Annotated in this window: 47 protein-coding genes; 19 read left to right on the top strand and 28 right to left on the bottom strand. The window is 69.1% G+C overall.

What is annotated here, in order from left to right:
- Both ACU0DV_RS20955 and ACU0DV_RS20950 read left to right on the top strand, forming a co-directional pair.
- Window positions 1-697, top strand: a 697-nt coding sequence (locus tag ACU0DV_RS20955) for a 4'-phosphopantetheinyl transferase family protein (RefSeq protein ID WP_446273576.1), incomplete at its 5' end; no start/stop codon positions are given.
- 267 nt (window positions 698-964) lie between these two features.
- Window positions 965-2,293, top strand: coding sequence for a GumC family protein (locus tag ACU0DV_RS20950; protein WP_100928794.1), 1,329 nt, complete (start codon window positions 965-967; stop codon window positions 2,291-2,293).
- A gap of 156 nt (window positions 2,294-2,449) precedes the next feature.
- Here ACU0DV_RS20950 and ACU0DV_RS20945 read toward each other — a convergent pair whose 3' ends face one another.
- From ACU0DV_RS20945 to ACU0DV_RS20920, 6 genes are all read right to left on the bottom strand, one after another.
- Window positions 2,450-3,910, bottom strand: coding sequence for a CpsD/CapB family tyrosine-protein kinase (locus ACU0DV_RS20945; protein ID WP_446240740.1), 1,461 nt, complete (start codon window positions 3,908-3,910; stop codon window positions 2,450-2,452).
- 171 nt (window positions 3,911-4,081) lie between these two features.
- A complete protein-coding gene (locus ACU0DV_RS20940; RefSeq protein ID WP_446240741.1) occupies window positions 4,082-6,181 on the bottom strand; it encodes an NAD-dependent epimerase/dehydratase family protein in 2,100 nt (699 codons plus the stop codon).
- Window positions 6,182-7,141 (bottom strand): glycosyltransferase, encoded by a 960-nt coding sequence (locus ACU0DV_RS20935; protein WP_446240742.1) that lies wholly within the window; start codon window positions 7,139-7,141, stop codon window positions 6,182-6,184.
- A complete protein-coding gene (locus tag ACU0DV_RS20930; protein ID WP_100928797.1) occupies window positions 7,138-8,379 on the bottom strand; it encodes a glycosyltransferase in 1,242 nt (413 codons plus the stop codon). The genes ACU0DV_RS20935 and ACU0DV_RS20930 overlap by 4 nt, the downstream gene beginning before the upstream one ends.
- Window positions 8,376-9,533, bottom strand: a complete 1,158-nt coding sequence (locus ACU0DV_RS20925) for an NAD-dependent epimerase/dehydratase family protein (RefSeq protein ID WP_446240743.1) — start codon at window positions 9,531-9,533, stop codon at window positions 8,376-8,378. Before ACU0DV_RS20925 ends, ACU0DV_RS20930 begins: the two co-directional genes overlap by 4 nt.
- On the bottom strand, window positions 9,521-10,645 hold the full coding sequence (locus tag ACU0DV_RS20920; protein ID WP_446240744.1) for a Gfo/Idh/MocA family protein: 1,125 nt from the start codon (window positions 10,643-10,645) through the stop codon (window positions 9,521-9,523). The genes ACU0DV_RS20925 and ACU0DV_RS20920 overlap by 13 nt, the downstream gene beginning before the upstream one ends.
- A 245-nt stretch (window positions 10,646-10,890) precedes the next feature.
- Between ACU0DV_RS20920 and ACU0DV_RS20915 the strand changes: the two genes are divergently transcribed.
- Window positions 10,891-11,655, top strand: a complete 765-nt coding sequence (locus ACU0DV_RS20915) for a WecB/TagA/CpsF family glycosyltransferase (protein WP_446240745.1) — start codon at window positions 10,891-10,893, stop codon at window positions 11,653-11,655.
- A gap of 97 nt (window positions 11,656-11,752) precedes the next feature.
- Here the strand turns inward: ACU0DV_RS20915 and ACU0DV_RS20910 are convergent, their stop codons facing one another.
- Window positions 11,753-12,256 carry a serine O-acetyltransferase gene (locus ACU0DV_RS20910; protein ID WP_446240746.1) on the bottom strand — a complete coding sequence of 168 codons (504 nt, stop codon included), beginning with the start codon at window positions 12,254-12,256 and terminating at the stop codon, window positions 11,753-11,755.
- Between the two features lie 177 nt (window positions 12,257-12,433).
- On the opposite strand from ACU0DV_RS20910, the gene ACU0DV_RS20905 reads away from it, so the two are divergent.
- The 3 genes from ACU0DV_RS20905 to ACU0DV_RS20895 are packed head-to-tail and all read left to right on the top strand — an operon-like array spanning window position 12,434 to window position 16,744.
- Window positions 12,434-14,485, top strand: coding sequence for an acyltransferase family protein (locus ACU0DV_RS20905; RefSeq protein ID WP_446240747.1), 2,052 nt, complete (start codon window positions 12,434-12,436; stop codon window positions 14,483-14,485).
- The gene (locus ACU0DV_RS20900) at window positions 14,482-15,999 is read left to right on the top strand and encodes a GMC oxidoreductase (protein ID WP_446240748.1); all 1,518 of its coding nucleotides are present in this window, start codon (window positions 14,482-14,484) and stop codon (window positions 15,997-15,999) included. The genes ACU0DV_RS20905 and ACU0DV_RS20900 overlap by 4 nt, the downstream gene beginning before the upstream one ends.
- On the top strand, window positions 15,992-16,744 hold the full coding sequence (locus ACU0DV_RS20895) for an SDR family oxidoreductase (protein ID WP_446240749.1): 753 nt from the start codon (window positions 15,992-15,994) through the stop codon (window positions 16,742-16,744). The genes ACU0DV_RS20900 and ACU0DV_RS20895 overlap by 8 nt, the downstream gene beginning before the upstream one ends.
- Window positions 16,745-16,747: 3 nt before the next feature.
- Here ACU0DV_RS20895 and ACU0DV_RS20890 read toward each other — a convergent pair whose 3' ends face one another.
- The 3 genes from ACU0DV_RS20890 to ACU0DV_RS20880 all read right to left on the bottom strand — a co-directional run bounded on the left by ACU0DV_RS20890 (window position 16,748) and on the right by ACU0DV_RS20880 (window position 21,001).
- Window positions 16,748-18,010: an MFS transporter gene (locus tag ACU0DV_RS20890; RefSeq protein ID WP_100928805.1), complete on the bottom strand. Its 1,263-nt coding sequence runs from the start codon at window positions 18,008-18,010 to the stop codon at window positions 16,748-16,750.
- 250 nt (window positions 18,011-18,260) lie between these two features.
- Window positions 18,261-19,547, bottom strand: a complete 1,287-nt coding sequence (locus ACU0DV_RS20885; RefSeq protein ID WP_446240750.1) for a glycosyltransferase family 4 protein — start codon at window positions 19,545-19,547, stop codon at window positions 18,261-18,263.
- A complete protein-coding gene (locus ACU0DV_RS20880) occupies window positions 19,544-21,001 on the bottom strand; it encodes a hypothetical protein (RefSeq protein ID WP_446240751.1) in 1,458 nt (485 codons plus the stop codon). The genes ACU0DV_RS20885 and ACU0DV_RS20880 overlap by 4 nt, the downstream gene beginning before the upstream one ends.
- A 266-nt stretch (window positions 21,002-21,267) precedes the next feature.
- Here ACU0DV_RS20880 and ACU0DV_RS20875 point away from each other — a divergent pair, with 266 nt between their 5' ends.
- Together ACU0DV_RS20875 and ACU0DV_RS20870 are read left to right on the top strand one after the other, a co-directional pair.
- On the top strand, window positions 21,268-22,443 hold the full coding sequence (locus ACU0DV_RS20875) for a glycosyltransferase family 4 protein (protein ID WP_446240752.1): 1,176 nt from the start codon (window positions 21,268-21,270) through the stop codon (window positions 22,441-22,443).
- Window positions 22,444-22,522: 79 nt separating this feature from the next.
- The gene (locus tag ACU0DV_RS20870; RefSeq protein WP_446240753.1) at window positions 22,523-23,611 is read left to right on the top strand and encodes an SHOCT domain-containing protein; all 1,089 of its coding nucleotides are present in this window, start codon (window positions 22,523-22,525) and stop codon (window positions 23,609-23,611) included.
- Between the two features lie 13 nt (window positions 23,612-23,624).
- Here ACU0DV_RS20870 and ACU0DV_RS20865 read toward each other — a convergent pair whose 3' ends face one another.
- Window positions 23,625-25,022, bottom strand: coding sequence for a hypothetical protein (locus tag ACU0DV_RS20865; RefSeq protein WP_446240754.1), 1,398 nt, complete (start codon window positions 25,020-25,022; stop codon window positions 23,625-23,627).
- A gap of 195 nt (window positions 25,023-25,217) precedes the next feature.
- Between ACU0DV_RS20865 and xsc the strand changes: the two genes are divergently transcribed.
- Window positions 25,218-27,002: a sulfoacetaldehyde acetyltransferase gene (xsc, locus tag ACU0DV_RS20860; protein WP_446240755.1), complete on the top strand. Its 1,785-nt coding sequence runs from the start codon at window positions 25,218-25,220 to the stop codon at window positions 27,000-27,002.
- A 70-nt stretch (window positions 27,003-27,072) separates the two neighbouring features.
- Here the strand turns inward: xsc and ACU0DV_RS20855 are convergent, their stop codons facing one another.
- Window positions 27,073-27,927 carry a phosphate acyltransferase gene (locus tag ACU0DV_RS20855; protein ID WP_446240756.1) on the bottom strand — a complete coding sequence of 285 codons (855 nt, stop codon included), beginning with the start codon at window positions 27,925-27,927 and terminating at the stop codon, window positions 27,073-27,075.
- A gap of 249 nt (window positions 27,928-28,176) precedes the next feature.
- On the opposite strand from ACU0DV_RS20855, the gene ACU0DV_RS20850 reads away from it, so the two are divergent.
- From ACU0DV_RS20850 to ACU0DV_RS20835, 4 genes are all read left to right on the top strand, one after another.
- A complete protein-coding gene (locus ACU0DV_RS20850) occupies window positions 28,177-30,993 on the top strand; it encodes a molybdopterin oxidoreductase family protein (protein ID WP_446240757.1) in 2,817 nt (938 codons plus the stop codon).
- Window positions 30,994-31,092: 99 nt separating this feature from the next.
- A complete protein-coding gene (locus ACU0DV_RS20845; RefSeq protein ID WP_283981800.1) occupies window positions 31,093-31,842 on the top strand; it encodes a 4Fe-4S dicluster domain-containing protein in 750 nt (249 codons plus the stop codon).
- A 60-nt stretch (window positions 31,843-31,902) separates the two neighbouring features.
- Entirely contained in the window at window positions 31,903-32,781 is an 879-nt protein-coding gene (locus tag ACU0DV_RS20840; protein WP_446240758.1) for a dimethyl sulfoxide reductase anchor subunit family protein, read from the top strand.
- A 17-nt stretch (window positions 32,782-32,798) separates the two neighbouring features.
- Window positions 32,799-33,782: an ester cyclase gene (locus ACU0DV_RS20835; RefSeq protein WP_446240759.1), complete on the top strand. Its 984-nt coding sequence runs from the start codon at window positions 32,799-32,801 to the stop codon at window positions 33,780-33,782.
- A 115-nt stretch (window positions 33,783-33,897) separates the two neighbouring features.
- Here the strand turns inward: ACU0DV_RS20835 and ACU0DV_RS20830 are convergent, their stop codons facing one another.
- The 3 genes from ACU0DV_RS20830 to ACU0DV_RS20820 form a co-directional block, all read right to left on the bottom strand.
- Window positions 33,898-34,512 (bottom strand): DUF1523 family protein, encoded by a 615-nt coding sequence (locus ACU0DV_RS20830; RefSeq protein WP_100928817.1) that lies wholly within the window; start codon window positions 34,510-34,512, stop codon window positions 33,898-33,900.
- A 15-nt stretch (window positions 34,513-34,527) separates the two neighbouring features.
- Window positions 34,528-34,794, bottom strand: coding sequence for a hypothetical protein (locus ACU0DV_RS20825; RefSeq protein ID WP_446240760.1), 267 nt, complete (start codon window positions 34,792-34,794; stop codon window positions 34,528-34,530).
- A gap of 384 nt (window positions 34,795-35,178) precedes the next feature.
- On the bottom strand, window positions 35,179-35,505 hold the full coding sequence (locus ACU0DV_RS20820; RefSeq protein WP_157814969.1) for a hypothetical protein: 327 nt from the start codon (window positions 35,503-35,505) through the stop codon (window positions 35,179-35,181).
- Between the two features lie 108 nt (window positions 35,506-35,613).
- Here ACU0DV_RS20820 and ACU0DV_RS20815 point away from each other — a divergent pair, with 108 nt between their 5' ends.
- Window positions 35,614-36,186 (top strand): hypothetical protein, encoded by a 573-nt coding sequence (locus ACU0DV_RS20815; protein ID WP_283981804.1) that lies wholly within the window; start codon window positions 35,614-35,616, stop codon window positions 36,184-36,186.
- Window positions 36,187-36,313: 127 nt separating this feature from the next.
- Here the strand turns inward: ACU0DV_RS20815 and ACU0DV_RS20810 are convergent, their stop codons facing one another.
- From ACU0DV_RS20810 to ACU0DV_RS20795, 4 genes are all read right to left on the bottom strand, one after another.
- Window positions 36,314-37,546, bottom strand: a complete 1,233-nt coding sequence (locus tag ACU0DV_RS20810) for an aminopeptidase P family protein (protein WP_446240761.1) — start codon at window positions 37,544-37,546, stop codon at window positions 36,314-36,316.
- A 160-nt stretch (window positions 37,547-37,706) separates the two neighbouring features.
- A complete protein-coding gene (locus ACU0DV_RS20805) occupies window positions 37,707-38,624 on the bottom strand; it encodes a hypothetical protein (protein ID WP_446240762.1) in 918 nt (305 codons plus the stop codon).
- Window positions 38,617-39,000, bottom strand: coding sequence for a hypothetical protein (locus ACU0DV_RS20800; protein WP_100928823.1), 384 nt, complete (start codon window positions 38,998-39,000; stop codon window positions 38,617-38,619). The genes ACU0DV_RS20805 and ACU0DV_RS20800 overlap by 8 nt, the downstream gene beginning before the upstream one ends.
- A complete protein-coding gene (locus ACU0DV_RS20795) occupies window positions 38,985-40,460 on the bottom strand; it encodes an NAD-dependent succinate-semialdehyde dehydrogenase (RefSeq protein WP_100928824.1) in 1,476 nt (491 codons plus the stop codon). The genes ACU0DV_RS20800 and ACU0DV_RS20795 overlap by 16 nt, the downstream gene beginning before the upstream one ends.
- Window positions 40,461-40,639: 179 nt before the next feature.
- On the opposite strand from ACU0DV_RS20795, the gene ACU0DV_RS20790 reads away from it, so the two are divergent.
- From ACU0DV_RS20790 to ACU0DV_RS20770, 5 genes are all read left to right on the top strand, one after another.
- Window positions 40,640-41,440, top strand: a complete 801-nt coding sequence (locus tag ACU0DV_RS20790; RefSeq protein WP_446240763.1) for an alpha/beta hydrolase — start codon at window positions 40,640-40,642, stop codon at window positions 41,438-41,440.
- A gap of 126 nt (window positions 41,441-41,566) precedes the next feature.
- Window positions 41,567-42,112, top strand: coding sequence for an RNA polymerase sigma factor (locus tag ACU0DV_RS20785; RefSeq protein WP_446240764.1), 546 nt, complete (start codon window positions 41,567-41,569; stop codon window positions 42,110-42,112).
- Window positions 42,109-44,229, top strand: coding sequence for a YfbK domain-containing protein (locus ACU0DV_RS20780; RefSeq protein WP_446240765.1), 2,121 nt, complete (start codon window positions 42,109-42,111; stop codon window positions 44,227-44,229). Before ACU0DV_RS20785 ends, ACU0DV_RS20780 begins: the two co-directional genes overlap by 4 nt.
- Before the next feature lie 195 nt (window positions 44,230-44,424).
- Complete coding sequence (locus tag ACU0DV_RS20775; RefSeq protein WP_446240766.1) at window positions 44,425-46,608, top strand: esterase-like activity of phytase family protein; 2,184 nt, start codon at window positions 44,425-44,427, stop codon at window positions 46,606-46,608.
- A 344-nt stretch (window positions 46,609-46,952) separates the two neighbouring features.
- On the top strand, window positions 46,953-47,501 hold the full coding sequence (locus ACU0DV_RS20770) for a hypothetical protein (protein WP_446240767.1): 549 nt from the start codon (window positions 46,953-46,955) through the stop codon (window positions 47,499-47,501).
- Here ACU0DV_RS20770 and ACU0DV_RS20765 read toward each other — a convergent pair.
- From ACU0DV_RS20765 to ACU0DV_RS20725, 9 genes are all read right to left on the bottom strand, one after another.
- Window positions 47,498-48,394 carry a LysR family transcriptional regulator gene (locus ACU0DV_RS20765; protein ID WP_446240768.1) on the bottom strand — a complete coding sequence of 299 codons (897 nt, stop codon included), beginning with the start codon at window positions 48,392-48,394 and terminating at the stop codon, window positions 47,498-47,500. The genes ACU0DV_RS20770 and ACU0DV_RS20765 overlap by 4 nt on opposite strands.
- 88 nt (window positions 48,395-48,482) lie before the next feature.
- Window positions 48,483-48,956, bottom strand: coding sequence for an Hsp20 family protein (locus ACU0DV_RS20760; RefSeq protein WP_100928830.1), 474 nt, complete (start codon window positions 48,954-48,956; stop codon window positions 48,483-48,485).
- A gap of 202 nt (window positions 48,957-49,158) precedes the next feature.
- On the bottom strand, window positions 49,159-50,895 hold the full coding sequence (locus ACU0DV_RS20755; protein ID WP_446240769.1) for an autotransporter domain-containing protein: 1,737 nt from the start codon (window positions 50,893-50,895) through the stop codon (window positions 49,159-49,161).
- A 141-nt stretch (window positions 50,896-51,036) separates the two neighbouring features.
- The gene (locus ACU0DV_RS20750) at window positions 51,037-51,774 is read right to left on the bottom strand and encodes a trypsin-like serine peptidase (RefSeq protein WP_446240770.1); all 738 of its coding nucleotides are present in this window, start codon (window positions 51,772-51,774) and stop codon (window positions 51,037-51,039) included.
- A 56-nt stretch (window positions 51,775-51,830) separates the two neighbouring features.
- Window positions 51,831-52,553, bottom strand: coding sequence for a trypsin-like serine peptidase (locus ACU0DV_RS20745; RefSeq protein ID WP_100930930.1), 723 nt, complete (start codon window positions 52,551-52,553; stop codon window positions 51,831-51,833).
- 165 nt (window positions 52,554-52,718) lie between these two features.
- Window positions 52,719-54,077, bottom strand: a complete 1,359-nt coding sequence (gene glcF / locus ACU0DV_RS20740) for a glycolate oxidase subunit GlcF (protein WP_446240771.1) — start codon at window positions 54,075-54,077, stop codon at window positions 52,719-52,721.
- Window positions 54,078-54,093: 16 nt separating this feature from the next.
- Complete coding sequence (locus ACU0DV_RS20735; protein WP_100928833.1) at window positions 54,094-54,432, bottom strand: hypothetical protein; 339 nt, start codon at window positions 54,430-54,432, stop codon at window positions 54,094-54,096.
- Window positions 54,432-55,544, bottom strand: coding sequence for an FAD-binding protein (locus ACU0DV_RS20730; RefSeq protein WP_446240772.1), 1,113 nt, complete (start codon window positions 55,542-55,544; stop codon window positions 54,432-54,434). The genes ACU0DV_RS20735 and ACU0DV_RS20730 overlap by 1 nt, the downstream gene beginning before the upstream one ends.
- 62 nt (window positions 55,545-55,606) lie before the next feature.
- The coding region (locus tag ACU0DV_RS20725; protein ID WP_446273577.1) for an FAD-linked oxidase C-terminal domain-containing protein at window positions 55,607-55,746 on the bottom strand (140 nt) is incomplete at its 5' end.

Genomic DNA, 55,746 nt, shown 5'->3' with positions numbered 1-55,746 from the left:
CGGGTCGGGCCGCGTCAGCGGTCCGAAACCGCACCGGAAGCGGCCAGAGATGACCGGCCCGCAACAGGCTCTGCTGACGCTGATCGAGCGGCTGCATGCACCCGGTATACACTGGGGCATGGCGCGGATCGGCGAAGAGGCGGGGCTCACCGCTTCGGAGGCGGCCTCCGTCGCCCGGGCCGTGCCTGCCCGCAGGCAGGAGTTCGCCGCCGGGCGCCTTGCCGTCCGCCGCGCCCGCGCGGGCCTCGGCCTGCCGTCTGACGATCTGGCCGACGGTTTGCCCGCCGGACCTGACCGGCTGCCGCTCTGGCCTGTCGGGATGACCGGCTCCATCAGCCACGCCTCCGGGCTTGCGGTGGCCGCGGTCGCCCGCCCGCCGGTGCGTCTCGGCATCGACCTGGAAGAGGACAAACCGCTGGACCCCGGGCTGGTGGAGGAGATCTGCCTGCCTGCCGAAGGGACCATGCCGCCGATCCGGGTGTTCTCTGCCAAGGAGGCGATCTTCAAGGCGGAGTATCCCCGCACACGCGTGCTGCACGGTTTCCACGGCATCGAGGTCGACCTCGCCCGGGGCCGCGCCCGCTACACCGATCATCCGGAGGTCGCCGCAATTCCGCCCGAATCGCGGCGGCCCCTACCCATCCTTCAGGCGGTCGGTGGCGGGCTGATCCTGTCGCTTTGCCGGACCGGGGCCTAGCATGGCATCACCAATGCGTGTCCAATCCCGACAGGATCGCTGCATTCGCCCTATCCTGCGGAAATTGCGGCGAAACTGTGGCGGTGTTTCGCGATCCGGCGACGCTCTGTTTCCGGGAAACCGACCATCGGGTCGTGGCTTAAATATGGCAAATCGCCTAGATTGCGGCCAGAAGAGGGCGCGTTTCGGTCGCAATCGGTCAATTGCGTTGGCCAGATCGGGGCAGCCCTCTCCGCATCGGGGGCCAACTTTGCGGGAGCATGTGACATGAACCAGTTCCAGTCCGTCGGAGAGATCTTCGCCGCCCTGCGCCGCCGTGCGTGGGTGATCATCGGCATCTTCCTCGTCGGGTGCGTGATCTCGGTCGACTATGCCCTTGTGCAGCAGAAGGTCTACGAGGCGACCGCCGTGGTCCAGATCGAGGACGCCCGCGTTTCCAGCACCGCCACGGCCACCGTGTCCGACGCCAACGAGGCCTCGCGCCGGCTGCAGCTGATCGAGCAGCGGCTGATGTCGCGCGACAACCTCATGACCCTGATGGACAAGTACGACCTGTTTTCCGACGACCCGGAGCGCAACGACGGCGAGCGCATCTACATGATGCGGCAGGCGGCGCGGATCACCCCGATCACCAATCCCGCCCCGACCTTCACCGCCGCCGCGCAGGCGCCGTCGGGCCTGATGATTTCCGTCATGCTGCCCGACCCGGACAAGGCCGCGACCGTGGCGAACGACCTGATGAACAAGGTGATCACCGAATCCCGCGACCGTTCGGCCCGGCAGGCGAGCGAGACGCTGGCCTTCTACGAAACCGAGGAAGCCCGCGTGAACGCGGAGATCGTCGCGCTGGAAAACCGCATCGCGGAGTACAAGCAGGCCAATTCGGCGCAGCTTCCCGCCGGTGTTGCGGCTCTGCGCACCCAGCTGACCACGCTGCGCGAGACGGAGCTGGACCTGGCGCAGGAGATCATCACCATCCAGTCCGACACCGCCCGCAAGCGGCCCGAGGAACTGGCCCGGCAGGTCGCCCAGCTTGAGGATCAGCGCGCGCTGGTTGCCGCCCGCGCGACCGAGATCGAGGGCCAGATCGCATCGGCCCCCGAGGTGGAGCGCCAGCTCAGCCAGCTCGAACGCGAGATGGACCGCCTGAAGGACCAGTACAGCGTCATCACCCGCGGCAAGGCCGAGGCCGAGATGGGCCAGGCGTTGCAGGACCGTCAGGCCGGCGGCCGCTACGAGGTGCTGGAAACCGCGCTGGTGCCGGAGAACCCGATGACCTCCAGCCGCAAGAAGATCGCCGGTATCGGCGCCTTCGCCAGCCTTCTGGCCGGTCTGATGGTGGCGCTTGGGCTGGAGGTGATGAACCCCGCGATCCGCAGCCAGCAGCAGATGGAGCGCCTTCTGGGCATCCAGCCGGTGGTGGCGATCCCGGTGATCAGCAACCGCCGCGACCGGACCTGGGGCGGGCTGAAGTTCCTGGCGCGGGCGCTGGGAATCCTTGCGCTGGTTGGCGGCGTGACCGCCTGGCTGGCGAAGACCTCTGGCCTTGGTGCGCTGTTCGGCAGCGGCACGCCGCGCCGCGCCGTCCGCGGCTGATCCACGACCAATCGGTACACGTGTCCCGTTCTGGTGGGGATCGGACGGGAAGGGGACCGCGGCGGGCCGGTGGGGCCTCGCCGCGGTTGCCTGTTGGACTGTTTATTCGGGAGTCTGTCTGAGCGAGAGGGTCGGTGACCGGCCCGAAGGCGCCGCTCAGTAGGCGTAGCGGCCCACGTCCACGCCTTCGGCCTTGTTCAGGATCATGCCCAGAAGCGGCGTTTCGGTGCCGAGACGGCGTTCCACTTCCTTGATCTCGCGCTCTGTCGTCAGGCCGCCGCCTACCACCAGCAGCACGCCGTCGAACAGCGGCTGGAAGGCGATGACGTCGTCGAAGGACAGCGCGGGCGGCAGGTCAAACAGCATCACGTCGGGGCGCAGTTCCTCTTCGATCCGTTCGAGCGTGGAGCGGGTGCGCGGGTCCTGCAGCAGTTCGGAGGCATAGGGCTCCGTCACCGTGTTCAGGCCGAAGGCGATGTTGTGCCCGGCGTTGAAGTCGTTTTCGCCCAGCCGGATCAGGTGATCCTCAGGCGCGATCCTGCCGCGCAGCATGTCGCCGATGGGGCCGGGGCTGTCGACGCCCAGCACGCGGTGCAGGTTCGGGCGGCGCATGTCGAAGTCCATCACCAGCGTGCGGGTGTTTTCCTGCCGGGACAGCGAGATGGCGAGGTTGGCGACGGTGAAGGTCTTGCCGCAGCCCTTGCCGGGCGAGGTGACGGCGACCCGTTTCCAGCCGCGTTCGGCCAGCGTGTGCATCAGCCGGGTCCGCAGCACGTCGAAGGTGGCATGAGCGGGGTCGAGCCGGTCTGCGGTGACGACCCGGTTGTGGTTGAGCTGGCCCAGCTCGAACCGCGCCACGGGCAGGTCGAGCCATGCTGTATCGGGCTGCGGGCGTCTGGCCTCCGGACGGGGCGCCGGGGCGGGTGCCGGGGCGGGTCCGGGGGCCGCGGCCGGATGGCTGCGCTGCTCCGGCGTGAGCGAAAGCGGCGGCATGGCCGGGACGGGCCGCGCGGGCGGGGTGTCCGCCTGCGCCTCGTCGGTGTCTGTGTCGTCTTCTTCGGTCGCGGCTTCGCGGCGGGCCTCTTCGGCCAGACGTGCCTCTTCGGCGCGCCGCAGCTTTGCCGCCTGCCGCGCTTCCGCGAGCTTCCGGCGCCGTTCTTCGGCTTCCGCCTCGACACGTTCCAGTTCTTCTGCCTGATGGCGGGCTTCGGCCTCCGCTTCGGCGCGGGTTTGTTCCTCTGCCTGACGGCGGGCTTCGGCCTCTGCGTCGGCGCGGGCGTGTTCCTCGGCCTGGCGCTGCGCTTCGGCTTCCGCATCGGCGCTGGCCTGATCCTCGGCCTCGCGCCGGGCGTCCGCTTCTGCCTGTTCCTCTGCCCTGCGGCGGGCTTCGGCGGCGGCGAGGCGGGCGGCCTCGCGGGCGCGGGCGAGGCGGCTGGCTTCGGGGTCGGCCGGGTGCTGGGCCTCTTCCTCGCGGGCGCGGCGGGCCAGACGTTCCTCCCGCGTTTCCAGCGGGGGAACCGGGGCCATGTCCTTCGAGGTGTCCTCCTGCACGGAGGGCTCTCCGGGTGTCAGGGGCTTGCGCTTGCGGCGAAACTTGCGGCTGTCCATCATGTTCATGCCTTGTGCCCTCGGGCTCCTGCCCATCCGGCGCAGGCGGCGCGCGCGCCGGTTGATATCTCTGCACCCCTCTTGTGGGCGCAAATGCTCAGACCCGTTAGACCAGTTGAATCTGGCCATAATATGGTGATCCGAAGGGATTGTTTACCAAGCGGCACCATCACACCACCGTCAGAAGCCGAACAGCCCGGCGTCGCCGATGGCCCGGTCGACGAAACGCGCGCGGTCTGCTTCGGGTTGCCAGCCCAGCCGTGCCTTCGGCTTGGCGTTGTCGAAGGGCGAGAAATGCGCCCGGCTTTTCCAGTCGGCCAGCGAGGGACGGACCACGCCCTTGCGGCGCAGCGCGTGCTTCTTCAGCAGGTATTTCACCGCGTCCGAGGCGTAGAAGGCCGTGAGGTTGCCCGAGGACACGCGGATGCGCGCGCCGAGACGGTCGTTGATCGCGTCGAAGTAGTCGCGCGCGGTCAGCATCGGTTCGCCCGTCAGGTTGAAGCTTTCGCCCACCACCGGCGCGTCGATCATGGCGACCAGCCCGTCGGCGATGTCGTCGTTCAGCACGAAGGGCAGGGTGTTGGTGCCCGGTCCCCAGATGCGGGCCGCCCCCGCGCCGTGCCAGCGGGCGATGCCCCAGTGCTGGAGCGGACCGCCGGGGCCGACGACGATGCCGGGCCGGGCGATGACCAGCGGCAGGCCGCGCTCCTTGTGGAGCTTCATGAGCTGGCGTTCGCATTCGGCCTTGGATCGGGCGTACATGTTGCGGTCGGTCATGTCGGCGGGGAAGGGCGTGACCTCCGTGATGGTCCGTGTCGGGTCGGACATGTCGTAGGAGGCGATGGTGCCGGTGTAGATCAGCCGCTTCACGCCGGCCTTTTCGCAGGCCATGCCGATGCGGGTGGCGACGCCGACATCGTGGATCAGCGCGTCGGACCATGTCCCTTCGAGCGAGCGGGCGAGGTTGAAGACCACCTCGATGCCCTGCATCGCCTCTGTCAGCGCGTCGAGGTCGTAGAGGCTGACGCCCACCGTCTCGACGCTGTTGGGCAGGTCGGGGAAGGGGCCGCTTTTGCCGCGGGACAGGACGCGCACGTCATAGCCGTTGTCGACGAGGCGGCGGGTCAGCGCGCGCCCGATGAAGCCGGTGCCGCCGATGACCATGGCGGTGGGCTGCGGCCTGCGGGAGGCGACGGGCGGCGTCGCCACCTGCTTGGCCGCGTCGGGCAGCAGCGTGATGGCGTCGTCGATGGCCTGCATGACGGCCACGGCGCTGTCGGCGGAGAAGGACGGATGCTGCCTGCCCTGAGCCATGGCGCCGTAGATCGCGGCGTCCATGCCCCGGAAGCTTTGCGCGTAGGGGTTCTTCGTGTTGAGCGACCTACCCTGCGTCCAGGCGTTGCGCAGGCCGTTCTTCAGGTGCTGGCCGGAAAGGTCGAGCTGCCGGCGGAGCGGGTTCATCACGAGGTCGGCGGCGTTTTCCCGTTCGACGGTCAGCACGTCGGAGGCGTAGTCGAGCCGCGCCCGGGCGGAGGAGCCGCGCAGCGTGACGGAGCGGTCATCCACGGTCTCCACCATGGCGATCTGGAAGAGCAGGTTGACGTGGCCCGCACGGGCGAGAATGCGGAAGGACTGCGGGCGCGGATCGTCGCCCGGGAGCATCACGGGGTGCCCTGCCTCGGCATGGGTGACGGTCACCGGGCCGAAGAGGTCGTGGGCGAAGGCAAAGAGGTGCGGCCCCAGTTCGAGGAGCAGGTTCTCCGGCTTCCTCAACAGCCACAGGTTGTACGGGCCGGAGCGCAGCGGGGCGAGCGGCAGGGCCCATGTGATCTCGGCGGTGTGAATCCGGCCGTAATCCCCTGCCTGCATCGCATCTTTCAACCTGCGGTAAGACGGCAGCCCGAGGAAGTTGTGACCGGGTGCAAAGAAACGGCCCGCCGCCTGCGCGGCTTCGGCGATTCGCCGGGTCGCGGCGCTTGATTCGGCAACAGGCTTTTCCACAAGCACATGAAGTCCCGCAGAGAGACATTCTGTCGCAATGGGCTCGTGCAGGTTGGGCGGGGTGAGTACGTGGACTGCCTCGCAAACGTGCGCTTCGATCATTTTCTGCACAGATGTGAATACTTGCGCGCCATGTTGTTGCGCGAGGGCCTGCGCAGCCGATTCGCGGGGGTCGCAGACGGCGGCGATCCGCACCCCCGGCGTCGCCTTCAGGGCGTCCGCGTGCCAGTCTGCGATGTATCCGGCGCCGATCAGGCCGATGGGAATGGTTTTCGACATTTACTTGTACTCGATGATGCGCATGTCCGACCGCCGCACGCGTCGCGTGTGGAACCGGGCCATGCCGATGAGGTTTGGAATCTTGGACAGGGTGAGCAGAAGGCTGTGCCGCCACGCCTGCGCGGCGGGCAGCCCGTCGCGGATCAGCCCCTGAGCCGTCCGCACGTAGTTCAGCGCGTAGACGGCGAGGACAGCGGCGGACAGCCATAGGGTGGTCAGCAGCCCGGCGAGGAACAGCAGCGGCAGCGCCAGGCCGTAGACCAGCACGCGGCGGCGTTCGCGTACGAAGTATTCGGGATGCAGGTGGCCGACCTGCGCAAAGCCGTGGCCGGTGCGCACCGCGCGGGTCCACCACTGGCCGAAACGGGTCATGGCGGCGTCGTGGCGCGTCATCTCGTGCGGGATGCGGTGCAGCGTCCAGCCCGCCTTGCGGAAGCGCACGCAGACCTCGTCGTCCTCGGCGGCGATGACCTCGGGGTTCATGCCGCCCACGTCGCGCCAGAGCTGCGCCCGCACCATCATGTCGCCGCCGCAGGCCGCGATTTCGCCCGCGGGACGGCGCCATTCCCAGTCGCAGAGCTGGTTGTAGAGCGTGGCGTCGCGGTGGATCTCGGACCGCCAGCCGGTGACCATGCCGGTGCCGGGGTTCAGGTCGAGGAAGGCGCGCGCGGCGTCGAGGTAGCCGGGCACCAGCGCGCAGTCGCCGTCGATGAACTGCACGTATTCCGGCGCGTCGAGCGCATCGAACCCGGCGTTGCGGGCGCGGGCGGCGGTGAAGGGGCGGGTCATGTCGAGGTTGACGACCTTTGCGCCGGCGCGTTCGGCGGCGGCCACGCTGTCGTCGGTCGACCCGGAATCTACATAGACGATCTGCCGCGCCTGCCCGGCGACGGAGGCCAGCGCGGCCTTCAGCCGGTCCCCTTCGTTGCGACCGATCAGGACGACATCGACGGGGGTCATGGGCGCGGCTCCGGACGTTTCGGCGGCTGCTTGTCTTCCGCATAGGCGGTGAAGAGGGTGGAGAGGCGCGCGGCCTCCTGCGCCACGTCGAAGTCGGCGGCGACCTTCGCGGCGCCCTTTGCGCCCATCGCGCGGCGGCGGTCGGGGTCGTCCAGCAGCGTGGCGATGGCGGCGGCCAGCGCATCGGGATCGCCCGGCGGCACCAAGAGCCCGGTCTCGCCGTTCTCCACCAGTTCGGGCACGCCCGCGATCTGCGTGGTGACGACCGGCACGCCGGAGGCCAGCGCCTCCATCAGCACCACGGGCACGCCCTCGGCAAAGCTGGGCAGGGTGAAGATGTCGGCCTCTGCCAGTGCCTCTGCCACCTCCGCCTGGCTGCGGTAGCCCAGGAAGGTGACGCAGGTGTGCAGGTCGAGCTGGCGGGCCAGCGCGTCGATGCCCACCCGTTCCGGCCCGTCGCCGATCAGCGTGAGCCTGAGGTTGGGGTACTTCGGCTTCAGTTCGGCCATGGCCTGCAGCAACACCGGCACGCCCTTCACTGCCGCCATGCGCCCGGTGAACAGCAGGCTTTCGCCGTAATGCGGTGCGGCGGTGTATCGGGCCGGGTCGACGCCGCAATGGATGACGTGGAAGCGGTCCCAGTGCATCTGGTCGGCAAAGCACATGAGCTGCGAGCGGGCGAAGTCGCTGATGCAGGCGACGAAACGCGCGCGGGCGGCCTTTTCGTCGATCCGCCAGTGATGCGGTTCGAAGAAGATGTCCGGCCCGTGGATGGTAAAGCTGTAGGGAATGCCCGAGAGTTCGGACGCCAGCATCGCCACCGTGCAGGACGCCTTGGCGATGTGGTTGTGCAGGTGCGTGACGCCGTTGCGGGCCATGTGGTCGGCCAGCACGCCCGCCTCGGCGAAGTAGATCAGGTTGTAGAGCCGGCCTTTCAGCCCCTTGGGCGCGGTCTGCCATGCCAGCCGGAGCGTCCGCAGGTAGCGTTTCGGCCGGGCCATCCAGCGCAGGTGCGCGGACAGCAGGCGCGGCCCCTTGCAGGCGGCCAAGACCTTGAAGGTGCGCTTGTGCTCCTCGCGCTGTTCCGGCCCGACGAGGTGTTCGGCGCCGGTGGTGCGGATCGAGCAGGTCATGACCTCGTGCCCCAGCGCCCGCAGGCCCGCCACCTCGCGCTGGATGAAGGTGTCGGAGGCGCGGGGGTATTCGCCGGTCAGGTAGGCCAGTTTCGGCAGGGTCATGCGCGGCCCTCCCGCGTGGCGGTCATCAGATCCTCGAACCGGGCGCCCTTGCCGGGGAAGGCGCTGTGCAACCGGTCCGTCGGATAGCGCAGCGGCATCATCCGGGCGCGCAGCACGGGTTCGCGGAAGAGCCCGGGCAGCTTGTGCGCAACGGGGCGCAGCACGCGGACCATGGCGGACCAGAGGGTGTAGGGCACGGTCACGTTCAGCCGCGGCCAGCCGTGCACCTTGCGGTGCGCCTTCAGGAAGCGCGCGCGGGTCGGGCGGTCGTGGTCGAAGACGTTCAGCACGCCCGGACCGGGGGTCGGGGTGCGGGCCGCCTCCACCGCGATGCGGGCGACGTGGTCGACATGGGCCAGCGGCAGCTCGCCCTCCGACCCGATGGTGACGAAGAGCTTCGACGCCCAGAAACCCTGGAGCGCGTGCCATGACCGGCCCGGTCCCCAGATCGCGCCGGGCCGCAGGATCCAGTCGTCGTCGAGCGCATCGTCGAAGAGGAACATCGCCTCCTGCAGGCGCTTTGCCCCGGCATAGGGATCGCGCGCGCCGCGCAGGGTGGCGTCGGGCAGGGGGATCAGCGCGCTCGATTCCCTCAGCGCGTCGCCCGGGTGCAGCCGGTCGGTGTCGTAGACCGCGAGGGAGGAGATCAGCACAAGGCGCGGCGCCTTGGCCGTCCAGGCGGCATGGACCGCACGGTTGGCCTGCAGCGTGTCGCGGGCCAGCGCCTGCGCATCGTCGCCAAGGTGGGCTGCGGCATGGATCAGGGCGCTGTCTTCGATGAGCGCCCCGGTCAGCCGGTCGGCGGCCTCCGGTGCGGTGAGGTCCAGTTGCAGGGTCGTGATGCCCGCGTCGCTGGCCCAGCCGGGCAGGGGGCTGCCGCGGGTGACAGCGAGGACGGGCAGGTCGTGGCGCCGAGCCTCAGCCACGCAGGCGCGCCCGAGGAAACCGCTGGCGCCAGTGACGACGATGCGCGGACCGGGCGCTGCGGGCGCGAGGCGGGCCTCGTCCTCGCCCGGGCGGGCGGAGGCGTTGTCCTTTGCCGCTTTGCCTTGCTCCGGTGTCACTTCGGTTGCCTGCCTTTCCGGTCGGGCTTGTGTCTGTGTGCGATCCGGTTTCACTTCGCCTTCCTGAAGCTCCGGTTTCACTTCGCCCATGGCATCGGCTCCATCGGCGCGCAGGTCGTCGTCATGCGTTGCGCGCCCGTCGTCTCGCCCGCGTTCTGGATCGCCAGCGTGACCTCCGTCAGGTGCAGGGCCATGTCGTTCGACAGGCGGCAGGGGCGCCCCTCGCGCAGCGCCTCCAGCACCTCGGCGGGTCCGAGCGCAAAGTTCATCGCGGCCGCCCCCCAGCGCGCCACCTTCGGATGAGTCGGCTGTTTCAGCCGAATGCGGCGCTTCACCGGCGATTCCATCAGGCGCCGCCGGATCGTCAGCCGCCGGGCAAAGCGCACCTTCGCGGCATTGTCCCACGCGGCGTCGCAGGACAACACCCCCTTGTCCCCCACGATGCGGATCGAATGGTCGTGCGGCGCCACGATGGAACAGGTCAGCCGCGTCACCGGCCCGTTCTCGAAATACAGCACCGCCACCGACAGGTCCGGCGCCGAAGGGCCATGGCCGCCCTTGTCGGGGATCGTTTCGGCCGAGGCCGCGACCACCGTGCGCACCGGCCCGAACCACGAGATCAGCCAGGTCAGGTAGTAGCCAGCGTGTTCCAGCGTGCAGCCGACGCGGAACTCGTCCTCCGCGGGCCAGGGCGCGCCGGACTCTGACAGCCACTTGTCATAGGCCGCCTGCGGGATGAAGCCGTCGTCGAGCTCCGCGTAGATCGCGCGCGGGGTCCCGGCCACGCCGTCGCGCAGCGCCCGGCCCAACGTCTGCGCCGCCTCGCCCAGCGCCGAACAGGGGGCGGAGGCCAGCGCCAGCCCCTTCTCCGCCGCCAGCGCGTGCAGGGTTTTCGCGTCCTCCACCGTCATGGCCAGCGGCTTTTCGGAATAGACCGGATGCCCGGCGTCGAGGCAGGCGCGCGAGGTCTCGAAATGCGCGCCGGGATTGGTGAGGTTCAGCACCAGTGCGCCGGGTGCCATGGCCAGCAGCGCCTCGAAGGACTCAGCGGCAGGCAGGGACCAGTGCGCGCAGAAAGCCCGCAGCCGGCCCGCGTCGATGTCGTAGACCCCGGCGACCTCGATCCCCGGGAACGTGGCGAGCGACCGGGCGTAAAGGTCGGCCACGAACCCGCAGCCGAGCAACAGAACCCTGTCCGTCATGCCGCCACCCTTGCGGCGCCACGCACCCCGATTGTCCAATGTTCCGCAACCACCAGCGGACCCCCTTAACCATTGACCCTTCGCTTGCAGCCAAACATGGCCATAAGACGGCATCCGCACGTCAAACCCGCTGCGCTGCGGCGGCGCAGCATCATTCGCACGTTTTTTGCGGCCCATGTTGCAGTTTCGGCACGGCATGTGCCGCCGATCCGGGCTATGGATCACGCGGGGACAAAGAGGCTGTCATGGAATTCCGGATCGAGGACCTTCCCATCCGCGTCAACGTGCCGACGTGGGCCGTGCTCGAAGCGCGGGTGCGGGAGAGATTCGCACAAAGACGCGGGTTCGCGCTCGCCACGATCAACCTGGACCACCTGGTGAAGCTGCGCGCCTCGCCCGAATTCCGCGTGACCTATGCCGCGCAGGACTTCGTGGTGGCAGACGGCAACCCGATCGTCTGGATGTCGAAGCTGGCCGGGCGCCCGGTTTCGCTGATCCCGGGGTCCGAGGCGATCCTGCCGCTGGCGCGCATCGCCGCGCAGCAGGGCGTGCAGGTGGCGCTTTTCGGCGCGACCGACGCGGTGCTGAAGGCCGCGAAGGAATACCTCGAACGCGAGGTGCGCGACCTCACCGTGGCCTGCTGCATCGCCCCGCGCATGGGCTTCGACCCCAAAGGCGAACTGGCGGAGGCCTACCTGGCCGAGATCGCAGCCTCCGGCGCGCGGCTGTGCTTCGTGGCGCTGGGCGCGCCGAAGCAGGAGACCTTCGCCGCCTTCGGACGCACCCGGGCGCCGGAGGTGGGCTTCGCCTCCATCGGCGCCGGGCTCGACTTCTTCGCAGGCACCCAGAACCGCGCCCCGGCGCTGGTGCGCCGGTTCTCGATGGAATGGCTCTGGCGGGCGGCTTCGAACCCGCGCCGCCTTGGCCCGCGCTACCTGAAATGCCTTGCCATCCTGCCCGTCGAGGCGGCAAAGGCCCTGGCCATGCGCCTGCGCGCCCGCAAAGGCTGACCTGCCTCCTTCATCTTGGCCCAAATACCTTGGAGGGGGTCCGGGGGAGGCAACGCCTCTCCCGGCGGGTCGGGCCGCCGCAGGCGGGCCGAAACCCCTATGCGTCCGTGGTACCGCCGGAAATCACCCGCGCCGGGTTGCCGGCCACCGTCGCACCGGCGGGCACGTCGCGGGTCACCACCGCGTTGGCGCCGATCACCGCGTGGTCGCCCACGGTCAGGGGGCCCAGCAGCTTGGCACCGGCGCCCACGTCCACGTGACCGCCCAGAACCACCGGCCCGGCCAGGGTCACCTGGTGGAAGATCATGCAGTTCACGCCGATGCGCGCCCTCGGGTGCACGATGATGCCGGTGGGATGGGTCAGGCGCAGGCCGCCGCCGATCTCGGTCGTCAGGTGCAGTTCGGACTGGGTCATCAGCGACCAGAACCAGTGGTTCGCCACCCAGTATTTCGACACCAGCCGGCCAAAGGCACCGCGTCCGCGCCAGTGCTGATAGCGGCGCACCGCCCGGATCAGCTTCTTGCCCGGCGCCCAGAAGGTGTCGATCCGCTCGCGCGACCAGTCGGGCACGTCGGCTGAAATCCGTGTGTCCTGCTGCATTCCGTCCCGGGGCCTTCGATCTGCCACACTCCTGCCCTGAAATGGGTTATCCTGCTTTCAAACGCAACAGAGGACCGCAGAGGCCCGTCGCATTACAGTGTTTACCATTGTCCCGCAGCGCGGATTCCCGCAGGCGGAGGCAGGATGTTTCGAGCAACCGGAGAAACCGGCAGGACAATGACTTCGCAGACCCGCCATCCGCCCTACCGCGGTGACATCGACGGCTTGCGGGCCATCGCTGTCCTGTCCGTCGTGCTCTACCATTTCGGCGTGCCGCTCGCCGGGGGCTTCACCGGGGTCGACATCTTCTTCGTCATCTCGGGCTTCCTGATCGGCGGCATCCTCTGGCGCGAATACGACGCCACGGGCCGGGTCCGGCTGAGGCACTTCTACCTGCGCCGGTTCCGCCGTCTGGCGCCCGCCTTCTTCACCATGCTGGCGGTCACCGCCGCCGCCGCCTGGGTGTTGATGCTGCCCTTCGAGTTCCGGGAGTTCGGCAAGACCGCCATCGCCTCCACCGTCTACCTGTCGAATGTGCTCTTCTTCCGGCAGACCGGCTATTTCGACGTGGCGGCCCACGACAAGCCCTTGCTGCACACATGGTCGCTGGCGGTGGAGGAGCAGTTCTACATCTTCCTGCCGCTGCTGATCCTTGTGCTGGCGCGCTGGCGCTGGGGCCTTCTGGCGGCGCTGGTGGCGATCTGGGCGGTCTCGCTGGCGGCCTGCGTCCTGCTGACCCCGGCCTATCCGACGGCGACCTTCTTCCTTTTCCCGTTCCGCGCGTGGGAGCTGCTGAGCGGCGTGCTGCTGGCGATCTGGGGCCACCGCAGGCAGTCCGGCTGGCAGGGCTGGACGCCCTTCGCGTGGATCGGCCTGTTGCTGGTGCTGGTCTCGGTGATTTTCATCCCCGCAGGTCCGCTGTTCCCGGGGCTGCTGGCGATCCTGCCGGTGGCGGGCACCCTGATGCTGCTGTCGACGGGCAACGGGACGCATGGAGTCAGCGCCATGCTGCGCCTGCCGGTGCTGCGCTTCTTCGGCCTGATCTCCTATTCGCTCTACCTCTGGCACTGGCCGGTCTTCGTGCTGTCCAGCTACCTGCGCGACGGTTACACCCACCCCGCCGAGGCGGTGGTCTGGATGGCCCTGTCGGTGGCGCTGGCATGGCTGTCGTGGCGGTTCGTCGAACAGCCCGTGCGCCGGGCCGACCGCCTGCCCGGCTGGGCGGTGTTGTTCGGCACGCTGAGCGCTTCTGCAGCCGCGCTGGCGTTCGGCGGTTACGTCTACCTCAAGGACGGGCTGCCGCAGCGCTTCGGGCCGGAGGCGGCGGTGCATATCGCGGCGTCCGGCGACTTCCTGCAGGATTTCAGCCGGTGCTACGTGGCCGACCAGCTGCCGCTCGACGGGCTGGAGGTCTGCCCGATCGGCCCGGACGGCCCGCCGAAGGTGCTGGTCTGGGGCGACAGCCACCTGCGCGCCTTCAAGGAGGGGCTGGACATGGCGGCGCATGAGGCCGGGGTGCCGGGGATCATCCTGTGGCGCGCGGGCTGTCCGCCGCTGATCGACATCCGCAAGGTCGAGACCGCCGCGACCCCGGCGCAGAACACCGCCTGCACCCAGGCCAACACCCAGATCAAGCAGAGCTTCGCGCGGCTGGGCAGCGTCGAGGCGGTGCTGCTGGTCGGGCGCTGGGGTTACTACGCCGAGGGCACGGGCAGCGGGCTGGACGCCGGGAACCGCATCGCCATCTACCCGACCACCGGCCCGGAAGAGGTGGGGGAGGCGCAGGCTTCGGTCGTGTCGCGCGCCGCCGAGGCCACGGTCGCGCATCTGGAACGCTACTTCGACCGCATCTTCGTCCTGCGGCAGCCGCCGGAGATCCCGCTTTACGACAGCCGCCGCGCGGCGCGGGAGGCGACCCATGCCGGGCTGCCCTTCGCCGCCCCGCCGAGGACCGAGCCCGAGGTCGACCGTACCGCATTGGCGGATCGCGCGGCGCAGGCGGACCTGCCGTGGCAGGCGCTGGCGGCAGAGGGCCGGGTCGCGCTGATCGACCCCTGGCCGCGGTTTTGCGACGGCACGCGCTGTTCGGCGGTGGTGGACGGCGTGGGCCAGTTCTTCGACAACAACCATGTGACCAACGCGGCCGCGCTGCGGGTGCGCGATCTTTTCGCCCCGCTGTTCGAGGGCCTCGCGACGGAGGCGGCGCAGACCGGCGCCACCGAAGGATGACCCACTGGGAGGCTGAGTGGGACGCCGTGGTGATCGGCACCGGCATCGGCGGCGGCACGATCGGCCGCGCGCTGGCGGAGACCGGGCAGAAGGTGCTGTTCATCGAAAAGGGGCTGGCCGACGTGCGCAGCGCCGAAAACGGCCTGTCGGAGATCTTCGTGCCGGAGGCGCGCGCGACCCGTGGCCTCTGGCCGGAGCCGCTGTCGGTCACGGTGGACGGCGTCGCGCAGGCGTTCTACGCGCCGCGGGGTGCGGGGCCGGGCGGGTCGTCGGTGTTTTACGCGGCGACGCTGGAACGGCCCGAACGCCATGACCTCGAGGATGTGCCGGGACGCCCGCATCCCACCGGCGGCTGGCCGCTGGGTTTCGACGCACTGGCGCCGTTCTACGCGAAGGCGGCACAGATGTACCGCGTCTACGGCACGCCCGACCCGCTGTCGTCCGAGGCCCCCCTGCCGCTGCGCGCGGCGCCGGACCTCACGGGGGTGGAGGCGGCGATGATGGCGCGGTTCCGCAAGGCGGGGCTGCATCCCTACCACGCGCACACCGGGGTGGAGCGGCTGGAGGGCTGCGCCATGTGCCTTGGCCGCAAATGCCCGCGCGCCTGCAAGATGGACGGGCGTTCCGCCGGGGTGGAACCGGCGCTGGCCGCCGGGGCGCAGCTTCTGACCGGGGCGGAGGTCACGCGGCTGGTGATGGACGGCGCCCGGGTTGCGGGGATGGAGGCACGGGTGGACGGCGAAACCCGCCGCTTCACCGCGCGGCGCTACGTGCTGGCGGCGGGGGCGCTCGGGTCGCCCGCTGTGCTGTTGCGCTCGGCTTGCGAGGGCTGGGCGGAGGGGGTCGCCAATCGCTCCGGCCTTGTGGGGCGCAACCTGATGTTCCACCTCAACGAGATGTTCGCGCTGTGGCCCGGGGTGGAAGGTGCTGCGACGAAGGCGATCTCGCTCCGCGATCTCTATCACCTCGAAGGGCAGCGGCTGGGCACGGTGCAGGCCATGGGCATCCGTGCGTCCTATGGCGAGACGGTGTTCTACCTGAACCGGATGCTGGCGGCGCGGGGCCTGTCCCGGCTGGCGCCGCTGTCCCGCCTGCCCGCTGCGGTGGCGCAGAAGCTGATGGGCTCGGCGCAGATCTTCGTCGGGCTGATGGAGGACCTGCCCTACCGGGAGAACCGGGTCGGCGCGGACGGGGCGGTGCATTACACCCTGCACGACGAGTTGAAGGCGCGGCGGCAGGCGTTCCGCAAGGCGATCCGGCATGCCTTCCGCGGGCAGCGGCGGATGTTCCTCGGCTTTGCGCCGGACCTGAACTGGGGGCATCCCTGCGGGACCTTGCGGTTCGGGACCGATCCGGCATCCTCCGTCCTGCGGCCCGACGGGCGGGCGCACGATGTCGAAAACCTTTGGGTGGCGGATGCCTCCTTCATGCCGACGTCGATGGGGGTGAACCCCAGCCTGACAATCGCGGCCTTCGCGCTGCACGTGGCCGGGGGGATGGGTGCGGATGACTGACTTCACGCCGAAGGACGGATGCGTCGTGGTGACCGGCGCGGGCTCCGGCCTTGGTCGGGCGATGGCGGTGGCCTTCGCGGGCCGGGGATTCCGCGTAGCCGGCACCGGGCGGCGGGCGGAGGCGCTGGAAGAGACGGCGGGCCTGTGCGGCCCGGACTTCACCGCCCTGCCGATGGACGTGGCCGACTGGGGCGCGGTGCAGGCGGGATTTGCCACGCTCGGGCCGGTGGCGGTGCTGGTCAACAACGCCGCCGTCTATCCGCGCCGGGACATTCTTGCCGAAAGCGGCGAGAGCTTTGCCGCGACCATGGGCGTGAACCTCGGCGGGGTGGTGAACTGCACCCGCGCGGTGCTGGAGGACATGGCGCCGCGCGGGCGGGGCCGCATCCTGAACGTGGCGACCTTTGCCGACCTGAACCCGTTGCCTGCGTCCTCTGCCTATTCGGTGTCGAAGGGGGCGGCACGCATCTTCACCCGTGCGTTGCTGGCGGATCTGGGCGACCGGCTGCCGGGGATCGTGGTGTCGGACTGGATGCCGGGGATGCTGGCGACGACCATGGGGATACCGGATGGCGTGGCGCCCGAGGTTTCGGCCGAGTGGGGCGTGCGGCTGGCGCTGAAGGGAGATGCCGCCTACAGCGGATCGGTGTTCGAGATGGACCGGGAGATCCTGCCGCCCCGCGGGATGAAGGCGAAGGTCCGCGACATGATCCTGATGCGGCGGCGGAGGCCCCGGGTGCTCTGACGCCTACTGCTGCGAAGGCAGCGGCGTTCCGGCGGGAACGCGCGGCGGGGCCTCTTCCGGGAAGCGGATGCGGTGTTCGCCCAGCCTCGGGTGCAGGTGTCCCGCGATGCGCCACGCGATGAGACTTGCGGCGCCGGCGGCGGCGAAGACGGCGGGCACCGGCGCGGCCAGCAGGATGACCCAGGCGACCCCTGGCGTCAGGATGCCCGACACGTCGCGGAAGGACGAATAGATCGCCGACATTTCCGTGCGTTCGGAGGGCTTGACCGCCATGAGGAAGGGCAGGCCTCCGCAGATGTCGAGCAGGATCAGGAAGATGCTGGCCGAGAACAGCGCGGCGATGGCGATCCACGGCAGCGCGCCCGACAGGCCCGCGGCGAGGAACAGCAGCGTGCAGGCCATGAAGCCGGTGCGCACGGCGCCCCGCACCGACCGGGCCTGCACCCAGCGCAGCATCAGCGGCGAGGCGAAGAGCGCCATGTTGGTGGTGGAGGCGAGAACGCCGCCCAGCCGGTCGCCCAGCCCGTTCTCCACCGCGAAGATCGGCAGGTAGACGATGTAGACCCACCAGCCGCAGGAGCGGATCACCGCGAAGAGCCAGCCGGAGATCAGGCGCGGCTGCTGCAGGAACCGCCCGAGGTAGGCCAGCGGGTTCGGCGTGGCACGGCGGGCGCGGGTGATGAGCTTGCCGTTGCCGAGCCGCATGTAGAGGAAGACCGCCAGCATCGCCGCCGCCGCCAGCGCCGCGATGAGGAAGGGGGCGGGCCGCCAGACGGTCCAGAGGGTGACGCCGGTCACCGGCCCGATGGTCCAGCCGAGGGCGGAGTAGAAGAGGCGCAGCGTCTCGCACCGGCCCAGTTCGACCCGGGCGATGTAGTCCAGAACGTAGGCGTTGAAGCAGACGAAGCAGACCACCGTCGCGGAGGAGACGAGCACAAGCCCGGCGATCAGCGCCGCGGCGCCGCCGGTGGCCGCCAGCCCCGCGCCGGTGACGAAAGACAGCGCGCCCATGGCATAGACCACGCGGCGCGGGATGAAGCGGTTGACGAAGGGCACGAGCAGCCCGACCAGCAGCGAGACGAGGCCGATGGCGAAGTAGATCGCGCTGACCTCGCCCGCGTCCTGCAGCGCGTCGTAGAGCGCCACCGGAAAGACGGAGATCAGCATCCCCCGCGCCACCGCCTCGCACCCGGCGAGCGTGGCGAACCCCCTAACGGACGGGGCGGGGGCGTGGCGGAGCCATTCGGGGATGCGGCGTTCGAACATGGGGGCACTCGTCGTCTGGGCCTGCGGCGGGGCAGGGTCCTGTGCCGCGCACCTTGGCGCAGCGGCGGGCGGCGCTCTGCCCCGGGCGCGACCTCATGGTCTGAACGCGACACGACGCGGGGTTTTCGGTGTCCGGGGTGGACGGCGGGCCGCCATGATGGTGCGGAGGGTGCGGGCCTGCGTGTCTGCCCTTGGCCGTTTGCGCTGATGGTTGTCTCTGTCCCGTGGGGTCGCGGCGACGGCTGCGCCTTCAGTCCCCGAACAGGTCGGGTTTCGGCGCGGGGCTGCCGGCGCGCACCCAGTCGTAGACCCGCGCCACCTGCCGCGCCTTTGCGGACCAGAGGAAGTCGCGCTGCACGCGGGCGCGCGCTGCGGCGGCCATGGGGGCAAGCTGTTCCGGCGCCTCGGCCAGACGGGCCAATTTCCGGGCGAAACCGTCGACGATCTGCTCGCGCGCGCCGCAGGGCACCTTGAGGCCGGTCGCGTCGTCCACCAGCTCTCCCGGCCCGGCGTAGTCGACGATCAGCGGCACGACGCCCAGCGCCATCGCCTCCAGCACCACGCCGCCGCCGAATTCGCGGATCGAGGGGAAGGAGAGCAGGTGGCACGTGGCGAGGATGTCCTGCACCTGTTCGTGCGCCTGCCAGCCGTGGAAGGTGAGCGCCGCGCCGATGCGCAGCCGGTCGGCCTGTGCGCGCAGGTCGGGCATCATCGGGCCGTCGCCGATGATGTCGAGCGTCATGCGGTCGTCGCGCAGCAGCGGGGCCGCGGCCTCCAGCAGCATGTCCGGGCCCTTGTAGGGCACGAGCCGTCCGACGAAGGCGGCGCGCAGCCTGCCGGGTTGCGGCGCCGCGATGCGCGAGAAGCGCGTGGGGTCGATGCCGTTCTCCGGCAGCCAGATCACGCGGTTCTGCAGGTGGTCGGGGACCTCCGACGCGGTGTGGCGCGACCCGGCGAGGATCGCGCTCGCGTTCGTCAGCGTGGCGCGGCGGCCCGGCAGCAGCTTGTAGGCGCCGCGCACGTAGGAGAGCCACTCCTTCTCGGCCCGGCGTTCGGCGTCGAACGCCTTGGGCCAGGGCACGCCGCCGTTCAGCGGGCCGAGGACAAAGGGCACGCCCGCGCGGGCACATTTCGCCGCCAGCGGCGAGGGCGAGGTCGGCGAAAGCGGCGTGATGCGGTGCACGATGTCATAGGCGCCGCGCCCGATATCGTGGCCGAAGCGCCTCCAGATCAGCCGTTCGAAGTAGGGATAGGACAGCGCGTTGACCGCTTGCAGCGTGGTCCAGCCCTTGCCGCTGTCGAGGCGCAGCTTTTCCGCCAGCTTCCACATGGGGCGGGCGATGGCCTCGGAGTCGATGGCGGTGAAATCGGTGCCCTCGCGCATCCCGGCACGCAGGAATGCGTCGCGGTTGCGGGTCTGGGTGACGATGTGGACATCGGCGACCTCGCGCAGGGCAGAGGCGAGCGACCAGCCGACAAGCGGCACGCTGACCCATTCGGGGTTGGCCGCCTCGGCCACGGCAAGAACGCGGGTCATCGGCTTTCCTTCGGCGCGCCGATGACCGGGCGCCAGCCGGGGGCGGGCGCGCCGGTCTGTTCGGGGTCGGCGGTTGAGGTGTTCCGGCTGTCGACGGATGCGGGCCTGAGGCGCTCGGCCCGCAGGCTTTCGGCATAGCCGGTGAGCGCCCCGACGATCAGCCATGTAAGCGGCGTCAGCGTGGCGTTGGGGATCATGTCGGCCAGATTCGCCGCCAGCATCAGCGACAGCGGCCCGACAAGCGGCGAAACCTGTGACCGGGCCAACCGCACCTCGCGCCCGATCAGCAGGAGCGGCAGCAGGATCAGGCCGAACTCGGCGGCGAAGCCCACCCAGCCGTAGACGCCGATGGTGATGATCCAGCGCCCGTCCGTGACGGTCAGGATGAAGCCGGTCACCGGGTCGAGGATGTGGTTGCGCCCCCAGCTTCCCCAGCCGAACAGCGGTTTCAGGTAGGCGCGGTCGAGCAGCGTGTTCTCGTTCGTGAAGCGGAACCGGAGGGAGGCGGCACGGTCCGGGTCGATGGCGGCGGCGCGCGCCAGCAGTGTTTCTTCCGGAATCAGCGCCGCGCCCTTGAGCAGCGGGTAGGCCAGCGCCAGAACGCCGATCAGGATCGCGATGCGGACCTGCAGGCGCGCGGGCGCGAGGACGACCAGCGGCGCCAGCGCGATGAGGAAGATCATCGCGCCCAAGGACTTGGCAAGGACCAGCACCGTGGTCAGCCAGAGTGCGGCCAGCAGGAGCTTCGCCCCGTTCCGGCCCGCTGAAAATCGCCACAGGCCCCAGGCGGCGATCACCGCCATGAAGGTGTAAAACGCGACCCACAGCCCGTGGTACAGGAAGACCACCGGGCGGTATCCGCCGAAGCGCACGCTTTGCCCGAACTGGTGCTGGTAGAAGCCGTAGACCCAGAGGTTGAGCTGCGGCGAAAGACGGATCTCGATCAGCATCAGGAACGAATAGACCAGCCCGCCGATCATCAGCGCCTTCAGAAGCTCGCGCTGGGCACCGCCGCTGGCAAGGAACTGGCGCGCCATCAGGAAGGGCAGCAGGAACAGGAACTGCTGGATGGTCAGCGCCAGGATGTCCTTGAGGCCGAGCCCCGGCAGGCCGACCTGCCCCCAGAAGACCGGCTCGCCATTCGTGAGGACGGTCACGGCGGGCGACAAGGTGAAGATCAGCACCAGCGCCTTGCCCAGCAGGGAGTGCGGCAGCAGCGATCCCTGCGGCCCGTGGCGCCACATGGCGAGGGCAAAGGCCATCAGCGCCGGGATGTTGTGCTTCGACAGCGGGGGGGCGGCGGGAAAGTCGAAGACGGCGGGCGGTTCGGGCAGGAAAAGGTAGCCGGCGAGGATCGACCAGATCAGCGCCCGGTCCGCGGGCAGCCGCCCGTAGAGCACCGCAACCACCAGCGGAAAGCAGGCGAGGGCAAGGAAGGCGATCGGATTGGGCATCGGGGCGCTGCGGGCCTTCGTGCTGCGGAACGGGTGCGCGGGCGGGCCGGTGCCCGCCTGATGGACCCCGGTGCCCGCCTGATAGCAGCGGCGTCAGGCAAAGTCGCGTCGGCAATGCGCCGATTGTAAGGAAAGCTGGGCGGGTTGTGCGGAACCGGTCACGCCGTTGCAAGGTTGGAAACATGGTCCGCGGGGTGCCATACTATCGCCGGATTGCCCGTGCAGGGCGGTTTCCTATCCGTTTCGGCATTTCCGGGGACAACACGTTGCGCATTGCCTACCTGACAGACATGCCGCCCGAGGACCGGAACATCTATTCCGGCGGCAACCGGCGAATCTTCGAGACGCTGGAACGCCATGTCGGCGAGGTTTCGGTCGTGCCGCAGGACTGGGGCCCCGCCGAGCCCGTGCGGCAGGCGATCCTGTCGACCTCGACCGGGATGAACATGCGGCTGCGCTGGCGCGCGCATTACGCGCTGCGCGGTGTCGTGGGACGGCGGGTGACGCGCTACCTCGAGGAGACCTCTCCCGACGTGGTCTTCGGCGCCTATGCGCTGCATGCGTTGTCAGGTGTGCGGGTGCCGGGGCAGGTGGTGAGCGCCTTTACCTCCGACGCGGTGCAGACGGTGTTCCGCTGTTCGGAGATCGGTGCGGCGCACGACCGGACGATGCCGCTGGCGCAGGTCATGGACGGCTGGGTCGAACGGCGCGAAGCCGATGTGCTGAGGCAGCTGGACCTCGGGCTCTGGCCGTCGGAGTGGCTGCGGACGGCGGTGGACGACCGCTATGGCCTGGCGCCGGGCGTGGGCAAATGCGTCGAATGGGGCGCGGGGATCGAGGCGCCGGAGTGGTCGGGGCCGAAGGTGCTGGACCCCAAGGGGACCGTGCGGTTGCTGGTGCTGGGCCGGGACTGGTTCACCAAGGGCGGGCCGCTGACCTTCGACACGCTGAACGTGCTGCGGGCGCAGGGCGTCGACGCGCATCTGACCGTGGTGGGCTGCGTCCCGCCCGACATGCACATCAACGAACACGTCACCGTGCGCGCCCACCTCGACAAGGCGGTGCCTGCGGAGCTTGCCCTGTTCGAAGCCGCGCTGCGGGAGGCGCACTTCATGGTGATGCCCTCCCACGAAAGCTATGGCTTTGCCTTCTGCGAGGCCTCGGCCTGGGGGATGCCCTCGCTCTGCCTGCGGGTCGGCGGCGTGCCGGTTCGGGACGGCGAGAACGGCTATGCCCTGCCGCCCGGTTCGGGGGCGGAGGATTTCGCCCGGCTCATCCGCGAACACCTTGCCGCGCCGGAGCGGTACACCGCGCTCAGCCGCACATCCCGCACGATCTACGAGACCCGGCTGAACTGGGACGCCTGGGGCAAACGCGTGAAAATTCTGCTGGAAGAGGCCGTCGCGATGAAACGCAGGGACCCTCAGCGGCGTTCGGCCTGACACGACGGGCAACGCGGTGGAGACTCGGGTCGATCCGTGGTAGCGCCGGATTAACCCGATACACGCAAGGGATTCGTTCATGAGTGGCCTCACCGAAGCAGGCGCGCAACTGCGCGAAGACCTGAGCACGCAACACGGTGTTTCCCGCGAGGCGGTGCAGACGCTGATGGAGGCGGTCCTGCGCGGCGGCGGCACGCAGGCGCAATTCGACATTCCCGAACTGGGCGGCATGGGCCAGTGGTCCTGGGGCGGCATGACCATGGTCGGCGACATGTTCAACAACGGTTTGAAGGCGCAGGTCGATGCGCTGTGCACGGAGATCGCGCAGGTCGCGTCGCGCACCCCGTTGTTCGAGCGCAGCGCGCCGAAGGCCGGCACACAGACAGGCGGTCAGTTCCAGTCGCAGGGGCTGGGCCGGTCCGGCGGCATGAGCATGGGCCTTGGCGGGGCGTCGGGCTGGTGGCCGGAAGGCCTGGGTCAGCCCGCCAGCCAGGGCTCGCAGAACGACCTGAGCTACGCGATCTTCCCCGACAAGCACCGGCTGGCGATCAACCTTGCCGGGCGGGTGACGGTCTATGACACCGGCAACCACGAGATCGGCGGCATCAGCCAGCAGCAGGGCAGTTCCGCAAGCTGGACCTTCACAAGCCAGTACGGCACCGTCGACCTGCGCAGCCTGAAGGAGGTCCGCGAAGACCCGGAGGACGCGCCCGCCCCCGACGAGGACACCACGGAAACGGCGGACCGGGACGCACCGGAGACCGCGGCCGACCTGGATGACGGTTCTTCGGGCGACAGCACATGGGGGCCGGTCGCGCTGGACGACCACGAGCCGTCCCTCGTTGCCGAGTCCTCGCAGGTTCCGCAATTGCCGGAGGCCTCCCGCCCGCCGGAGTTCGCACCGCCCAAGCCGTCCCCGACAGCCGAGGAGCCGCAGGCGCGCGAACCGGTATGGTCGACACCGGCTGCGCCCGAGCCGGAGAACGATCCCTTCGCGCAGCCCCGGCCGGAGCCGGAGGCGCCCTCGATCTATTCCGGGGCGCGGGTGCTGAACTCTGCCGACGAGATCTTTGCCGCGCTGGAAAAGCTGGGCGCCCTGCGCGACATCCACATCCTGTCCGACGAGGAATTCGAGGCGAAGAAGGCGGAGCTTCTGTCGCGGCTCTGACGCCGTCCCGCCTTCAGTCGAAGATCGCCCCTTCGCGTTCGGTGTCGAGCGCGCAGAACCTGTTGCCCGACGACGGGTTCAGCCAGCAGCGCCAGGCGTTGCCCTCGATCCCCTGCGCCGCCGCCACCCGCTTCATCGCATCGCGGGAGGCGTTGGTGGAGAACTTGCTGATGAACAGGCTTTCGGTGTTCGTCTGCGCGCCGTTCAGCTTCGGCCCGCTGACCGTTTCTTCGACCACGGTGCGCGCGCCGGAGGGCCACGTGAAGGTGAAGACCTCGCTGAGGCCCTGCTGGGTGCGGGTCAGCGTACAGGGGTCCTGATCGCGCAGATCGCCGTCCCGCAGCACAAGGCAGAGCGCGCGGGCGGTGGTGCTGGCCGGTGCGCCGCCGCCGGTGTCCTCCGGCGTCCAGTCGTCGCGCCGGGCGAGGGCGGGCAGGGGCGTTTCCGGCGCGGCGAACCACGCGTAGGGCATGTTCATGAAGATATCGAGCGTCCCGTCCATGATCCGGGTGGGATGGTCGCCCACCGAAAGCGGCTGCCATCCAAAGGAACAGGGCACCTCGCCGGGATAGCGGTAGGTGGCATCGACGGTCACGTAGACGTAGGGCACGTCGGGTTCGGCCTTGTAGAGCTCGATATCGTCAGGCTTCAGCTCCGGCTCGAGGGGCGCGGCGGCGCCGGCGGCCTTCGGCGCGGCGCGGTTCATGTTGTTGCACATGGTGGCGACAAGGTCCCGCGTCAGCTCGGCCGGGGCCTTCACCGGTGCGACCTGAATGTGCCACGCGGCCGACTGGCCGACCGTTTCGAGGTAGGTCATGCTGTCCGGCGGCGTGGTCAGGATGATGCTCATCAGCGCGTCGGTGATGTAGATCTTCTCCTTGAGCTGCTGCAACTGGCCGATCCCGGCCAGCGCGACGCCGTAGGCGCGGCTGACCGTTTCGGCGGTGTAGTTGCCGTCCTCCACCGTCAGCGACGGCGAATGGAAGCCGAGCCGCGCGGTCGGGTGCAGGATGCGCATGGTCTGCCGGTCAGTGCCCGCGTCGGCGTAGTAGGTGTTCACCGCGCCGCCCAGGAAGGCCACCGCGCAGGCGCTTTCGCAGCGGGTGTCGCGCGGGACGGCGGTGATCGTCTTGCTGTCGGTAAAGAAATGCGCCAGCCGGATGCCCTCTGCCAGCGAGCCGCCGGGACTGTCGAGGCACATGGTCAGGGAATAGGACTCCTCGGGTTCGCCGTCCTCTGCGGCCATGTCGCTGATCCGGGCGCGGATGACGGCGGAGGCCTTGTCGGTGTCGCCCGGCGCGATGATCCCCCGGAGGGTCACGTCGCAGCCCATCACCGGGTCGCCCCCGTCGATGATGTCGGCGGCAAGGGCGGGGGTGCCCAGAAGCATGAGGGCCAAGACAAGGCGCATTCGAACGTCCTTTCAACGAGATAGGCTGCACCTTACCTTCCGGCGCGAGAAGGTCAACTTGACGCGGGCTTTCTGTTTCTGGTCTTAATCCGGTGTTCAAACTGGCCCTATCGCGGGCCGGGGTCGCTGGCTAGATTGGCGCGCAAAGCCCGGGCGGACCAGCCGCCGGGAACCGCATGTCCGGGGAGACACTCCATGAAAATGACCACCGAAGAAGCCTTCGTGAAGGTGCTGCAGCGCCACGGGATCGAGCATGCCTTCGGCATCATCGGCTCGGCCTTCATGCCGATTTCCGACCTCTTCCCGCAGGCGGGCATCATGTTCTGGGACTGCGCGCACGAGGGGTCGGGCGGGATGATGGCCGACGGCTACACCCGCGCCTCGGGGAAGATGTCGATGATGATCGCGCAGAACGGACCCGGCATCACCAACTTCGTCACCGCGGTGAAGACCGCCTACTGGAACCACACGCCGCTGCTGCTGGTGACGCCGCAGGCCGCCAACAAGACCATCGGGCAGGGCGGTTTCCAGGAAGTTGAGCAGATGGCGCTCTTCCGGGACATGGTCGCCTACCAGGAAGAGGTGCGCGACCCTTCCCGCGTGGCAGAGGTGCTGACGCGCGTGATCTCGAAGGCGAAGCAGGCGAGCGCACCGGCGCAGATCAACATGCCGCGCGATTTCTGGACCCAGATCGTCGACATCGAGATCCCGGAACCGGTCGAGTTCGAACGCTCCTCGGGCGGGGAGACCTCTGTCGCGGCGGCGGCGGAGCTTCTGTCGAACGCCAAGGCGCCGGTGATCCTGAACGGCGCGGGCGTGGTGCTGTCGAGGGGCGGCATCGAGGCGTCGATGGCGCTGGCGGAGCGGCTCGATGCGCCGGTCTGCGTGGGCTATCAGCACAACGACGCCTTCCCCGGATCGCACCCGCTGTTCGCCGGGCCGCTGGGGTACAACGGGTCGAAGGCCGGGATGGAGCTGATCCGCGACGCCGACGTGGTGCTGTGCCTCGGCACGCGGCTGAACCCGTTCTCGACCCTGCCGGGTTATGGCATGGACTACTGGCCCAAGGACGCGAAGATCATCCAGGTGGACATCAACCCCGACCGCATCGGCCTGACCAAGAAGGTGTCGGTCGGCATCGTCGGGGATGCGGCCAAGGTGGCCACCGGCATCCTGCGGCAACTGGCGCCGGACGCCGGGGACGAGGGCCGCGATGCCCGCAAGGCGAAGATCGCCGAGACGAAGTCGAAGTGGGCGCAGCAGTTGTCTTCGATGGATCACGAGGACGACGACCCGGGCACCACGTGGAACGAGCGCGCCCGCGCCGACAAGCCCGACTGGATGAGCCCCCGCATGGCGTGGCGCGCGATCCAGTCCGCGCTGCCCAAGGATGCGATCATCTCCAGCGACATCGGCAACAACTGCGCCATCGGCAACGCCTACCCGTCCTTCGACGAGGGGCGGAAGTACCTCGCGCCCGGCCTGTTCGGCCCCTGCGGCTACGGCCTGCCCGCGATCATCGGCGCCAAGATCGGCTGCCCCGACGTGCCGGTGGTGGGCTTTGCCGGGGACGGCGCCTTCGGCATTTCGGTCACGGAACTGACCGCCATCGGCCGCAAGGAGTGGCCCGCCATCACGCATATCGTCTTCCGCAACTACCAGTGGGGTGCGGAAAAGCGGAACTCGACGCTCTGGTACGACGACAACTTCGTCGGCACCGAACTGGACGAGAAGGTGAGCTATGCCGGGATCGCGCAGGCCTGCGGGCTGAAGGGCGTCGTGGCGCGCAGCATGGACGAGCTGCGCGAGGCGCTGACCGAGGCCTGCCGCGCCCAGATGGAAGACGGCGTGACCACGCTGATCGAGGCGATGATCAACCAGGAGTTGGGCGAACCCTTCCGCCGTGATGCGATGAAGAAGCCCAATGTCGTGGCGGGCATCGACCCGGCAGACATGCGGCCCCAGCCGGGCCATGGCTGAACCGTCGGGAAGGGCGGCGTGCCGTGGCGTGCCGCCCGGTGTCGAAGGGCGTAAGGGCGCTGGCCTTCCGTTAGCCCATCGCGATGCAGAGCGCGGTGGCGGCGACGATGTCCTCCACCCGGGCGCCGCGGCTCAGGTCGCAGACCGGCCTGCGGAAGCCCTGAAGCATCGGCCCGATGGCCTGCGCCCCGGCCAGTTCCTGCGCCAGCTTGTAGGCGATGTTGCCCGCGTCGAGCGAGGGGAAGACCAGCGTGTTGGCATCGCCCGCGCCCATCCCCTTCTGCGCGGCGATGACCGGGTTCAGCGCGGCGTCGGCCTGGATCGGCCCGTCGAAGCCCGTCTGCTCGGCGGCGGCGCGGACCGCGTCGACGGACGGCCCGGCCCCGCTGGTCCCGGTGGAGAACGACAGAAGCGCCACCCGCGCTTCCCCCAGCAACGCCGTTGCGGAGCGGGCCGAGGCCTGCGCGATGGCGGCCAGCCCCTCGGCGTCGGGGGCCACGTTCACGGCGCAATCGGCAAAGATCACTTCCCGCCCGTCGGGAAAGACCATCAGGAAGAAGCTGGACGGGATCGCCACGCCGTCGGCCAGCCCGATGGCGATGGAGGCCGCCTCGATCACCCGGCGGGTCGGGTTGGCGACACCGGCGACCATGGCCTCGGCCTCGCCCGCGGCGACCATGGCGGCGGCGCGGAACAGCGGGCGCGCCAGCATCCTGCGCGCGATGGGCTCCGTTACCCCGCGCGCGCCGGTCAGGGCGGCCACCTGCGCCTCTGTCGGCGTGTCGGGCAGGGGCACCGGCACCGCCAGACCTTCGTTCTGAAGGCGGGCGCAGGCCGCGTCGATGCGCGGCTCCCCCGCCTCGGGAAAGACCACGCGGGCCTGCCGGGCGCGGGCCGTGTCGAATGCCTGTTCCAGAACCGCCATGCCACCCCCGCCATCGCTGCGCGGCAGACTTTGACCGCGCGGCGGGCGAAGATCAACCGGCCCGCGCCTGCCGCTGTCGCCCGCGAACGGCGTTCCGGAACCGGCGTGCAATCCGCCGCCTCTGTCCCCTCTTGGCCGAGTTTCGCGGAACCGCGGACCGGAAGCTTGCGGTCTGGTGGAATTGATCTACCAATGATGCAGACGTGCCCCCGGGTCCCCCGAGAAGCGGCACGGTGACAGGGAGGCCGGATGGGAGAGCCACGGGTCGATACAGCGCCACGGATCTCGGACGAGGTCCGCAAGACGACGTGCTACATGTGCGCCTGCCGCTGCGGGATCAACGTGCACATGAAGTCCGGCAAGGTGGCCTATATCGAGGGCAACCGCGACCATCCCATCAACAAGGGCGTGCTCTGCGCGAAGGGCAGCGCCGGGATCATGCAGCACAATTCGCCCGCCCGGCTCAGGGCGCCCCTGCGGCGCACGGGCCCGCGCGGGTCGGGCGAATTCGAGGAGATCACCTGGGAAGAGGCGCTCGAGACGGCGGTCTCCTGGCTGAAACCCCTGCGCGAGACGGCGCCGGAGAAGCTCGCCTTCTTCACCGGGCGCGACCAGTCGCAAAGTTTCACCGGCTGGTGGGCGCAGCAATACGGCACCCCCAACTTCGCGGCGCACGGCGGCTTCTGCTCCGTCAACATGGCGGCGGCCGGCATCTACACCATGGGCGGCGCCTTCTGGGAATTCGGCACCCCCGACTGGGAGCACGCGAAACTCTTCGTGCTGTTCGGCGTGGCCGAGGACCACGACAGCAACCCGATCAAGATGGGCATCGGCAGGCTGAAGGCGCGGGGCGCGAAGATCATCGGCGTGAACCCGGTGCGCTCCGGCTACAACGCGGTGGCCGACGACTGGGTGGGGATCACCCCGGGGACCGACGGCCTCCTGATCCTCAGCCTCGTGCACTGCCTGCTGAAGGCCGGGCGCATCGACCTCGACTACCTGTCGCGCTTCACCGATGCGCCGGTCCTGCTGGACGGCGATCCGAAGTCCGACACCCACGGGCTGTTCCTGCGCGACGAGGACGGCAAGCCGCTGGTCGTCGACCGGCGGACCGGCAGGCCCGTTGCCTTCGACACGCCCGGCATCCGGCCCGACCTGGCCGGCCACATCCGCCGCGCCGGCGTCACCCATGTCACGGTGATGTCCGGGCTGGCGGAGACCTACCTGTCGGACGCCTACGCGCCGGAGGCCGTGGCCGACCGCTGCGGCCTGACACCTGCCCGCATCCGCGCCCTGGCGGCAGAGATCGCCCGCGCCGCCTTCGACGATCCTGTGGTGCTGGACCGCCCCTGGACCGATTTCCGGGGCGAGCGGCACGCGCAGATGGTGGGCCGCCCGGTGGCCTTCCACGCCATGCGCGGCATCTCTGCCCATTCCAACGGCTTCCAGACCTGCCGCGCCCTGCACCTGCTGCAGATCCTGATCGGCGCGGTGGAAACCCCCGGCGGCATGCGGTTCAAGCCGCCCTATCCGAAGCCGGCCACCGCCCACCCGAAACCGCACGCCGAGGCGGTGCCGGGCCAGCCGCTGAAGGGCTCGCACCTCGGCTATCCGCAGGGGCCCGCCGACCTCGCGCTGGGGCCTGACGGCACGGCGCTCAGGATCGACAAGGCGTTCACCTGGGAGAACCCGCTGTCCGCCCACGGGCTGATGCACATGGTCATCTCCAACGCGGTCGCGGGCGATCCCTACCGCATCGACACGCTGTTCCTCTACATGGCCAACATGGCGTGGAACTCCTCCATGAACACCAGGGGCGTCATGGAGATGCTGACCCGCACCGACGACAGCGGCGACTACGTCATCCCGCGCATCATCTACTCCGACGCCTATTCGTCCGAAATGGTGGCCTACGCCGACCTGGTCCTGCCCGACACCACCTACCTCGAACGGCACGACTGCATCTCGCTGCTCGACCGCCCGATCTCCGAACCCGGCGCCGCCGCCGACGCGATCCGCTGGCCGGTGGTGGAGCCCGACCGCGACGTGCGGGGCTTCCAGTCGGTGCTGCTGGACCTCGGCGCGCGGCTGGGCCTGCCGGGCATGGTGGACGGCGACGGCGCGCCGCTCTACGCCGATTACGCCGACTACATGATCAACCACGAACGCAAGCCCGGCATCGGCCCGCTCTCCGGTTGGCGGCTGGGCAAACACGGGCTGCAACACGGACGCGGCGACCCGAACGGCGGGCAGATCGAAAGCTACATCGCCAACGGCGGCTTTCACGCCATGCACATCCCCGGGGACGCGCAGTACTTCAAGCCGTGGAACATGGGCTATCAGGACTGGGCGGTGGAACACGGGCTGATGGACGCTCCGACGCCCTACCTCTTCACCCTCTACGCCGAACCGCTGCGCCGCTTCCAGATGGCGGCCGAGGGCAAGGGCAACCACCAGCCGCCCGACCACCTGCGCGACCGGATCAGGGACTGCCTGACGCCGCTTCCCGTCTGGTACCCGCCCTCCGACGGCGCGACCGATGCGGACTTCCCGATCCACGCGCTGACCCAAAGACCCATGGCGATGTACCACTCCTGGGGCAGCCAGAACGCATGGCTGCGCCAGATCCACGGCCACAACCCGCTCTACGTGCCGACCGCCCTCATGCAGGCGCACGACCTGCGCGACGGCGACTGGGTGCGCGTCACCTCCCCGCACGGAGAGATCACCGTCCCGGTGCTGGAGATGGCCGCGCTCAACCCGCATACCGTCTGGACGTGGAACGCCATCGGCAAGCGCAAGGGCGCCTGGGCGCTCGACCCGGACGCGCCCGAGGCGACAAGGGGCTACCTGCTCAACCACCTGATCCACGAACTGCTGCCCCCCAAAGGCGACGGCCTCCGCTGGTCGAACTCCGACCCGGTCACCGGTCAGGCTGCATGGTTCGACCTGCGCGTCCGCATCGCAAAGGCCACCCCCCCGCAGGAGGCCCGCCCGCAGACCGGCCGGCAGGCCAGCCCCGTCCCGCAGCCCCCGGACAGCCTCCGCTGGCAGGTAAGGGACTGACCGCATGTTTCTCTGCTTCCCAAATACTCACGGCACGGACCCCGTCACCCGGCCGCAACGCCCGGCAAGCGCCGCCGCGAACCACCGGGGGGCCACCACATGACACAGCTGCCCGGACAGACCGACAGGACTCTCGGCCTCGTCATCGACCTCGACACCTGCGTCGGCTGTCACGCCTGCGTGGTGGCCTGCAAGGGCTGGAACACCCAAAGCCAGCCCTCGCCGCTCTCGGACAGCGATCCCTACGGTGCCGACCCCTCGGGCACCTTCCTCAACCGCGTGCACAGCTACGAGGTCACGCCGGAGCAGGGCACCGCCCAGCTGGTGCACTTCCCGAAAAGCTGCCTGCACTGCGAGGACGCGCCCTGCGTCACCGTCTGCCCCACCGGCGCCAGCTACAAGCGGACCGAGGACGGCATCGTGCTGGTGAACGAAAGCGACTGCATCGGCTGCGGGCTCTGCGCCTGGGCCTGCCCCTATGGCGCGCGCGAACTGGACGCCGCCGAGGGTGTGATGAAGAAATGCACCCTCTGCGTCGACCGGATCTACAACGACAACCTGCCGGAGGAAGACCGCGTGCCCGCCTGCGTCCGCACCTGCCCGGCGGGGGCGCGGCACTTCGGCGACCTCTCCGACCCCGACAGCCCGGTCAGCCTGCTGGTGGCCGAGCGCGGCGGGATCGACCTGATGCCCGAGCAGGGCACGAAACCCGTGAACAAGTACCTCCCGCCCCGCCCCCGGGACACATGGGAGGCGGAAACCGATGTCCTGGCCCCGTGGCTCGCGCCGGTGGCGGAGGAGCCGCGCGGCTTCCTCGGCTGGCTCGACCGGGCCCTCGACAAGCTCTGACCGCACCGCGCAACACCCTGTAGGGCGGGGCTTCGCGCCGCCCTCCCTCGAAGGACAAGAATGCATCCGGCCCCGTCTCTCATCGCCTTCACCACGCTGTCCGGCCTGGGCTTCGGCCTGCTGTTCTGGCTGGGGATCGACCCGACCCCGCCCACCGGCTGGGTGGCCTTCGTCTTCTTCGCCCTGGCCTTCGTGCTGGCCCTCAGCGGGCTGGGCGCCAGCGCAAAGCACCTCGGACGGCCCGAGCGGGCGCTCAAGGCCTTCACCCAGTGGCGGTCGAGCTGGCTGTCGCGCGAGGCCTGGGCCTCTGCTGCCGCACTGACGCTTTGCGGGCTATACGCGGCCGCGCTGGTGTTCTTCGCGACGCCGGTCCTGCCGCTGGGATGGCTGGGCGCGCTCCTGGCGCTTGTCACCGTGGGTTCGACCGCGATGATCTACACCCAGCTCCGGACCGTGCCGCGCTGGCACGATCCGTCGACGCCCGCGGTCTTCCTGCTCTATGCGCTGGCCGGGGGCGCGCTGCTGTCGGGGCGGATCGTGGCCGCGATCCTCCTGCTGATCGCCTGCGGCGCGGCGCAAGGCTGGGCGTGGTGGGACGGCGACAGGCGCATGGCGCGCTCCGGCACGACGCTGGCCACCGCCACGGGCCTGACCGGCGGCACCCCGCGCGCCTTCGAGCCGCCGCACACCGGGTCCAATTACCTGACGCGCGAGATGGTCTTTGTCGTGGGGCGCAAGCACGCGGCGAAACTGCGTGTGATCGCCGCCGCGCTCGCCTTTGTCCTGCCCGTCCTGCTTCTGCTCCTGCCGTTCCACCATCTCTTTGCGCTTGTTGCAGCGGTGTCCCATGTGGCAGGGGTGGTGGTGGCCCGCTGGTTGTTCTTTGCCGAAGCCGAACACGTCGTGGGCCTCTATTACGGACGCGCGCCGTCCGGTTGAACGGGAGCGTCCGATCCATGCCATTCCTGCCGGGTTTCGACGAACGGTGGCGCGACGCGCCGGATTTCATCGACAGTACCCTGCGCGAGATCTGGACCGACCGGCGCCTCGACCGCATCGCCAAGGTCTACGCCGGGGACGCGGTCCTGCACGCCGGGCCGGGCCTCTTGCGGGGACGGGACGCGATCCGGGCCGAAGCGCAGGCCCGCCTGTCCGCCATGCCCGACATCGCCTTCTTTCCCGAGGAAACGATATGGGCGCAGTCGGGCTACAAGTCGGTGCTGGCCGCCCGGCGGCTCTGGTGCCGGGCCACGCATGACGGGCCGGGCCTTTACGGTGCGCCTACGGGCCGCGACATCAGCCACCGCGTGATGACCGACCTCTGGTGCCGCGGCAACGAGATCGCCGAGGAATGGCGCGTGGCCGACACGCTCGCCATCCTGAACGCGCTGGGCGAGGCGCCGGACGCCTGGGCGCGCAGGGCCGTCGCCGCGCAGGGCGGGCCGGAGCGCTGTGCACCGCCGCTCTCACCCGAAACGGAGGTGCCGCCGCGGTTCGACGGCAAGGGCAACACCTCACCCTGGGGTCAGACGCTGTCGGACATCGTCACGCGCGCGATGGCGGGCGAGATCGCGGTCCTTGCCCGCCAGTACGACCCGGCGGCGGAGGTGACCTATCCCGGCGGTCAGCCCGACAGCGGCCCGGCGGCGGCGGAACGGTTCTGGGGCGCGCTGCGCGCCTCGCTCCCCTCCGCCCGGTTCGCGGTGCAGAGCGCCATGGGCGAGGAAGACGCTCCCGCCAGCCCGCGTGCCGCGCTGCGCTGGACCCTCACGGGGCGGCACGACGGATGGGGTCTGTTCGGTGCGCCGAGCGGTGCGGAGCTGCTGGTCATGGGGATGACGCAGTCGGAGTTCGGGCCGGACGGCCTGCGCCGCGAATGGACGCTGGTGGACGTGCCGGCGGTCTGGATGCAGATCGTCCTGGCCCGCGGAGACGGCTAAGGGGGCAGGCGGAGAATCTCCGCCCTACGCCCTGTGGCGCCTGTGACATCCGCCACGGCCACGTCCGCAGCGTCCGGACAGGGCGCCCGCCCCGGACGCCCCGCAACGGCCCGCCCTATTTCGAGCTGAACATGCCCTTCATCCGGTGGCTGCCCTGGTCGAGCCGGTCGCCGGCCTCTTCCAGCATCGGATCGACGCGGCTGCGCCAGAACCGCTTCCACCGCACCCGGATCGCCCAGTAGACCGCTGCCAGGATCACGAGGATGACGATGGCGGTCCACGGGATGATCCTGACGTCCGGCCCCGCCACCTGCTTCAGTCCCACGGCGTTCGGGAAGATGGTCAGGAACTCGTTCCGCCAGCCGTAGTGCCGCACCGCCACCCAGCGCGGGTTGTCTGCGGTGGACTTCATGTCGGCCGCCTCGGCCTGCAGGTTGGAGGTGTCGAACTTGAAGTACGGCGGCCAGCCCCAGCCGGTGTCCTCGTTGCGGTAGACGATGATCTCGCCGTTGTCGCGCCGGGTCTGGATGAAGAACACGTCGCGGTTCGGCAGGGTGCCGTCGGTACCGGTGTCCGCCTGCGCCCAGAACAGGCTGTTCTCGCCCGGATCGACGCGTTTTTCATAGGTGTCCGTGATCCGCACCACGTCGTGCTGCGGCAGCGTGTAATGCAGGAAGGCCGCGACCAGCAGCCAGAACAGCACGATGAACGTCCATTTCACAAATTTCATGGCGGAGCGGACCTTTCAGTGGAAGTTCGTACGGTAGATGATCGCGGTGACCGTGCACATGGGCAGGATATAGACCACAACGATCAGAGTTCGATGGCGGATGCGGTCCCAGCGCGACGTCTCGGCGTCGAGGTAGGCGTGAAGGGACATCTCCTCGGGGTTGGCCTTCCATTCCTCGAGGATCATGCGGCGGCGGCGCGCGCGCAGGCTGAGCCACAGCACGACGTAGGCGGCCGAGCAGATCACGAACGCGAGGATGAAGAAGCGCCCGAAGGCCAGCATCGCAGTCTCCCTTTGTTCATGACCTGATACGGCCCGCGTGGAAAATCAACGACAAACCGCGTCGCAGGGGAGGTCCGGCGCAGGTGTCACGTAATGGGTTCAGCCTTGGCCCGTCCTTTCCGCGGCCTGAACCGGTCCGAAGCGGGCAGCGGTTCTGCTCGGTCGCCCGGGCGCGTCCGCCTTGCGCATATGCAGGTTTCGATGGGGAGGACGTGCGCCATGGAGGCCGACTCCGACGTTTCGGCGCACCTGCATGTTCGTGGCGCCGGGGCGCTTCGAACGGGTCAAGCTGACCGGCTTTGCCGCCTTCGTGGTTGCCGTGCCGGCGGCGGTCCTGATCCCGGGGAACCCAGGCGCTTGAGGATCCGCTGGCCGTGGCCCGCCCTACCAGACGTTGGTGCGCCAGCGGCGCGGGGCGGTGACCGACACAAGGAGCACGATCGGTCCCCAGACCAGCCCCGCCTGAACGCCCAGCAGCAGGAAATGCAGAACGCCGCCGCGCTGGCCGATGAGGCGCGCGGCCGAGGGGGTTTCCAGCAGGTAGAGCACGGCGAAGAGGCAGGCGGACAGCCCGACCAGCGCCAGCGCCGACAGCAGCGCCGCGGCGGCGATGCCGGGGATGGTCTCCGGCATCAGCCGTTCCACCCCGCGGGTGACGAAGACGGCGAGGGCGATGAGGATCGCCGTGGGGATCAGGAGGCCGAGGATCATGGCACAGAAGATGGCGTCGCCGCACTCCGAAGGCAACGGGCCGGGGGTTGCGGCAACGCCTTTGCAGAGTCACAGTGGCGGCATTGTTTTGCACCCGAGGAGATTTCCATGTTTCGTTTGACCGCAGGCACCTTGCTTGCCCCCACCCTTGTTGCCCTGTCCCTGGCAGCCCTGCCCGCGCAGGCCGACGAGGTCACCGACCTTCTCGATTCGGCGCGCGAGGCCTATGACGCCGGGGATATCCAGTTCGCGCTCGACGACCTCGAAATGGCCCGGCAGCGGCTGGTCGAGATGAAGACCGCGTCGCTCGGCGCCTTCCTGCCCGACGCGCCCGACGGCTGGACGCGCGAAGTGAACACCGAGATGAACACCGGGCTTGCCATGATGGGCGGCGGCGTCGGGGCAGAGGCGCGCTACATGTCGCAGGACGGGGAAGAGCTGAAGCTGACCCTGATGGCCGACAACCCGATGGTCGCCAGCATGTCGGCGATGATCAACAACGCCGGCGCCATGGGGATGAAGACCGAACGCATCGGCCGCCAGCGCTTTGCCGTGCAGGACGGGCAGATGATGGCGCTGATCGGCAACCGCGTGCTGGTACAGGCCGAGGGCGACGTGGAGACCGCGCGCGGGTTGCTCGACAAGATGGATTTCGAGGGCATGGCCGTCTTCGGCCAGTGATACTTCGGTTCGGGGGCGGGCAGCCTTCGCCGCTGCCCGTCTTGCTGCCTGCTGCGCGGCCCTTGTGTCACAGGGTGTCACCGGGCCGCGCAGACCGTAGGGTGCAGATCCTGCACCCTTTCTGACCTCAGCCGACCACGTTGAAGCCGGGGCCGTAGGGGTAGCCGGTGATATTCTCGTTGCCGTCCCCGGTGATGACGAGGATGTCGTGCTCGCGGTAGCCGCCCGCGCCGGGCTGGCCTTCGGGGATGGTCAGCATCGGCTCCATCGAGATCACCATGCCGGGTTCCAGAACCGTGTCTATGTCCTCGCGCAGTTCCAGCCCGGCCTCGCGCCCGTAGTAGTGCGACAGCACCCCGAAGGAGTGGCCATAGCCGAATGTGCGGTATTGCAGCAGGTCGCGCTCGGCGAAGAAGTCGTTGATCTTCAGCGTGATTTCCGCGCAGGAGGCGCCGGGCTTCAGCAGGGACATGCCGTATTCATGTGCGGCGACGTTGGCCTCCCAGATCTTCAGCGACGCCGGATCGGCCTCGCCCACGAACATCGTGCGTTCCAGCGCGGTGTAGTAACCCGAAATCATCGGGAAGCAGTTGAGCGACAGGATGTCCCCGTGCTGCAACTGGCGCGCCGTCACCGGGTTGTGCGCGCCGTCGGTGTTGATGCCCGACTGGAACCAGACCCAGGTGTCGCGGTATTCCGCATCAGGGAAGCGGGCGGCGATCTCCAGCTCCATCGCGTCGCGGCCCGCCATGGCCACGTCGATCTCGCGGATGCCGGGGCGGATCGCGTCGTGGATGGCGTAGCCGCCCACATCCGCCACGGCGGCCCCGGCGCGGATCAGCTCGATCTCGGCGGCGGACTTCATCATCCGCTGGCGCATGGTCGCGGGCGCGATGTCGGCGGAGGAGGCGGGTTTCAGGAAACTGTCCATCAGCCCCTTGGAGGCCAGCGTCATGTGGTCGGCCTCGTAGCCGATGGCCTTGCCCGCGCCAGTCACCGACAGGATCGCGCGCCAGTAGTTGTTCCGCTCCCAGTCCGTGTAGGTGATGTTGTCGCCATGGCAGCGCCGCCACGGCTGGCCCGCGTCGATGCCCGCGCTGATCGTCACGCTTTCGGTCTGGGTCACGACAAGCCCGTAGGGCCGGCCGAACGAACAGTAGAGAAAGCCCGAGTAATACGCGATGTTGTGCATCGAGGTCAGCACGGCAGCGTCGAGCCCGGCGTCCCGCAGGATCGCGCGCAGCCCGGCAAGGCGGGCGTCGTATTCGGCGGGCGCGAAGGGCAGGATGCGGTCGCCCTGGTGGAAGCGATAGCTTTGCGGGCGGCTTTGGGCGGGCTTTTCGAGGGTCGTTGTGGTCATTCCGTGTCTCCTGTCGCGCGGCGGGCCTTCCCCTGCCGCGCTGGCAAACGAAGGTCCCGGCGTACAGGACGGAATCGGGGATGTGTTCGGCGACGCCATCGCCTCCCCTGACGATGTTCTGCGCCAACCGGGCACCGTCTGGCAAGAGGCGTGTTGCGGGTTAGTCGCCGACCGGCCAGCCGCCGCACCTCAGCGCCTGCAGGATGCGCGTTTCAGCGTCGGGGCGGCTGTCGTCGATGGCGTGGTCGCGGAAGAACCACCAGAGATAGGCGGCGAAGTCCGGCGCCATGCCGGGCGCCTGCCGGATCGCCTCTTCCGGCCCGAGGTCATGCACCTTCGACGCGATGTGGTGAAAGTCGATCCTGCCGAACAGCACGGCGGGCTTCCCGAGGAAATAGCCCGACACGGCGACAGAGGAATTCTGTGTGGCCACGTAATCGCATGCGGGCAGCATGGCGCCCGTGCCGCCCAGGGTGACGGTCAGCCGGGGGAACCGGCGCTGCAAGGCGTCCAGCGCATCGGTCTCTGCCGCTTCATAGTGCTCCTTGGGATGCAGGGTGGCGTGCACGCGGCGGGTGGTGTCGTGCTCCAGCACCGCCTCCAGCATGGCCAGCGGCGACATGCTCTGGAAGGAGCGTTGTTCCAGCAGGCGGCCCTGCAGCGGCACCAGCACCATGCCCTCCCGCGTCGCCTGCGCCCCGGCGAAGTGCCGGGCGCGCATGTTGGACAGGAAGCGCGCGGCCTTCTGCGGGTTCACCGTGGACGGGTCGAAATCTGCCAGAGCCACCGGCCAGGTCCAGCGTTCTGCGCTGCGTTCGATATGCCAGAAGGGGGCGAAGTATGTGCGCCGGAAGGTCAGGCCGACCGCGTTCGGCGGCTCGATCATCCGCACCAGCGCGTGTCCGGGGCGCTCGCGGGCGGCGGCCAGCTCCTCCGGGCTGTCGTCGTGCAGGTGCACCTCCCACCCGCGGGCCTGAAGGACGTCCCGCACGGTGGACAGGAACGGCAGGCGACCGGCCAGCAGTCGCGCGCGCAGGGCCGGGTAGAGGTAGAACCGCGCCAGTTCCGGTTCAGGCACCGCCCGGTTCCAGCCAGAGCTTGTAGAGCAGGGTGACACCGTCCAGCCGGGCCTTCTTCAGCTTGGCCAGGAAGACGCGGTAGGCCAGCTTCGGATCGCGGTGATCGGTCCAGTTGTAGCCATCGCGGTCGTTGCCGAGGATCTCCCAGCCGATGTCGCTGGGCGGTTCTCGGAACATGCGGGCGGCGGCCTCCATCAGCGCGACACCTTCGCCGCGCTTCAGCCCGTAGCGGGCCAGTTCGTCGGCCTGCGCGGCAGGCAGCCATGGCGCGCCGTCGCCGGTGTGGGCGGCGGCGAACCATGCGGGCAGGTCGACGACGAGGTCGTCATCGTCGACCAGCAGGTCGAAGCGCTCCGGGCTTATACGCTGAGGCAAACGTATTTCATCTCCAGGTAGTCCTCGATCCCGTGGTGGGAGCCTTCGCGGCCAAGGCCGGACTGCTTGACGCCACCGAAGGGCGCGACCTCGGTCGAGATGATGCCGGTGTTCACGCCGACGATGCCGTATTCCAGCGCCTCGGCCACCTTGTAGACGCGGCTCAGGTCCTTGGCGTAGAAGTAGGACGCAAGGCCGAAGATGGTGTCGTTCGCCATCTCGATCACGTCGTCCACGTCGTCGAACTTGAACAGCGGCGCCAGCGGGCCGAAGGTCTCGTCCGTGGCGACCTGCATGTCCTGCGTGACGCCGGTCAGGATGGTCGGCGGCAGGAAGTGGCCTTCGCCGCTCAGCGGCTTGCCGTCGCCGTAGACCACCTTCGCGCCCTTGGAGGTTGCGTCGCTGATGTGCTCCTGCACCTTGTCGATGGCGTCGGAGTTGATCAGCGGGCCAAGGTCCGTGCCGTCCTCGAGCCCGTCGCCGACCTTCAGCTTGGCGGTGGCTTCCTTCAGCTTCTCGGCGAAGGCGTCATAGACACCCGACTGCACGTAGATCCGGTTGGCGCAGACGCAAGTCTGGCCGTTGTTGCGGAACTTGCACATGATCGCGCCCTGCACGGCCGCGTCGAGGTCGGCGTCGTCGAACACGATGAACGGCGCGTTGCCGCCCAGCTCCATCGAGCACTTCATCACCTGGTCGGCGGCCTGCCGCAGCAGGATGCGGCCCACCTCGGTCGAGCCGGTGAAGGTCAGCTTGCGGACCTTCGGGTTCTCGCAGAACTCCTTGCCGATCTCCGAGGAGGACGAGGAGGTGACGACGTTGAACACGCCCGCGGGCACGCCGGCACGCTCTGCCAGCACGGCGAGGGCGATGGCCGACAGCGGGGTTTCCTTGGCCGGGCGCGCGACGAAGGCACAGCCGGCGGCCAGCGCCGGACCCGCCTTGCGGGTGATCATCGCCGAGGGGAAGTTCCACGGCGTGATGGAGGCGGCGACGCCGATCGGCTGTTTCATCACCATGATGCGCTTGTCGCGCTGGTGGCCGGGGATGGTTTCGCCGTAGATGCGCTTGGCCTCTTCGCCGAAGAATTCGATGAAGCCCGCGGCATAGGCGATCTCGCCCTTGGCCTCGGCCAGCGGCTTGCCCTGCTCGGCGGTCATGATGATGCCGAGGTCGTTCTGGTTCTCCATCATCAGGTCGAACCACTTGCGCAGGACGGCGGCGCGTTCCTTGCCGGTCCACGTGGCCCATTCCTTCTGCGCGGTGTAGGCGGCGTCGATGGCCTTCGCCACCTGTTCGCGGCTCAGGTCGCAGACCTCGGCGATCACGTCGCCGCGGGCCGGGTTGGTGACGGAAAACGTCTTGTCGCCGGTGATCCACGCGCCGTCGACGTAGGCGCGACTCTCCAGCAGGGTCGGGTCCTTCAGCAGGTTTTTGAGGTCGGTCGTCTGGTCGAGCATGGTTTCCTCTCCGCTTTTATGCGTTAGGCTCCACATCTAGTGCGTGCCGCACGCAAGTGTAATCGGGCTGCCGGTCCATCGAACGCGACAGGGCTGGCCCCTCTCTACTCCTTTCGCCCGCCGGGTTGAAACGGCATTTGCAATGGCACGGCAAGGAACGGCAGGAACACAGGACCAAGATGGATCAGAAAACAGACCTCTCCGACGCTTACGAGAACGGCGCCTACATTCCGGACGGGGCCAGCTATCCGCCCCGCTGGGCCGCCGAGGCGCAGGCCTACCGCAAGCGTCTTTCCCCGGCACAGAAGGCGGTGCTGGGGCTTCCCTATGGCGAGGGGGCGCGTCACCGGATGGACCTGTTCCTGCCCGACCGCACGCCCGAGGGGCTGGTCGTCTTCGTGCACGGCGGCTACTGGCAGCGCTTCGACCGCTCCGACTGGTCGCACCTCGCCGAAGGCGCGCGGGCGCGGGGCTGGGCGGTGGCGATGCCGTCCTACGACCTGTGTCCCTCGGTGCGCATCCGCGACATCACCGCCCAGGTGGTGCAGGCCGTGACCATCGCCGCCGAAGAGGTGCAGGGCCCGATCCGTCTGACCGGCCATTCCGCCGGCGGGCACCTCGCGGCGCGTATGGGGACGGGCGTGCTGCCCGAGGACGTGGCGGCGCGGGTGAAGGCGATCCTGCCGATCTCGCCCCTGTCCGACCTGCGCCCGCTGATGGAAACCGCGATGAACGCCAACCTGAAGCTCGATTCGGAAGAGGCGCGGGCCGAAAGCCCGATCTTCCACTCCGCGCCGCGCGCCAAGGTCACGGTCTGGGTGGGCGGCGCCGAACGCCCGGCCTTCCTCGAACAGGCGGAATGGCTGGAGGAGGCCTGGGGCTGTTCCCGCGTCGTCGACGAGGGCAAGCACCACTTCGACGTGATCGACAGCCTCGCCGACCCGTCCGGCGCCCTGACCGAGCGGCTCCTGTCGATGTGATCCTTCCGGGCCGCGCGTGACGGCAGGTAGGGCGGGGCTTTGCGCCGCCTTCCGCGCGTGCGTGAAAAATCTGCTAACCTGCGCCAAGGAATGGCGCGCGGCGCGCGTCTCGGTCACAAGATGCGCATGGATGTCAGTGACGAAGCCTTGGCCCGCGCGGCCGCAGACGGGGACCGGGAGGCGTTTGCCCTGCTGGTCGGCCGTGTCTACGACCGCGTCTACGCCTATGCCATCCGCCTGACCGGCAATCGGGCGGATGCAGAGGACCTGGCGCAGGACCTCTGCGCGGCGCTGCCCGCCAAGCTGCAGTCCTTCCGGGGCGAGGCGCCCCTGACCACCTGGCTCTACCGCATCACCGTGAACGCCGCGCGGGACCGCTTTCGCCGCCGGGCCACCTACATGAAGGCGACCGAGGGCTGGGGCGACTGGGAACAGGCGCGGCAGGCCGAGATCGCCGAACAGGCGGAGCGGCGCGACTGGCTGACACGGGCGATGGGCGCCCTGTCGGTCGACCTGCGCGAGACGCTGGCGCTGGTGCTCGACGGCATAAGCCAGGCCGAGACGGCAGAGATCCTCGGCATCCCCGAGGGCACCGTCGCATGGCGCGTCTCGGACGCGAAGAAACGCCTTCGGGCCTTGAAAGAGGCAGAAGCGCGGGAGGTGACGAAATGAACGACGACGCCGACGATCTGAACGACCTGAAGGATCTCTTCGACACCGAGCTGCCGAAGCCCGACCCGGCGCGCCGGGCCGATGCCATCGCGCTGGCGATGAAAAATTTCGACCGGACCCAAGAAACCGCGGATGCGGCGCGTCAGACCTCTGAATCACAGCCCAAGGGCATATTCAGAGGAGCCATTCACATGCTGTTTCAGATGAACACCCGCGCCGTATTGACGGCCACGACCGCGCTCGCCGCCGTGGCGCTTGTCGCGGTCATCCCGGTCGTCACCCGGATGCCCGACCGTCTGACCGGAGGCGGCACCGGCGGCCGGACCGAGGTGGCCGCGCCCGACCCCGCGCCGCAGCCGGAGGTCTTCTCCGCCGATGACGTTCAGGCGCTGGCCCCGGGCGAGGCGGATGCGGGCGACCTTTCGATTGCCGCCGAGGAGGAGATGGCAGAAGCGCCCCTGCCGCCGGTTGCCGTCACCGAAGCGCTGGAGGAATTCTCCGCCGATGCGCCCATGCCGCGGGTATCCGGCCGCCCCGCCGGGGACGCCGTTCCGCAGGGGGCGCCCGCGCGGCAGTCCGCGACCTCCCGGACGATGGCGCCTGCCGGTGCCGCGCCGCAGCCGGGCGGCACCTTCGGCAATATCGTGTCGGGCCGGGTGAATGGCGGCATCGCCCCCGCGCCCGTCCCTCAGTTCGAGCCGGTCCCGGCCCCGATGCCGGACACGGAGGCGTTCCCCGAGGCCGAGCAGAACCCGATCAAGGTGACGGCAGAGGACCCGGTGTCGACCTTCTCCATCGACGTGGACACCGCGTCGTGGTCGATCATCCGCAATTCGCTGACCCGGGGCATGCTGCCGCCGGAGGACGCGGTGCGGATCGAGGAGATGGTGAACTACTTCTCCTATGACTACCCGGCGCCGGAGGGGGACGCGCCCTTTGCCACCCACATCGGCGTGTCAGACAGCCCGTGGCGCGAGGGCACGCAGCTTGTGCAGATCGGTCTGCAGGGGATGCTGCCGGACGCCCGCCCGCCGATGAACCTCGTGTTCCTGATCGACACCTCCGGGTCGATGCAGGACGCCAACAAGCTGCCGCTCCTGAAACAGAGCTTCCGCCTGATGCTGGGCCAGCTGGGCGAGGACGACATGGTCTCCATCGTGACCTACGCCGGGTCCGCGGGCCGGGTGCTCGACCCCACGAAGGCGAGCGAACGCCAGACCATCCTCGACGCGCTGGACCGGCTGGAGGCCGGGGGCAGCACGGCGGGGCAGGCGGGACTGCAACAGGCCTATGCCACCGCCACCGGGATGGCCCGCGAGGGCGCGGTCAGCCGGGTGATCCTTGCCACGGACGGTGACTTCAACGTCGGCATCAGCGATCCCGACGCGCTGAAGGACTACATCGAGACGCAGCGCGGGACGGGCACCTACCTGTCGGTTCTGGGCTTCGGGCGCGGCAACCTCGACGACGCGACGATGCAGGCGCTGGCACAGCACGGCAACGGCATGGCCGCCTACATCGACACGCTGTCGGAGGCGCAGAAGGTGCTGGTGGACCAGCTGACCGGCGCACTGGTGCCCATCGCCGACGACGTGAAGATCCAGGTCGAATGGAACCCCGCGCAGGTCGCGGAGTACCGCCTGATCGGCTACGAGACCCGCGCCCTGCGCCGCCAGGACTTCAACAACGACAAGGTCGACGCAGGCGAGATCGGCGCCGGGCATCAGGTCACCGCGCTGTACGAGATCACGCCGGTGGGCTCGGGCGCGCGGATGACCGACCCGCTGCGCTATGCGCCGGAGCAGGTGGCGTCGGATCAGGCGGACACGGAAAGCGCCGAGCTGGGCTTCCTCCGCCTGCGCTACAAGGCGCCGGGCGAAAGCGAGAGCCGGCTGATCGAGACGCCGGTGCGGTTGGACGCCGGGGCGCTGCCGCAGGCCGACTGGGCCGCCGCCATCGCGGGCTTCGGCCAGATCCTGAAAGGCTCCGACCTGATCGGCGACTGGTCCATGGGCGACGCCATCGCGCTGGCCACCGGCGCGCGGGGCGCGGACCCTTTCGGCTACCGGCAGGAGGCGATCAACCTGATGCGCCTGGCCGAAAGCCTGCAGCGCTGACCCGCGCACACGTCTGACGTGGACGCCGGGACGGACGCTCGCGCATAGCGCATCGCCCCGCCCGCCGTCCCGCAAGAACCCTGCCCCCGGACACCCCCGGAGGCAGGGTTTCACCGCGCCTTAACAAAACCGTCACGGCGCTGTTACGTCCCGGGACCAATGCGGCACCTACGTCATTCTGACAGGAGCCATCACATGACCATCCGTTCGATCTGCCTGACCAGCGCACTGGCGCTGACGGCCGGCGCGGCCTTTGCCGACAGCCACGGCCAGATGAATTTCAACCGCATTGCCGCCTTTGCCACCCCGCTGAACATGGCCGAGGGCGAGGACACGCAACGCGAGACCTCCGCCGAGATCATCGCCGCCTCCGACGACGGCATGACGCTGGTCTACACCGACAGCCCGCTGGGCGTGGTGGGCCGCATCGACATCACCGATCCCAGGGCGCCGAAGCCCATGGGCAACACCGATGTGGGCGGCGAACCGACCTCCGTCACGGTGATCGGCAACACCGCCTACATCGGCGTGAACACCTCCGAATCCTACACGCAGCCGGGCGGCAAGCTGGTGTCGATGGACCTTGCCTCCGGCGAGCTGACCGGCGAATGCGACCTGGGCGGCCAGCCCGATTCCACCGCGCATGACGAGGCGGGCACCTTCGTCGTCGCCGCGATCGAGAACGAGCGCGACGAGGATGCAGGCGACGGCCGCGTGCCGCAGATGCCGGCGGGCTGGGTCTCGAAGGTGATGATCGAGGGCGGAGCGATGAACTGCGACGTGGTCAGGATCGACGTGACCGGCCTGGCCGGGATCGCGGGCGAGGACCCGGAGCCGGAATTCGTCGACGTGAACGGGCTGGGCGAGATCGTCGTCACCCTGCAGGAAAACAACCACATCGTGGTGATCGGCGCGGACAACGCGGTGATGGCGCACTTCCCCGCCGGTGCCGTGGACCTGACCCGCATCGACACGGAGGACGACCGCGCCTCGCTGGTGTTCGACGGCGAACAGCCGGGCCGCCTGCGCGAGCCCGACGGCGTGCAGTGGCTGGACGACACTCACTTCATGCTGGCGAACGAGGGTGACATGGACGGCGGCTCCCGCTCCATTACCGTCTTCGCCAAGGACGGCACAGAGGTCTTCGAGAGCGGCTCCGACTTCGAGACGCCGATCATCCAGGCCGGCCACTACCCCGACAAGCGGTCCGACGCGAAGGGCGTGGAGCCGGAAGGCATGGAATTCGCCACCTTCGGCGGTACGCCCTACGCCTTCGTGCTGGGCGAGCGGTCCTCCACCGTCTCCGTCTACGACACCACCGACCCGGCGAACCCGGTGTTCAGGCAGCTCCTGCCCTCCGGCATCGCGCCCGAAGGCGCCATCGCCATCCCGGAGCGCAACCTCTTCGTCACCGCCAACGAGGCGGACCTGATCGAGGACGGCGGCGTGCGGGCGCACGTGATGATCTACGAATACCAGGACGCTCCGGCAGCCTACCCGCAGATCACCTCCGAAGGTGCCGACGAGCTGATCGGCTGGGGGGCGAACTCCGGCATGGTGGCGGGCGAGGACGGCATGATCTACGCCGTCAACGACAGCTTCTACGGCTACCAGCCGACGATCTTCACCATCGACCCGTCGCAGACCCCGGCACGCATCACCCGTGCCCTGCCGGTCACCCGCAACGGCATGCCGGCGCAGAAGCTCGACATGGAAGGCATCACGCTGGACGGCGAGGGCGGCTTCTGGGTGGCTTCCGAGGGCCGCACGGACCGCGTCATCCCGCACGCGATCTACCACGTGAACGCCGAGGGCGAGATCGAGGACGAGATCGGCCTGCCCGCGGAGCTGCTGAACAACGAGGTCCGCTTCGGCTTCGAAGGGATCACGAAGATCGGCGACACCCTCTGGATGGCTGTCCAGCGGGAGTGGAAGGACGATCCGGAGAACACCGTGAAGCTGGTGGCCTACAATCTCGAGACCGAGGAATGGGGCGCCGTGCGTTACGAGAAGGCCGCGCCGGAAAAAGGCTGGGTCGGCCTGTCCGAGATCGTGGCCCATGGCGACTGGGTCTATGTCATCGAGCGTGACAACCAGATCGGCGCGGAGGCGGTGACCAAGAAGATCTACCGCATCCCCGCTGCCGAGATGGTCGCAGCGCCGCTGGGCGACGATCTGCCGGTCGTCTCGAAGGAAGAGGTCGTCGACCTGATCCCGATGCTGCAGGCGCAGGGCGGCTACGTGGTCGACAAGATCGAGGGCCTTGCGATCACCGCCGACGGCACGATCTGGGCTTCCACCGACAACGACGGCGTGGACGACAGCTCGGGCGAGACGTTCTTCTGGAAGGCGGGCACGGCCAACACCGCCGCCAACTGAGCCGCATATTCCGACAAACCCAAGGCGCCCCGCAGATCCCTGCGGGGCGCTTTCCGTTTGCGCGTCCGTTCCGGGCGTGGGCTCAGGCGGGTGATCAACGGTGCGCCTCCCATCGTCATGCAAGTGGCCGGTTTATGGGAGCGAGCAAGTGCCTTCGAAGGCCCCGCGCCCGGTGCGATTGGCTTACGGCCAGCAACAGGTTGACATGGCCATCGCGATCTCCTCTGGTCTCTCGTCATGGTTGACCTACGTCTTTCACAGGTGCGTTTTTTCGCGCCGTCTGAAGACAACCGGGCCTTAAACCTTGTGTGCCAGACTTCGGCAGCATCCACGGGGAGGGTTCGATGCCGGAGGATCCTGAATTGTCTTTCGTTCTGTGCATTGTGGCGGGCGCGCTGGCCGTGGCGGCAGGGGCGTTCGGTGCCCTCAGCCTCGCTCCGTCGGCAAGCGCGCTGCTGGCGGTGTTCGCCACGCTGCGGATCTGCTGGCTGGACGACAACATCGCCAACGACCTGCTCGACCGGGATCAGCTTCCCCCCAGCTACATCAACGCGCAACGCCGCCAGCGGTGGCTGGAGTCGCTTTTGCTTGGCCGCTCCAAAACAGAGGAAACGCCGACCCCCGCGCAGGTCGCCACCCGGATGCGGGCAGAGGTGCAGGTCTGGTCCGCCATCGTCGTCGCGGGCGTGGCGGCGATGCTGGCGCGGACCACGCCCTTCGGGATGCTGGTGTCCTTCGGGCTGGCGCTCTGGGCGTTCCTCTGGGCCTTCCGCTTTGCCGACCGGCTGTCGGCGACGCTGTGGCTGGTGGAAACCGGGCGCGTGCTGCCGAGGGAGGACCTGCTGCGCCGCGTCAGCTGGGCCTACTCCGGCCGGAACGACCGCGACCGCTAGCCCTTCATCAGGCGCGGCAGCATCTCTGCCAGCAGGTCCCAGACAATGCGCACCCGCGGGCTTGTCTTGAGCTCCCGGTGCGCCACCAGCCACACGGGGTAGTCGAAGGCGATCTCCGGCAGGACCCGCACCAGCAACGGGTCGCCGCTGCCCAGCGTGACCGGCCCGACGCCGATCCCCAGCCCCTGCCGCGCGGATTCCCAATGCACCGCGTGAGAGGTGGTGCGCAGGCCAAAGCTCGTCTCCGTCACGGTCACCCCGCGCTGCGTCAGCGCCGCGATGAACGGGGCGTTTTCCTCGAAACCGATGAACCGCGCCGAACCCAGGTCCTCCGGTCCGCGCACCGGGCCAAGGCTTGCGGCGTAATCCGCGCTGGCGAAGAACCCGGCGGTGTCGTCCGTCAGGCGCTTGCCGATCAGGTCGGGCTGGTCCGGGGCGGCGTTGCGGACGGCGATGTCCGCCTCGCGCCGCTTCAGGTCGCTCATGCGGTTGGAGGACACGACCTCCACCCGGATGCCCGGGGCGATCTCTGCCAGCCGCCTCAGGACCGGCGGCAGCAGCCAGATGGAGTAGAGTTCCGGCGCGGCGATGGCGACCGGGCCGGACACGTCCGTCGCCTGCCCGGTGGCGGCCAGCGACACGGCCACCGCCGCCTCGCCCATGGCGCGTACGTGTTCGACCAGCCGCGTGCCCGAGTCCGTCAGCACCAGACCGCGGCCGACCCGTTCGAAAAGCACGACGCCCAGCTCTTCCTCCAGCGCCGTGACCTGCCGTCCCAGCGTCGGCTGTGTCATGCCCAATGCCCGCGCCGCCGCCGAAAGCGATCCTTCCTCGGCGGTGACGAGGAACGCCCGCGCGCGGTTCCAGTCGAAAGTGACAGAGCGCCAGTCCATGCAATCCTGTATGGATGACACCCCCAGGGCCGTCAAAAGCAAAAGAGGGGGCACAAGGCCCCCTCCCGTTCGTCGTGTCGGTCAGATGTCAGTTGACGGTTTCGGCGTCCACGACATCCTTCTCGACCGCCTTGACCTCCGGCTTCGCGATCTCGATCCGGCGCGGCTTCAGCGCCTCCGGGATTTCGCGCTTCAGGTCGATGTGCAGCATGCCGTTCTCATGGGTCGCGCCGGTGACGCGGACATGATCGGCAAGGTGGAAACGGCGCTCGAAGGCGCGGGTGGCGATGCCGCGGTGCAGGTAGGTGCGGCCCTCGTCCTCGTCCGCCTTGCGGGCCGAGACGACCAGCGCGTTTTCCTTCACCTCGACGCCGAGGTCGCTGTCGGCAAAGCCGGCCACCGCGATGGAGATGCGGTAGGCGTCGTCGGCGGTCTTCTCGATGTTGTACGGGGGATAGCCCGGCTGCGGCGCGTCGTTGGACAGGACGCGGTCCATCATCTCGGCCAGCTGGTCAAAGCCGACGGATGCACGGTAGAGCGGAGCAAAATCGAAATGTCGCATGGAATCCTCCAGTTGAGCGATACCTGTGTCCGGCCTTCCCATCGGGGACAGGCCGTATTTCCAGTTCCCGGAACCCTGTCAGAGGCGTTCCGGTACAGGAAAATTGGGAATGCCGCGCGCGCGTTTCAAGAGCCGTCCGCACACGAAAAAGCGCCCCGAAGACGGTTCTCCGGGGCGCTCTCGCGAGGTTGTGATCGTTGGATCAGAACTTCATTTCGTAGCCGAGGCCGACGGTGCCCATGCGGACGTTCTCGCTCTTGGAGCCGGCGAGGGTCATGATGACGCGGCCGCCCGCCTTGGTGTCGATACCGAAGTTCAGGGCGAGGTCGAAGCGGTCGTCGTCGGTGCTGCCCGGCGTCGCCGTGACGGTGCCGCCGCTGTTGACGTCGATGTCCTCGTTCATCACGCGGTTCCACGAGAAGTCGACGTCGGTGTGCAGGGCGCCGAAGCTGACCGGCGTCGTCTTTTCCCAGCGCACGCCCAGCTTGCCGAAGGTCGTGGTCTGGTCGTACCCCGGGACGATGGCGCCGTTGCTTGCGGTGAAGCTGTCGACTTCCAGCATTTCGCGCGACACGCCGACATAGGGCATCAGGATGTTCGCGGCGTTGCCGCCGAGGGCAAAGCGCTGACCCAGTTCCAGAGAGGCGGCGCGGTAGTCGCTCTCGGTGGAGCCGGACGCGGTGCCTGTCGGGAACAGCATGGTGTAATCGTGGTCGGTGCGGCCGGCGGTGATGTCACCGTACAGCTGCATGCCGCTCGCAGCCTGGTACAGGCCGTAGATGTTCGCCGTCTTGGTGTCGCTGTCGGAGTCGAAGCCGCTGGCGTCGCTGGACGAGTTCAGGCCGCTGAACGCGATACCCGTGCGGAACAGGTACTGCTGGGTCTGGAAGGTGTAGTCGGCGCCGATGGTCAGGCCCTTGCCGCTGAGGTCGGTGCCGCCGGAGGCGGAGCCGGAGGACGCTGTGGCAAACGCGTAGCCGCGCAGGCCTTCGATCCCCAGCATGTCGTTCACGATCGCATTGCCCTGGGTCGAGTAGAAGCCGCCGGTGCCGATGTAGCTTTTCACCAGCGCCAGGATGCGGATCTGCGCGCGGATGTTCTGCGCGACGGTCATCGAGGAGTTGCGGAAGATGTCGGTGGTCAGGATGAACTTGATCCCGCCATCTGTGGCCGCGTTGATGACGCAGGTCTGGAAGGCCAGCGCGAAGGCCGCGGCGGCGTCGCCGCCAAGCCGCAGCTGGTTGAGGTCGGCGACACAGCCGCCGTTGGTGGCCAGCGCGAGGTCGGCGTAGTCCGCTTCGGTCGTGCCGAAGCCGCCGGTGAAGCTGCCGTGTGCGGTCGAGGTAAAGGTGGTGCCGGTCTGCACCAGCGTGGTGGTGCCGTCGGTGGAGATCGCGGTGTCGTTGTTGGCGTCGAGGATACCGATGTCGACCATCGCGACGAGGTTCGCACCGGCGGTCTGGATCGCGTTCAGCACGTCGGCGAACAGGAGGCTGCCGCTGGTGGTGTCGTCACGGTCTTCGTCGGTGATAAGCACCAGCGTCGTGTTGCCGGCGGGGATCGTGTAGTTCTTGAGCACGTAGTCGATGGCGGCATAGCCGTCTTCGGTGCCGCCCGGCGTGGTCAGGTTGGTCGTCGCCGCCGACAGGTCCGTGGCGTTGCCAAGCTGGCTGCCGCCGATGCTGAACTCGCGGATCAGGCCCGGATTGGTGGAACCCGCGGCAAAGCCCATCAGGCCGTAGTTGCGGCTGCCGAAGCCACCGACAGCCAGCGCGGCGTCGAGGTCGAGCACGAACTGAGTCAGGAAGTCCTGCTCGCCGGACATGGAGCCCGACTCATCCATCATGAAGATGATGTTGGAGGTTGCGCTTTGCGCGTGCGCGGGCCCGGCCAGGGCGAGCGTCATCGCCGTGGAGGCTGCGAGAAAAGTCTTGAACATTATGTCCCCTCACCGAAAAAAAAGCTGGTGTCTGCTGCGGCCAAGTTGCCAAAACCCTACCCGTCCGCATAGGGGGCAAATTTACGATGCGTTAACCTTGTTGCACGGCGGAAACAGGTGTCCCCAAGCGGCTCGGAATGCTCAATCTTTTGGTGCAGCCTTACCCGGTACGCGCACGAAACGGGCGCCTCCGGCCCCCTTGGCGCCACCTGACAGGACACTTGTCCCCGTCCGGGCAGGCGGGGCCGCGTGGCGTGTCAGCCGGTCCTTCAGGATGACCACATGGGACGTCAGCTCCATCCCGAAGACACGCGCCGCGCCCTCCTCGTCGGTGCCGGTGGCGGAGACCAGCGACAGGATGCGCAGCCCGCCGCCCTGTTCCGCCAGGATCGGCGCGCCCGAAGCGCCGTAGCCCGCCTTGCAGTCGAACAGGAGGATGCCGCCCGCGTAGCGCGCCAGCAGCCCGCAGGACCGCGGCACCGACGCGCCACGGTGCAGCGCGTCGCCGTAGGGCGCGAGGTAGACGGTCTTTCCCGGTGCCTGTGCCGGGTGCAGCGCGATGGGGCGGGCGTCCTCGGGCGGGATGGCTTCGGACAAACGCAGCAGCGCGACGTCGTTGGCGATCATCGCCTCGTCCAGCTCGATCCCGCCGATGTCGCTGTACCCGGGCGACACCACCCAGTCGGCCACGCCGCGGCGCACGGCAGGCGCGCCGGAGCCGAAGCCGACCTCGAACCACACCCCTTGCGGCACAACCGGCTGCCCATCGTCGTCATGCAGGCAATGGGCGGCGGTCAGGACGATGTCGGCCTCGATCAGCGTACCGGTGCAATACCCCTCGCCGCTGCGCAGCCGGCCCACCGCCTCCCATCCCGTCAATGCAGCCGCGCCGGTGGCAAGCCCCAGCCCGCCCAGGAGGCCGAGCGCGGCGTATCTCAGGGCTTCACGAATTTCGCACCTGTCTCGCGCCGGGCGCCCGCGGCCATCGGTTCCAGACCGTTGCCGGGGTCCTGCGCCACCGCCAGCGCCGCGCGCAGCTCCTTCAGCGGCTTCAGCAGGTCGACGGCCAGCGACACCGCCTTCCCGTCCGCCTCGGCCTTGGCCGAGATGACCGACACGATCCGCGCCTCGCCATTCGTGTCGAAGGCAAAGACCGGCGACCCGGAGGCGCCGAAATCGACGCTGCAGGACAGGACCAGCATGTCGAACTGATGCGCGATCACCGTGCAGAGATCCTGCATCGAGGGCGCCTCCGACCTGTTGTGCGCGTAGGAGACGACGCCCACCTCCGCGCCGGGACCGGGCAGGTCACTGGTGCCGAAGGGCAGGACGGTCGTGTTGCGGATCGGATGCTGCAGCTCGATCAGGGCGATGTCGTGCCCCACCCGCGCCACGCTGTCGGACGAGGTGAAGTCGTATTCCGGATGCGGCATCGCCTTGCGGGTGCGCCGGTAGGCCGCCGCCCGCCCGTTGCGCCATCCGGCAAGGAACTGGATGTCGTCGATCGGCACCCGCGCCCCGGTGGCCGGATCGAACAGGCAATGCGCCGCCGTCAGCACAAGGCTCGGCGAAATGAGCGCGCCGGTGCAGAAGGCCTCTCCGGCGATCTCCAGCCGCCCGACCGCTTCCCACCGCCGCGCGCCCTCCGTGCTCTCCATCGAGAAAAGCCCCTGTGCAGAGGCATTGGTCGACAGCAGGATCAGGCAGATGGCGAAAATCGCGCGCACGTGGTCTTTCCTCTTTGCGCGCGGTTTACCCGTTTTTCAGGGCGAAAATGCGGCGCATCAAAGCTAGATCGCACGACTGACGAACGGTCAACAAGATCAAACCTGCAGCGCCGGGGGCTTCGGTCCGCCGGTCGCCCAGTCCAGCAGTTCGACGGTGTGCACCACCGGCACCCCCGTCCCCGAGCCGATCTGCATCATGCAGCCGATGTTGCCCGCCGCGATCACATCCGGCGCCTTCGCCTCCAGCGTCTGGACCTTCCGCGCCTTGAGCTGCTTCGAGATCTCCGGCTGCATCAGGTTGTAGGTCCCTGCCGAGCCACAGCACAGGTGGCTGTCGGCGGGTTCCACCACCTCGAAGCCCGCGCGTTTCAGCAGCGCCTTGGGCGTGCCCTTGATCTTCTGCCCGTGCTGGAGCGAACAGGCCGCGTGATAGGCAACCCGCAACGGCCCCGTCCCGCCGGGCGCGTCCGCGGTGTCCGGCCGGTCGATCCCGGCAATCCCCATGCGCGCCGGGCCGAGGTCGGCCTCTGCCGTCTCCGGCATCAGCTCGGCCAGCACCTCCGTCACGTCCCGCGCGATGGCCGCCACCCGCGCGGCGTCCGCGGCGAGCGGCGTCTCGCGGAACATGTGGCCATAGTCTTTCACCGTCGTGCCGCAGCCCGAGGTGTTGATCACCACCGCATCCAGCCCCGCGCCGTCCATCTCGCGCGCCCAGGCCCGGATGTTCTTGCCCGCGGTGCCATGCGCCTCTTCGGACTTGCCCATGTGGTGCGTCAGCGACCCGCAGCAGCCCGCGCCCTCGGCCACCACGACCTCGCACCCGAGCCGCGTCAGAAGCCGGATCGTCGCGTCGTTGATGTCGGTGTTCAGCGCCCGCTGCGCGCAGCCGGTCATCAGCGCCACCCGCATCCGCTTCGGAGCGTCCGGCGCAAAGCTCTGCGGATCGTCGTTGCGCGACACCGGCGGCACCTGCTTCGGCGCCATCTCCAGCATGGCGCGCAGCCGCGCATCGGGGATCAGCCGGGCGAAGGGACGCCCGATCTTCGCCCCCAGCAGCGCCAGCCGGAACCGGCCCGGGTAGGGCAGGATGCGCGCAAGCAGCCAGCGCAGCGCACGCTCGGACCGGGGGCGTTCGTAGCGCTCCTCGATATAGGCGCGGGCATGGTCGACGAGATGCATGTAGTGCACGCCGGAGGGGCAGGTGGTCATGCAGGCGAGGCAGGACAGGCAGCGGTCGATGTGTTTGACCGTGTCCGCGTCCGGCACCCGCTCGTTCTCCAGCATGTCCTTGATCAGGTAGATGCGGCCCCGCGGGCTGTCCAGCTCGTCGCCCAGCACCTGGTAGGTGGGGCAGGTGGCGGTGCAGAACCCGCAATGCACGCAGGCCCGCAGGATTTCGTTGGCGCGCGCGGTGCCCGCGTCGGCAAGCTGCTCTTTGGTGAAATTGGTCTGCATGTGTCTCTCTGGGTCTTCAGGCCATCAGCCGGGCGGTGGCCAGTCCGAACCACGGCAGGGTTGTGGCCAGTATGGCAATTACGGTGATCCAGCGGCGGGCGCGGCGGCCCTCCAGCCGGCGGTAAAGCGCGTGGCCCACCATCGCCACAGCCGTGACCCACCCGGCCCACAGCAGCAGAAGCGACGGCAGCGGCGCGCGCGGCTCAAGCCAGAGCGCGGCACCCATGCCCGCCACCACCGCCATGGCCAGCCCGGCCAGAACGCGCAGGGTGGAGGGCAGGCGCAGCAACCCGGCGCACAGCAGCGGGCCGGCCACGAAGGTCACGAGGAAGGCTCCGACGACCGGCCAGGTCATCAATGCAACGTGCCGGGGTCGAAGATGCCGCGCGGATCGAACCGCGCCCGGATCGCCCGCGACAGGGCCGCCACGGGCGCCGGCTCAGGCGGGAAGACCGGCGTTGTGCCGCGGCCCCGCACACGCGTCGCATGGCCATCGAAGGCCCCGAGCCTGGCCCGCGCATCCGTGCCGCTGGGCGTCAGCGCCCAGATCAGGCCGCCGCCCCAGTCATACAGCACCGCGCGCGGCTCCAGCCGGGCGACCAGTCCCGGCGCGTCCGAGGGCTTGCAGTGGATGCGCCAGACGTCGCCCTCCCGGCCGTGCATAGGCGCCACGTCGCGCACGTCGGCCCAGGCCTCCGCCACCACCTCCGGATCGCTCTCGACCCGCACCGCCTGTCCGCCGAACAGCGCCGCCAGCTGGCCCGCGCGATACGCGACCGACCCGGCAAAGCCTTCGATCCGCAGCAGGGTCAGCGGATCGCCGTCCGGCCCCACCGGCAGATGCGCCGCCCCGGTCAGGTCGTAGGGCGACCCCAGCGCGCGGGCCATCGCCGCGACCGCCGCCGCGTCGCCCAGCCCGTCGATCAGGACCGAGGCCGCGGCCTCGGGCTTCGGCAGCACCTTCAGGCTGACCTCAGTCAACACCCCCAGCGTGCCGCGCGACCCCGCCATCAGCTTCACGAGGTCGTAGCCCGTGACGTTCTTCATCACCCGCCCGCCGTTCTTCACCACCGTCCCGGTGCCGTCGACGAAACGCACGCCCAGCAGGAAATCCCGGCAGGCCCCGGCCTGCACACGTCGCGGGCCCGACACATTCGCCGCCACCACCCCACCGATGGTCGAGACCCCCTCGGTGCCCAGCAGCCCGCGATGGTCCATCGGCTCGAACGCCAGACGCTGGCCCTCCGCATCCAGCACCGCCTCGATCTCCGACAAAGGCGTGCCCGCCGCCGCCACCAGCGTCAAGGCGCCCGGCTCATAGAGCGACACGCCCGTGACGCCGCCGGTCTCCAGCACCGCCGCTGCGCCGCCGCCGCCGATGGCCCGCGTGCCGCCGCCGCACACCCGCAGGGGCGCCCGCGCCCCGCGCACCGCCTCGGCCAGTTCCGCCTCGCTCCCTGGTCTCATCTCGCCTGCCCTTCGTGCTTCTTTGCTTTCCAAATACTCCGGGGTCCGGGGTGGAACCCCGGCTACTCCGCCGCCAGGGCCACCACGCGCCGCCCCTCGGAGGACGCCAGCGGGAACACCTTCGCCGGGTTCAGCAGCCACTTCGGGTCGAAGACGTCCTTCACCGCCATCTGCGCCTCGAGGTCTTCGGGCGCGTACTGGT

The sequence above is a fragment of the Sagittula sp. genome, from assembly GCF_052825245.1.
This window is presented reverse-complemented; position numbering and strand designations above follow the sequence as displayed.

Excerpts from the sequence above, each read along its gene's own strand:
- ACU0DV_RS20950 (WP_100928794.1), top strand. The coding sequence starts at position 965 with ATGAACCAGTTCCAGTCCGTCGGAGAGATCTTCGCCGCCCTGCGCCGC.
- ACU0DV_RS20945 (WP_446240740.1), bottom strand. The coding sequence starts at position 3,910 with ATGAACATGATGGACAGCCGCAAGTTTCGCCGCAAGCGCAAGCCCCTG.
- ACU0DV_RS20940 (WP_446240741.1), bottom strand. The coding sequence starts at position 6,181 with ATGTCGAAAACCATTCCCATCGGCCTGATCGGCGCCGGATACATCGCA.
- ACU0DV_RS20935 (WP_446240742.1), bottom strand. The coding sequence starts at position 7,141 with ATGACCCCCGTCGATGTCGTCCTGATCGGTCGCAACGAAGGGGACCGG.
- ACU0DV_RS20930 (WP_100928797.1), bottom strand. The coding sequence starts at position 8,379 with ATGACCCTGCCGAAACTGGCCTACCTGACCGGCGAATACCCCCGCGCC.
- ACU0DV_RS20925 (WP_446240743.1), bottom strand. The coding sequence starts at position 9,533 with ATGGGCGAAGTGAAACCGGAGCTTCAGGAAGGCGAAGTGAAACCGGAT.
- ACU0DV_RS20920 (WP_446240744.1), bottom strand. The coding sequence starts at position 10,645 with ATGACGGACAGGGTTCTGTTGCTCGGCTGCGGGTTCGTGGCCGACCTT.
- ACU0DV_RS20915 (WP_446240745.1), top strand. The coding sequence starts at position 10,891 with ATGGAATTCCGGATCGAGGACCTTCCCATCCGCGTCAACGTGCCGACG.
- ACU0DV_RS20910 (WP_446240746.1), bottom strand. The coding sequence starts at position 12,256 with ATGCAGCAGGACACACGGATTTCAGCCGACGTGCCCGACTGGTCGCGC.
- ACU0DV_RS20905 (WP_446240747.1), top strand. The coding sequence starts at position 12,434 with ATGACTTCGCAGACCCGCCATCCGCCCTACCGCGGTGACATCGACGGC.
- ACU0DV_RS20900 (WP_446240748.1), top strand. The coding sequence starts at position 14,482 with ATGACCCACTGGGAGGCTGAGTGGGACGCCGTGGTGATCGGCACCGGC.
- ACU0DV_RS20895 (WP_446240749.1), top strand. The coding sequence starts at position 15,992 with ATGACTGACTTCACGCCGAAGGACGGATGCGTCGTGGTGACCGGCGCG.
- ACU0DV_RS20890 (WP_100928805.1), bottom strand. The coding sequence starts at position 18,010 with ATGTTCGAACGCCGCATCCCCGAATGGCTCCGCCACGCCCCCGCCCCG.
- ACU0DV_RS20885 (WP_446240750.1), bottom strand. The coding sequence starts at position 19,547 with ATGACCCGCGTTCTTGCCGTGGCCGAGGCGGCCAACCCCGAATGGGTC.
- ACU0DV_RS20880 (WP_446240751.1), bottom strand. The coding sequence starts at position 21,001 with ATGCCCAATCCGATCGCCTTCCTTGCCCTCGCCTGCTTTCCGCTGGTG.
- ACU0DV_RS20870 (WP_446240753.1), top strand. The coding sequence starts at position 22,523 with ATGAGTGGCCTCACCGAAGCAGGCGCGCAACTGCGCGAAGACCTGAGC.
- ACU0DV_RS20865 (WP_446240754.1), bottom strand. The coding sequence starts at position 25,022 with ATGCGCCTTGTCTTGGCCCTCATGCTTCTGGGCACCCCCGCCCTTGCC.
- xsc (WP_446240755.1), top strand. The coding sequence starts at position 25,218 with ATGAAAATGACCACCGAAGAAGCCTTCGTGAAGGTGCTGCAGCGCCAC.
- ACU0DV_RS20855 (WP_446240756.1), bottom strand. The coding sequence starts at position 27,927 with ATGGCGGTTCTGGAACAGGCATTCGACACGGCCCGCGCCCGGCAGGCC.
- ACU0DV_RS20850 (WP_446240757.1), top strand. The coding sequence starts at position 28,177 with ATGGGAGAGCCACGGGTCGATACAGCGCCACGGATCTCGGACGAGGTC.
- ACU0DV_RS20845 (WP_283981800.1), top strand. The coding sequence starts at position 31,093 with ATGACACAGCTGCCCGGACAGACCGACAGGACTCTCGGCCTCGTCATC.
- ACU0DV_RS20840 (WP_446240758.1), top strand. The coding sequence starts at position 31,903 with ATGCATCCGGCCCCGTCTCTCATCGCCTTCACCACGCTGTCCGGCCTG.
- ACU0DV_RS20835 (WP_446240759.1), top strand. The coding sequence starts at position 32,799 with ATGCCATTCCTGCCGGGTTTCGACGAACGGTGGCGCGACGCGCCGGAT.
- ACU0DV_RS20830 (WP_100928817.1), bottom strand. The coding sequence starts at position 34,512 with ATGAAATTTGTGAAATGGACGTTCATCGTGCTGTTCTGGCTGCTGGTC.
- ACU0DV_RS20825 (WP_446240760.1), bottom strand. The coding sequence starts at position 34,794 with ATGCTGGCCTTCGGGCGCTTCTTCATCCTCGCGTTCGTGATCTGCTCG.
- ACU0DV_RS20820 (WP_157814969.1), bottom strand. The coding sequence starts at position 35,505 with ATGATCCTCGGCCTCCTGATCCCCACGGCGATCCTCATCGCCCTCGCC.
- ACU0DV_RS20815 (WP_283981804.1), top strand. The coding sequence starts at position 35,614 with ATGTTTCGTTTGACCGCAGGCACCTTGCTTGCCCCCACCCTTGTTGCC.
- ACU0DV_RS20810 (WP_446240761.1), bottom strand. The coding sequence starts at position 37,546 with ATGACCACAACGACCCTCGAAAAGCCCGCCCAAAGCCGCCCGCAAAGC.
- ACU0DV_RS20795 (WP_100928824.1), bottom strand. The coding sequence starts at position 40,460 with ATGCTCGACCAGACGACCGACCTCAAAAACCTGCTGAAGGACCCGACC.
- ACU0DV_RS20790 (WP_446240763.1), top strand. The coding sequence starts at position 40,640 with ATGGATCAGAAAACAGACCTCTCCGACGCTTACGAGAACGGCGCCTAC.
- ACU0DV_RS20785 (WP_446240764.1), top strand. The coding sequence starts at position 41,567 with ATGGATGTCAGTGACGAAGCCTTGGCCCGCGCGGCCGCAGACGGGGAC.
- ACU0DV_RS20780 (WP_446240765.1), top strand. The coding sequence starts at position 42,109 with ATGAACGACGACGCCGACGATCTGAACGACCTGAAGGATCTCTTCGAC.
- ACU0DV_RS20775 (WP_446240766.1), top strand. The coding sequence starts at position 44,425 with ATGACCATCCGTTCGATCTGCCTGACCAGCGCACTGGCGCTGACGGCC.
- ACU0DV_RS20770 (WP_446240767.1), top strand. The coding sequence starts at position 46,953 with ATGCCGGAGGATCCTGAATTGTCTTTCGTTCTGTGCATTGTGGCGGGC.
- ACU0DV_RS20765 (WP_446240768.1), bottom strand. The coding sequence starts at position 48,394 with ATGGACTGGCGCTCTGTCACTTTCGACTGGAACCGCGCGCGGGCGTTC.
- ACU0DV_RS20760 (WP_100928830.1), bottom strand. The coding sequence starts at position 48,956 with ATGCGACATTTCGATTTTGCTCCGCTCTACCGTGCATCCGTCGGCTTT.
- ACU0DV_RS20755 (WP_446240769.1), bottom strand. The coding sequence starts at position 50,895 with ATGTTCAAGACTTTTCTCGCAGCCTCCACGGCGATGACGCTCGCCCTG.
- ACU0DV_RS20745 (WP_100930930.1), bottom strand. The coding sequence starts at position 52,553 with ATGGAGAGCACGGAGGGCGCGCGGCGGTGGGAAGCGGTCGGGCGGCTG.
- glcF (WP_446240771.1), bottom strand. The coding sequence starts at position 54,077 with ATGCAGACCAATTTCACCAAAGAGCAGCTTGCCGACGCGGGCACCGCG.
- ACU0DV_RS20735 (WP_100928833.1), bottom strand. The coding sequence starts at position 54,432 with ATGACCTGGCCGGTCGTCGGAGCCTTCCTCGTGACCTTCGTGGCCGGC.
- ACU0DV_RS20730 (WP_446240772.1), bottom strand. The coding sequence starts at position 55,544 with ATGAGACCAGGGAGCGAGGCGGAACTGGCCGAGGCGGTGCGCGGGGCG.